The organism is Cupriavidus sp. GW822-FHT02D05 (genome assembly GCF_058802485.1).
This window is the reverse complement of sequence record NZ_JBXAOE010000047.1, coordinates 1-47,564: the sequence shown is the minus strand read 5'-3', so window position 1 is coordinate 47,564 and position 47,564 is coordinate 1. Positions and strand designations below refer to the sequence as shown.

The 47,564-nt window shown below is 64.4% G+C and carries 45 protein-coding genes, 1 tRNA gene and 1 pseudogene; 12 read left to right on the top strand and 35 right to left on the bottom strand.

Annotated elements, in window-relative coordinates; translation table 11 throughout:
• Nucleotides 1–138: 138 nt before the first annotated feature.
• The 23 genes from AC1RQK_RS37715 to AC1RQK_RS37605 all read right to left on the bottom strand — a co-directional run bounded on the left by AC1RQK_RS37715 (nt 139) and on the right by AC1RQK_RS37605 (nt 23,536).
• Nucleotides 139–762 carry an NUDIX domain-containing protein gene (locus tag AC1RQK_RS37715; RefSeq protein ID WP_492814566.1) on the bottom strand — a complete coding sequence of 208 codons (624 nt, stop codon included), beginning with the start codon at nt 760–762 and terminating at the stop codon, nt 139–141.
• A 52-nt stretch (nt 763–814) separates the two neighbouring features.
• Nucleotides 815–1,123 (bottom strand): DUF2818 family protein, encoded by a 309-nt coding sequence (locus AC1RQK_RS37710; protein ID WP_492814564.1) that lies wholly within the window; start codon nt 1,121–1,123, stop codon nt 815–817.
• A 22-nt stretch (nt 1,124–1,145) separates the two neighbouring features.
• A complete protein-coding gene (gene nuoN / locus AC1RQK_RS37705) occupies nt 1,146–2,621 on the bottom strand; it encodes an NADH-quinone oxidoreductase subunit NuoN (protein WP_492375499.1) in 1,476 nt (491 codons plus the stop codon).
• A gap of 18 nt (nt 2,622–2,639) precedes the next feature.
• Entirely contained in the window at nt 2,640–4,106 is a 1,467-nt protein-coding gene (locus AC1RQK_RS37700) for an NADH-quinone oxidoreductase subunit M (RefSeq protein WP_492375500.1), read from the bottom strand.
• A gap of 13 nt (nt 4,107–4,119) precedes the next feature.
• Nucleotides 4,120–6,219, bottom strand: coding sequence for an NADH-quinone oxidoreductase subunit L (gene nuoL, locus AC1RQK_RS37695; RefSeq protein ID WP_492814561.1), 2,100 nt, complete (start codon nt 6,217–6,219; stop codon nt 4,120–4,122).
• Between the two features lie 59 nt (nt 6,220–6,278).
• Nucleotides 6,279–6,584 carry an NADH-quinone oxidoreductase subunit NuoK gene (gene nuoK, locus AC1RQK_RS37690; protein WP_006156828.1) on the bottom strand — a complete coding sequence of 102 codons (306 nt, stop codon included), beginning with the start codon at nt 6,582–6,584 and terminating at the stop codon, nt 6,279–6,281.
• Between the two features lie 16 nt (nt 6,585–6,600).
• On the bottom strand, nt 6,601–7,251 hold the full coding sequence (locus tag AC1RQK_RS37685) for an NADH-quinone oxidoreductase subunit J (RefSeq protein WP_492375502.1): 651 nt from the start codon (nt 7,249–7,251) through the stop codon (nt 6,601–6,603).
• A gap of 143 nt (nt 7,252–7,394) precedes the next feature.
• Nucleotides 7,395–7,886, bottom strand: coding sequence for an NADH-quinone oxidoreductase subunit NuoI (gene nuoI, locus AC1RQK_RS37680; RefSeq protein ID WP_267606001.1), 492 nt, complete (start codon nt 7,884–7,886; stop codon nt 7,395–7,397).
• A gap of 65 nt (nt 7,887–7,951) precedes the next feature.
• A complete protein-coding gene (gene nuoH / locus AC1RQK_RS37675; protein ID WP_043344744.1) occupies nt 7,952–9,016 on the bottom strand; it encodes an NADH-quinone oxidoreductase subunit NuoH in 1,065 nt (354 codons plus the stop codon).
• An 18-nt stretch (nt 9,017–9,034) separates the two neighbouring features.
• Nucleotides 9,035–11,413 carry an NADH-quinone oxidoreductase subunit NuoG gene (nuoG, locus tag AC1RQK_RS37670; protein WP_492814558.1) on the bottom strand — a complete coding sequence of 793 codons (2,379 nt, stop codon included), beginning with the start codon at nt 11,411–11,413 and terminating at the stop codon, nt 9,035–9,037.
• Nucleotides 11,414–11,425: 12 nt separating this feature from the next.
• Entirely contained in the window at nt 11,426–12,721 is a 1,296-nt protein-coding gene (nuoF, locus tag AC1RQK_RS37665; protein ID WP_043344740.1) for an NADH-quinone oxidoreductase subunit NuoF, read from the bottom strand.
• 1 nt (nt 12,722) lies between these two features.
• The gene (gene nuoE, locus AC1RQK_RS37660; protein ID WP_006156834.1) at nt 12,723–13,229 is read right to left on the bottom strand and encodes an NADH-quinone oxidoreductase subunit NuoE; all 507 of its coding nucleotides are present in this window, start codon (nt 13,227–13,229) and stop codon (nt 12,723–12,725) included.
• Between the two features lie 212 nt (nt 13,230–13,441).
• Nucleotides 13,442–14,695, bottom strand: a complete 1,254-nt coding sequence (locus AC1RQK_RS37655; protein WP_006156835.1) for an NADH-quinone oxidoreductase subunit D — start codon at nt 14,693–14,695, stop codon at nt 13,442–13,444.
• Between the two features lie 9 nt (nt 14,696–14,704).
• On the bottom strand, nt 14,705–15,304 hold the full coding sequence (locus AC1RQK_RS37650; protein WP_174426495.1) for an NADH-quinone oxidoreductase subunit C: 600 nt from the start codon (nt 15,302–15,304) through the stop codon (nt 14,705–14,707).
• Between the two features lies 1 nt (nt 15,305).
• Nucleotides 15,306–15,788: a NuoB/complex I 20 kDa subunit family protein gene (locus tag AC1RQK_RS37645; RefSeq protein ID WP_006156837.1), complete on the bottom strand. Its 483-nt coding sequence runs from the start codon at nt 15,786–15,788 to the stop codon at nt 15,306–15,308.
• Between the two features lie 6 nt (nt 15,789–15,794).
• A complete protein-coding gene (locus tag AC1RQK_RS37640) occupies nt 15,795–16,154 on the bottom strand; it encodes an NADH-quinone oxidoreductase subunit A (protein ID WP_006156838.1) in 360 nt (119 codons plus the stop codon).
• A gap of 164 nt (nt 16,155–16,318) precedes the next feature.
• Nucleotides 16,319–16,403 (bottom strand) — tRNA-Leu (locus AC1RQK_RS37635).
• Between the two features lie 208 nt (nt 16,404–16,611).
• On the bottom strand, nt 16,612–16,980 hold the full coding sequence (gene secG, locus AC1RQK_RS37630) for a preprotein translocase subunit SecG (protein WP_492814555.1): 369 nt from the start codon (nt 16,978–16,980) through the stop codon (nt 16,612–16,614).
• A gap of 46 nt (nt 16,981–17,026) precedes the next feature.
• Nucleotides 17,027–17,764, bottom strand: coding sequence for a triose-phosphate isomerase (gene tpiA / locus AC1RQK_RS37625; RefSeq protein WP_492814553.1), 738 nt, complete (start codon nt 17,762–17,764; stop codon nt 17,027–17,029).
• Nucleotides 17,765–17,903: 139 nt separating this feature from the next.
• Entirely contained in the window at nt 17,904–18,908 is a 1,005-nt protein-coding gene (locus tag AC1RQK_RS37620; protein ID WP_492814551.1) for an NAD(P)H-quinone oxidoreductase, read from the bottom strand.
• 209 nt (nt 18,909–19,117) lie between these two features.
• Nucleotides 19,118–21,322 carry a polyribonucleotide nucleotidyltransferase gene (pnp, locus tag AC1RQK_RS37615; RefSeq protein ID WP_043344729.1) on the bottom strand — a complete coding sequence of 735 codons (2,205 nt, stop codon included), beginning with the start codon at nt 21,320–21,322 and terminating at the stop codon, nt 19,118–19,120.
• A 506-nt stretch (nt 21,323–21,828) separates the two neighbouring features.
• Nucleotides 21,829–22,101, bottom strand: coding sequence for a 30S ribosomal protein S15 (gene rpsO / locus AC1RQK_RS37610; protein WP_006156843.1), 273 nt, complete (start codon nt 22,099–22,101; stop codon nt 21,829–21,831).
• 190 nt (nt 22,102–22,291) lie between these two features.
• The gene (locus tag AC1RQK_RS37605) at nt 22,292–23,536 is read right to left on the bottom strand and encodes a branched-chain amino acid ABC transporter substrate-binding protein (RefSeq protein ID WP_492814548.1); all 1,245 of its coding nucleotides are present in this window, start codon (nt 23,534–23,536) and stop codon (nt 22,292–22,294) included.
• 219 nt (nt 23,537–23,755) lie between these two features.
• Here AC1RQK_RS37605 and AC1RQK_RS37600 point away from each other — a divergent pair, with 219 nt between their 5' ends.
• Nucleotides 23,756–24,286: a hypothetical protein gene (locus AC1RQK_RS37600; protein WP_492375507.1), complete on the top strand. Its 531-nt coding sequence runs from the start codon at nt 23,756–23,758 to the stop codon at nt 24,284–24,286.
• 104 nt (nt 24,287–24,390) lie between these two features.
• Here AC1RQK_RS37600 and AC1RQK_RS37595 read toward each other — a convergent pair whose 3' ends face one another.
• The 7 genes from AC1RQK_RS37595 to AC1RQK_RS37565 all read right to left on the bottom strand — a co-directional run bounded on the left by AC1RQK_RS37595 (nt 24,391) and on the right by AC1RQK_RS37565 (nt 32,071).
• Nucleotides 24,391–25,929: a 2-isopropylmalate synthase gene (locus AC1RQK_RS37595; protein ID WP_150983739.1), complete on the bottom strand. Its 1,539-nt coding sequence runs from the start codon at nt 25,927–25,929 to the stop codon at nt 24,391–24,393.
• A gap of 377 nt (nt 25,930–26,306) precedes the next feature.
• Nucleotides 26,307–26,816 (bottom strand): peptidoglycan-binding protein LysM, encoded by a 510-nt coding sequence (lysM, locus tag AC1RQK_RS37590; protein WP_492375508.1) that lies wholly within the window; start codon nt 26,814–26,816, stop codon nt 26,307–26,309.
• A 145-nt stretch (nt 26,817–26,961) separates the two neighbouring features.
• Nucleotides 26,962–27,864, bottom strand: a complete 903-nt coding sequence (gene pssA, locus AC1RQK_RS37585; RefSeq protein ID WP_492375509.1) for a CDP-diacylglycerol--serine O-phosphatidyltransferase — start codon at nt 27,862–27,864, stop codon at nt 26,962–26,964.
• Nucleotides 27,865–27,906: 42 nt separating this feature from the next.
• A complete protein-coding gene (locus AC1RQK_RS37580; protein ID WP_174426505.1) occupies nt 27,907–28,551 on the bottom strand; it encodes a phosphatidylserine decarboxylase in 645 nt (214 codons plus the stop codon).
• Between the two features lie 154 nt (nt 28,552–28,705).
• Entirely contained in the window at nt 28,706–29,722 is a 1,017-nt protein-coding gene (gene ilvC / locus AC1RQK_RS37575; RefSeq protein ID WP_043344720.1) for a ketol-acid reductoisomerase, read from the bottom strand.
• A gap of 97 nt (nt 29,723–29,819) precedes the next feature.
• Nucleotides 29,820–30,311: an acetolactate synthase small subunit gene (gene ilvN / locus AC1RQK_RS37570; protein ID WP_006156850.1), complete on the bottom strand. Its 492-nt coding sequence runs from the start codon at nt 30,309–30,311 to the stop codon at nt 29,820–29,822.
• Nucleotides 30,311–32,071, bottom strand: coding sequence for an acetolactate synthase 3 catalytic subunit (locus tag AC1RQK_RS37565; RefSeq protein ID WP_043344716.1), 1,761 nt, complete (start codon nt 32,069–32,071; stop codon nt 30,311–30,313). The genes ilvN and AC1RQK_RS37565 overlap by 1 nt, the downstream gene beginning before the upstream one ends.
• 369 nt (nt 32,072–32,440) lie before the next feature.
• Here AC1RQK_RS37565 and AC1RQK_RS37560 point away from each other — a divergent pair, with 369 nt between their 5' ends.
• The 10 genes and pseudogenes from AC1RQK_RS37560 to AC1RQK_RS37515 all read left to right on the top strand — a co-directional run bounded on the left by AC1RQK_RS37560 (nt 32,441) and on the right by AC1RQK_RS37515 (nt 40,241).
• Nucleotides 32,441–33,007 (top strand): RNA polymerase sigma factor, encoded by a 567-nt coding sequence (locus tag AC1RQK_RS37560; RefSeq protein ID WP_006156852.1) that lies wholly within the window; start codon nt 32,441–32,443, stop codon nt 33,005–33,007.
• Nucleotides 33,004–33,438, top strand: a complete 435-nt coding sequence (locus AC1RQK_RS37555) for a DUF3619 family protein (RefSeq protein WP_441640624.1) — start codon at nt 33,004–33,006, stop codon at nt 33,436–33,438. The genes AC1RQK_RS37560 and AC1RQK_RS37555 overlap by 4 nt, the downstream gene beginning before the upstream one ends.
• 2 nt (nt 33,439–33,440) lie before the next feature.
• Nucleotides 33,441–34,220: pseudogene (locus tag AC1RQK_RS37550) on the top strand (DUF3106 domain-containing protein).
• Nucleotides 34,221–34,413: 193 nt separating this feature from the next.
• Complete coding sequence (locus AC1RQK_RS37545; RefSeq protein WP_492814543.1) at nt 34,414–34,980, top strand: RDD family protein; 567 nt, start codon at nt 34,414–34,416, stop codon at nt 34,978–34,980.
• Nucleotides 34,977–35,954 carry an esterase/lipase family protein gene (locus AC1RQK_RS37540; protein ID WP_492814541.1) on the top strand — a complete coding sequence of 326 codons (978 nt, stop codon included), beginning with the start codon at nt 34,977–34,979 and terminating at the stop codon, nt 35,952–35,954. Before AC1RQK_RS37545 ends, AC1RQK_RS37540 begins: the two co-directional genes overlap by 4 nt.
• 166 nt (nt 35,955–36,120) lie before the next feature.
• Nucleotides 36,121–37,137 carry a metallophosphoesterase gene (locus AC1RQK_RS37535; RefSeq protein WP_492814539.1) on the top strand — a complete coding sequence of 339 codons (1,017 nt, stop codon included), beginning with the start codon at nt 36,121–36,123 and terminating at the stop codon, nt 37,135–37,137.
• 107 nt (nt 37,138–37,244) lie between these two features.
• Nucleotides 37,245–38,423 carry a glycosyltransferase family 4 protein gene (locus AC1RQK_RS37530; RefSeq protein ID WP_492814537.1) on the top strand — a complete coding sequence of 393 codons (1,179 nt, stop codon included), beginning with the start codon at nt 37,245–37,247 and terminating at the stop codon, nt 38,421–38,423.
• Nucleotides 38,419–38,823: a diacylglycerol kinase gene (locus tag AC1RQK_RS37525; RefSeq protein ID WP_492814570.1), complete on the top strand. Its 405-nt coding sequence runs from the start codon at nt 38,419–38,421 to the stop codon at nt 38,821–38,823. Before AC1RQK_RS37530 ends, AC1RQK_RS37525 begins: the two co-directional genes overlap by 5 nt.
• Before the next feature lie 138 nt (nt 38,824–38,961).
• Nucleotides 38,962–39,660: a TetR/AcrR family transcriptional regulator gene (locus AC1RQK_RS37520; RefSeq protein WP_492376647.1), complete on the top strand. Its 699-nt coding sequence runs from the start codon at nt 38,962–38,964 to the stop codon at nt 39,658–39,660.
• Complete coding sequence (locus tag AC1RQK_RS37515) at nt 39,657–40,241, top strand: LOG family protein (protein ID WP_150983726.1); 585 nt, start codon at nt 39,657–39,659, stop codon at nt 40,239–40,241. Before AC1RQK_RS37520 ends, AC1RQK_RS37515 begins: the two co-directional genes overlap by 4 nt.
• A 125-nt stretch (nt 40,242–40,366) precedes the next feature.
• Here AC1RQK_RS37515 and AC1RQK_RS37510 read toward each other — a convergent pair whose 3' ends face one another.
• From AC1RQK_RS37510 to AC1RQK_RS37490, 5 genes are all read right to left on the bottom strand, one after another.
• On the bottom strand, nt 40,367–40,984 hold the full coding sequence (locus AC1RQK_RS37510) for a DUF924 family protein (protein WP_492814535.1): 618 nt from the start codon (nt 40,982–40,984) through the stop codon (nt 40,367–40,369).
• A gap of 38 nt (nt 40,985–41,022) precedes the next feature.
• Nucleotides 41,023–41,460 carry a group II truncated hemoglobin gene (locus AC1RQK_RS37505; RefSeq protein ID WP_255503167.1) on the bottom strand — a complete coding sequence of 146 codons (438 nt, stop codon included), beginning with the start codon at nt 41,458–41,460 and terminating at the stop codon, nt 41,023–41,025.
• Nucleotides 41,461–41,506: 46 nt separating this feature from the next.
• The gene (locus AC1RQK_RS37500; protein ID WP_492814568.1) at nt 41,507–44,050 is read right to left on the bottom strand and encodes an ABC transporter permease; all 2,544 of its coding nucleotides are present in this window, start codon (nt 44,048–44,050) and stop codon (nt 41,507–41,509) included.
• A gap of 314 nt (nt 44,051–44,364) precedes the next feature.
• A complete protein-coding gene (locus AC1RQK_RS37495) occupies nt 44,365–44,982 on the bottom strand; it encodes a DUF4126 domain-containing protein (RefSeq protein WP_174426515.1) in 618 nt (205 codons plus the stop codon).
• Nucleotides 44,983–45,089: 107 nt separating this feature from the next.
• The gene (locus AC1RQK_RS37490; protein WP_492814532.1) at nt 45,090–46,187 is read right to left on the bottom strand and encodes a substrate-binding domain-containing protein; all 1,098 of its coding nucleotides are present in this window, start codon (nt 46,185–46,187) and stop codon (nt 45,090–45,092) included.
• Nucleotides 46,188–46,329: 142 nt separating this feature from the next.
• On the opposite strand from AC1RQK_RS37490, the gene AC1RQK_RS37485 reads away from it, so the two are divergent.
• Complete coding sequence (locus AC1RQK_RS37485; RefSeq protein ID WP_492376642.1) at nt 46,330–47,193, top strand: ABC transporter substrate-binding protein; 864 nt, start codon at nt 46,330–46,332, stop codon at nt 47,191–47,193.
• The last annotated feature ends 371 nt before the right edge of the window (nt 47,194–47,564 follow it).

Below are 47,564 nucleotides of genomic sequence, written 5' to 3'. Positions count from 1 at the left end.
TGCCGGTCAAAGAAAAGTGACCGGCAGCCCCCGCAGGGGGATGTCGTATGGCCCTTGGGTCCAAAAACCAACGCCGCACAAAGAAAACCCAACCAAGGCAACAAGCGCCAACGGTTCTGCCCTTCCCCACCCCCCCCTTTATCCCGGTAACACCTGCTCCCCCGCCCCCCAAACCCCCGACACCACCTTCTCCAGCCAAAACGCCCCAATAATCGTCTTCACATCGGTAATCCGCCCCGAGCGCACCCAATCGATCACCTGCCCCGCCGGCACGATGAACGTCTCGAGGAATTCGCCTTCATCGAGCTGCGCCGGCCCGGCGGTCAGATCCCGCGCCAGGAAGATATCGATAAACTCGGTGGAATAAGAAATGACGGGATGGATGCGCGTGAGGTAATCCCAACGCCGCGCGCTGTAGCCGGTTTCCTCCCGCAGCTCGCGCTCGCCGCAGCGCTGCGCGCCTTCCTGGGGATCCAGCTTGCCGGCAGGAAACTCCAGCATCACTTCGCCAACCGGATAGCGGTACTGCCGCTCCAGCAGCACGGTGCCATCGTCGAACAGCGGGATCATCATCACCGCGCCCGGATGCAGCACGTATTCCCGCCCGGCATGCTTGCCGTCGGGCAGCTTGACGATATCTTGCTTGAGAGTGAGGAATTTGCCTGTGTGCAGCGTGGCGGACGCCACGCACACTTCCTTCAGGCCTTGATCGCCGCCAGCGGCGATCTCGCTAGCGTCCAGCGTGTCAATATTGTCGCTCATGAAAGCTCCGGGTCCGGACGCGGCCGGCCCGGGCGCCTTCGCTACCCGGCTGTCAAGCCGCGCGATGTTTGACGAGGTACTGCCAGGTGAAGCCCGGGAAGGCGAACACCAGCATCATGCAGGCGGTAATGGCGTAGAACTGCCAGCCCTGCGGGAAGGCGTTGCCCAGCCCCGCCTCCACGGCGAAGCCCGCCAGGCCTGCCACCACATACCAGGTGATCAACTCAGCCAGCCTCATCCACAGCGGCTTCCTGGCGAAGCGCAGCGGAATCAGCGCGAACAGCCGCTGGTTGATGAACGGCAGGTTGGCACAGACCAATGCCAACAAGATGACAAACCAGCCCGCCGCAGATGAACTCATATCGCTACGCCGCCGTGGTGCATCAGGACGCCAGCGTGGCGCGGATCGCCTGGTAGCACAGGTTCATCAGCGCCGCGGGGAACAGGCCCAGGGCAATGATGACCGCGCCGTTCAGCGTCAGCATCGAACGCAGCCCGAAGCTGGATTCCAGCTTGCGCTCGTCAGCCGGCGCATCGAAGTACATCAGCTTGACGATGCGCAGGTAGTAGAACGCGCCGATCAGCGAGAACAGCACGGCCACCACGGCCAGCCAGGTCATGCCGCTCTTGACCACGGCTTCGAGCACCGCCAGCTTGGCGTAGAAGCCCATGGTCGGCGGGATGCCGGCCAGCGAGAACATCATCACCAGCATCAGCAGCGCGTACCAGGGGTTCTTGCGCGACAGGCCCTTGAGGTCGTCCAGGGTCTCGGCTTCGAAATCCTTGCCGGCGCGCAGCAGCACGATGCCGAAGGTGCCCAGCGTGGTCAGCACGTAGGTCACGGCATAGAACATCGACGAACCGTAGGCGCTGGCGGCGCCGTCGGCCTTGCCGTCGGCCACGCCGGACAGCAGGCCCAGCAGCAGGAAGCCCATGTGCGAGATGGTGGAGTAAGCCAGCATCCGCTTCAGGTTGGTCTGCACGATGGCGGTCAGATTGCCGATGGCGAGAGACGCCACGGCCAGCACCATCAGCATGACTTGCCAGTCCACCGCCAGCGGCAGCAGGCCTTCCACCAGCAGGCGCAGCGCCATGGCGAACGCAGCCAGCTTGGGCGCGCCAGCGATCAGCAGCGTCACCGCGGTCGGCGAGCCCTGGTAGATGTCCGGGATCCACATGTGGAACGGTGCGGCGCCCATCTTGAACGCAATGCCGGCCACGATGAAGACCACGCCGAAGGCCAGCATGGTGGTGTTGACGCGGCCCGATTCCACCACGCGGAACACTTCCGCGAGGTTCAGCGAGCCGGTGGCGCCGTACAGCATGGACATGCCATACAGCAGGAAGCCCGAAGCCAGTGCGCCCAGCACGAAGTACTTGATGGCGGATTCGGAGGTCACGCGGTTGTCGCGGCGCAAGGCCACCAGCGCATAGGATGCCAGCGACAGCAGTTCCAGGCCCAGGTACAGGGTCAGGAAGTTGTTGCCGGTGATCATCACGATCTGGCCGCCAAGCGTGAACAGCGCGAGCATGTAGAACTCGCCGCTGAACATGTCGCGGTCGGCCAGGTAGCTACGGGTGTAGACCAGCGTGACGAACAGCGCCGCGGAAGCGAAAGCCGACAGCAGGTTAGCCATCGGGTCCACGACCACCAGGTTGGCGAATGCGTAGTGGGTCTCGCCGGCGACGCCGTTGATGCCGAACCACACGGTCAGCACCAGCGTGGTCAGCAGCGACAGCGGATAGGCCACGCTGGTGCGGTTCTTGCCACGGGCAAGGTCGATCCAGTTGACCGCGGCGATCGCGATCGCCAGGAAAATGATTGGCGCCACAGGTGCCAATGTCGAGGACGGTTGCATGTTTGTTTCTCTCCCCGATTACAGCTTCGACTGCGCCACGTGCGACAGCAGGTTCACCACGGAAGCGTGCATCACATCGGTGAAGGGTTTCGGATACAGGCCCATATACAGGGTCATGATCGCCAGCAGGCCGAGCATCAGGAACTCGCGCTTGTTCAGGTCGACCAGCTCGGCTACGTGCTTGTGCACCACGTCGCCAAAGATCACGCGCTTGACCATCCACAGCGAATAGGCGGCGCCCAGGATCAGTGCCGTGGCTGCCAGCAGGCCGATCCAGAAGTTGAACTTGACCGCGCCCAGGATGACCATGAATTCACCGACGAAACCCGAGGTAGCCGGCAGGCCGCAGTTAGCCATGGCGAAGAACACCGACAGCGCCGCGAACTTCGGCATGGTGTTCACCACACCGCCGTAATCGGCGATCTGGCGCGAGTGCACCCGGTCATACAGCACGCCGATGCAAAGGAACATGGCGCCCGAGATAAAGCCGTGGGAGATCATCTGGATGATGCCGCCCTCGATGCCGATCTCGTTGAAGATGAAGAAGCCCAGCGTGACGAAGCCCATGTGGGCGATCGACGAGTACGCCACCAGCTTCTTCATGTCGGCCTGCACCAGCGCGACCAGGCCAATGTAGATTACCGCGATCAGCGAGATGGTGATGATGAAAGCGGCCATGCTATGGCTGGCGTCTGGCGCGATCGGCAACGAGAAACGCAGGAAACCGTAGGCGCCCAGCTTCAGCATGATGGCAGCCAGCACCACCGAGCCGCCGGTCGGCGCCTCGACGTGGGCGTCAGGCAGCCAGGTATGGACGGGCCACATCGGCACCTTGACCGCGAAGGCCAGGAAGAAGGCGACAAACAGCGCGATCTGCTCGTTCATCGACAGCTTGGCCTGGTGCCATTCGAGGATCTCGAAAGTACCGGTCTTGCTGTACAGGTACAGCAGCGCAACCAGCGTCAGCAGCGAGCCGAGCAGCGTGTACAGGAAGAACTTGAAAGCCGCGTACACACGGTTCGGGCCGCCCCAGACACCGATGATGATGTACATCGGGATCAGCGTGGCTTCGAAGAACACGTAGAACAGCATGCCGTTGAGCGCGCAAAACACGCCGACCATCAGGCCCGACAAAATCAGGAACGAGGCCATGTACTCGGCCACGCGCTCGGTGATCACTTCCCAGGCGGAGATCACCACGATCACAGTGATGAAGGCGGTCAGCACCACGAACCACATCGAGATGCCGTCGACACCCAGGTGGTAGTTGATGTTGAAGCGCTCGATCCAGTTCGACTTCTCGACGAACTGCATGGCCGCCGTGGAGCGGTCGAAGTGAAACACCAGCGGCAGCGTGACGATGAAGCTGACGATGGAGCCGAACAGCGACATCCAGCGCACGTAGCAGCGACTGCGGTCGGAACCCGAGGCTAGTATCAGCAGGCCAAAAAAGATCGGCAGCCAGATAGCGAAAGACAGAACCATTTTCTTGTTTTCCTTACTTGGTGCCCACTGTGGCGAACGAGGTGCCGAACACCGTCATCGTCAGCAGTACCAGCATGCCCAGGATCATGGCGAATGCGTAATGGTAGATATAGCCGGACTGCAGGTAGCGGCTCACCGAAGCGAACCAGCCGACCACACGCGCGGCACCGTTGACCACCAGGCCGTCGATCAGCCCCTGGTCACCGCCCTTCCACAGGCCGGTGCCAAGCAGACGGGCCCCGCGGGCAAACACGGCCTGGTTGATCGCGTCCATGTAGTACTTGTTGTCGAGCAGCGTGTACAGGCCCGAAAAACGTTGCTTGATGGCAGCCGGGATGTCCGGGCGCTTCATGTAGAAGAACCAGGACAGCACCACGCCCGAGATGGCCAGCCACAGCACCGGCGTGCTCAGCGAATGCAGGCCCATCGCCACCCAGCCGTGGAAGGCTTCGGTCAGCTCCGCCATCGCGTGGTGGTTCTCGCCTACGTAGATCACGTTCTTGAAGGCCACGCCATTCTTGAAGAAGTCGCCGAACAGCATCGGGCCGATCGCGATCGCGCCGATCACCACCGACGGGATGGCCAGCAGCACCAGCGGCAGCGTGACGACCCACGGCGACTCGTGCGGCTTCTCGCCCGGGGCCAGGCCGTGATGATGGTCGGCCGTTGCCTCCTCATCGTCATGGTTGCCCGCGTGATGCGCGTGGTGGTCTTCCTTGCCGAAACGCTCTTCGCCGTGGAACACCAGGAAGTACATGCGGAACGAGTAGAACGCCGTGACGAACACGCCGGCCAGCACCGCGAAGTAAGCGAAGCCCGAGCCCGGGATATGCGACTCGGCCACGGCCTCGATAATCGAGTCCTTGGAGTAGAAACCAGCAAAGAACGGCGTGCCGATCAGGGCCAGCGAGCCCACCAGCGAGGTGATCCACGTAATCGGCATGTACTTGCGCAGGCCGCCCATGTTGCGGATGTCCTGATCGTGGTGCATGCCGATGATGACCGAGCCCGCGGCAAGGAACAGCAGCGCCTTGAAGAATGCGTGGGTCATCAGGTGGAACACGGCCACCGAGTATGCCGAGGCGCCCAGGGCGACGGTCATGTAGCCCAGCTGCGACAGCGTGGAGTAAGCCACCACGCGCTTGATGTCATTCTGGATGATGCCCAGGAAGCCCATGAACAGCGCGGTAATGGCGCCGATCACCAGCACGAACGACAGCGCGGTGTCCGACAGCTCGAACAGCGGCGACATGCGCGCGACCATGAAGATGCCGGCCGTCACCATGGTGGCGGCGTGAATCAGCGCGGAGATCGGGGTCGGGCCTTCCATCGAGTCAGGCAGCCACACGTGCAGCGGGAACTGCGCCGACTTGCCCATGGCGCCGATGAACAGGCAGATGCAGGCGACCGTGATCATCAGCCAGTCGGTGCCCGGGAAGATCACCGTGGCGAGCTGGTCGCGCGCGGCGAAGACTTCGGTGTAGTTCATGCTGCCGCTGTAGGCCAGCAGCAGGCCGATGCCGAGGATGAAGCCGAAGTCACCCACGCGGTTGACCAGGAACGCCTTCAGGTTGGCGAAGATGGCCGTCGGGCGGGTGTACCAGAAGCCGATCAGCAGGTACGACACCAGGCCCACAGCTTCCCAGCCGAAGAACAGCTGCAGGAAGTTGTTGCTCATCACCAGCATCAGCATCGAGAAGGTGAACAGCGAGATGTAGGCGAAAAAGCGGTTGTAGCCGGGGTCTTCGCTCATGTAGCCGACGGTGTAGATGTGCACCATCAGCGAGACGAAGGTCACCACCACCATCATCATCGCGGTCAGCGAGTCGACCAGGAAGCCCACTTCCATCTTCAGGTCGCCGATCTTCATCCACTCGTACACGGTGGCATTGAAGCTCGCGCCGTTCATGACGTCCATCAGCACGATGATCGACAGCAGGCAGGAAATCGCCACACCGAGAATCGTCACGGTGTGGGCCAGCGTGCGGCCGGCGCGTGTCTCCGAGGAGAACGTGCTGAAGAACTTGGTGCCGAACAGGCCGGCGATGGCTGCACCGGCGAGCGGTGCGAGCGGAATCGCCAGTAGCAGGTTGGGGTCGAGCGTGGTTGCCATAGGACGCTTAGTGGTGTGCGGTCGGAGAACGGTCTTGATTCATAACGTAGCGGCGCGGATCAACCCTTGAGGGTGTCCATGTCGTCCACGTTGATCGTGTCCAGGTTGCGGAACAGCACGACCAGGATTGCAAGGCCGATTGCCGATTCGGCCGCAGCCACCGTGAGGATAAAGAAAACGAAAACCTGTCCTGCCAGGTCGCCCAGATAGTGCGAGAAGGCGACGAAGTTCATATTGACCGCAAGCAGCATCAACTCGATCGCCATCAGCAGCACGATCACGTTCTTGCGGTTCAGGAAAATACCAACGATGCTGATGGCGAACAGGATCGCACCGAGCACGAGGAAATGGGCGAGAGAGAGCACAGCGTTTCTCCGGGCTTTAGTTCTTGTTAGCGGCAGCCGCGGCATCCGGGCTGGCTTGGGTGCCGGCACGGGCTTCGCTGGGCATCGAGACCAGGCGCACGCGGTCCTGGCGGCGGGTACGCAACTGCTCGCCCACGTCTTGCGACTTGTTGTCCTTGCGGCGGCGCAGCGTCAGCGCGACAGCGGCGATGATCGCCACCAGCAGGATGATGCCCGCCACTTCAAAGGCGTAGATGTAGTCGGTGTAGATCAGCTTGCCGAGCGCTGCCGTGTTGGAGTAGTCCGGGCCCTGCGTCACGTTGTTCAGCGGCACCGTGGTGCCGATGAAGTTACGCACCAGCACGGTGGCCATCTCGCCGATGATCAGCGCACCGATCACCGAGGCCAGCGGCACGTAGGTCCAGAAGTCCCGTCGCAGGTGCTCGATGTCGATATCGATCATCATCACCACGAACAGGAACAGCACCATCACGGCGCCCACGTACACCAGCACCAGCAGGATGGCGAGGAATTCGGCCTTCAGCAGCATCCAGATCGCGGCTGCCGTAAAAAACGACAGCACGAGGAACAGTGCGGAGTGCACCGGGTTCTTCGCGGTGATGACTTTCAGTGCGGAGAGCACCAGCACCAGCGCAAAGACATAGAAGATGGTGGTCGTGAGTTCCATGGTCCTCGTCGAGCCTTCCGGCACAAGCCACCCCTGGTGGCCTGCCCTTGCGGCATCCTTTTCGTTAGCCCCACACGGGGCCCGATTCACAATGCATTGGCAACGCCCGCCAGGTTCGGCGGGCACGCCCTGTAATGCGCTTATCAGCGGTACTTGGCGTCCGCAGCCTTGGCCGCGGCGATCTGCGGCTCGTAGCGGTCGCCCACTGCCAGCAGCATGTCCTTGGTGAAGTACAGGTCGCCGCGCTTCTCGCCGTGGTACTCGAGGATATGCGTCTCGACGATGGCGTCGACCGGGCAGGCTTCTTCGCAGAAGCCGCAGAAAATGCACTTGGTCAGGTCGATGTCATAGCGCGTGGTGCGGCGGGTGCCGTCGGCGCGGGCATCGGACTCGATGGTGATGGCCACAGCCGGGCAAACCGCTTCGCACAGCTTGCAGGCGATGCAGCGCTCTTCCCCGTTGGGGTAGCGGCGCAGCGCGTGCAGGCCGCGAAAACGCGGCGACATCGGCGTTTTCTCTTCGGGGAACTGGACCGTGATCTTGCGGGCGAAGAGATAACGCCCGGTCAGAGCCATGCCCTTGAAGAGTTCCTTCAGGAGCAGGCTGTTGAAGAAGTCCTTGATGGCGAGCAGCATGACGATTGCTTCCTAATGATTCCGCAGGGTGCCGCCTGTTGTGGCTGCGCCCCTGCTTTGGCCGTTCAATGCCAGATATTCCAGGGCGACCGGATCCAGATCGCCACGATGACCAGCCAGCCCACCGTCAGCGGGATGAAGATCTTCCAGCCCAGGCGCATGATCTGGTCATAGCGGTAGCGCGGGAACGAAGCACGAATCCAGATAAACACCGACAGCAGCAAAAATACCTTGATCACCAGCCAGAAGAAGCCCGGGACCGCATTGGTGATGAAGCTCTCGAACGGCGGCGCCCAGCCTCCCAGGAACATCAACGCGGTCATCGTCGAGATGACGATCATGTTGATGTACTCAGCCAGGAAGAACAGCGCGAAGCCCATGCCCGAGTACTCGATCATGTGGCCGGCAACGATTTCCGACTCGCCTTCCACCACGTCGAACGGGTGGCGGTTGGTTTCGGCCACGCCGGAGATGAAGTACACGCCGAACATGGGCAGCAGCGGCAGCCAGTTCCACGACAGTACGTTGATCCCCATGTTGGCGAAATAGCCGGTGTTCTGCGAGTTGACGATGGCCGACAGGTTCAGGCTGCCAGACACCATCAGCACGGTCACCAGGGCAAAGCCCATGGCGATTTCATACGAGACCATCTGCGCCGCGGCGCGCATGGCGCCGATGAAGGCGTACTTGGAGTTGGAGGCCCAACCGGCCAGGATCACGCCGTAGACGCCAACCGAGCTGATCGCCATCACGTAGAGCAGGCCGGCGTTGACGTTGGCCATCACCACTTCGGCCTGGAACGGAATCACCGCCCAGATCGCCACGGCGGGCATCAGCACCATCAGCGGGGCAACCAGGTACATGCCCCGGCTGACCTGCGTGGGCATCATCACTTCCTTGAGCAGCAGCTTGAGCACGTCGGCGATCGGCTGCAGCAGGCCCAGCGGCCCGACCCGGTTCGGGCCGATACGCACGTGCATCCAGCCAATCAGCTTGCGCTCCCACAGGATCAGGTAGGCCACGCACAACAGCAGCGGCACCACAATGACCACGGCGCGAATCAGGATCCACAGCGGCGTCCATGCGCCGCCGAAGAGATTCTGTCCTTGCGAGGTAATCCAATCGATCATGTTTCTTTCTCGCTCTTCTTATGCCGTGGCCGCCGGCTCGGCCGCGCCCTTCGCGGTGGCGGCCAGGTCGATGGCTTTCTCTACGGTGACGGTGCCGAACGGTGCGCCTAGCGTGGTCGCGGCAACGGTGCCGGCGGACACGCGCACGGTGCCGGCAGGCAACGCGGCTTCGAGGGCGGCTGGCAGCACCACGCTGCCCTGCCCTTGCGTCACGCGCACCGGGTCGCCAGCCTGCACGCCCAGCGAGGCGAACAGGTCTGCCGACAGTCCGGCTTGCATGGCGCGGCGCGCGGCTGCGGACAGTTGCAGCGAATCGGCACGGCGCACGATCGGGTCGGCGTGGTAGATCGGCACATCGGCGATGCGTTCGATTCCACCGGCCGCCTGGGCGGTGACGCGGATGGCCGCGTCGGTGCCGTTGTTCAGTTGCGGTGCGACCGGCTTGGCCAGCACTTCGTCGCGCACGCTTTCGGCGGTCTCGAAGTCGAAGCCAGGCACGTCCAGCAGGTTGCCCAGCACGCGCAGCACCTTCCAGCCCGGACGCGAATCGCCCAGCGCGCGGACGACGCCGTTGAAGCTTTGCGGCAGGCCTTCGCAGTTCACGAACGTGCCCGCGGTTTCGGTGAACGGCGTCACCGGCAGGATCACGTCAGCATATTGCAGCGCGGCGTCCGAGCGGAACGCGGACAGCACCACCACGGTGCCGGCCTGGGCCAGCGCAGCCAGCGCCTGGGTCGGGTTGGCGGCATCGAACTCGGGTTCCGTGTTCAACAGCACGTAAGCACGGCGCGGCGTGTCAAACATGGCCTGCGCATTGGCGCCGCCATTTTGCGGCAGCGCGCCGGCGATATGGCCACCGACGGTGTTCGCGGCTTCGGTCAGGAAGCCCAGCGTGGCGCCGGTTTCCATGGCGATCCACTGTGCCAGCGCATGCAGCGCGGCGAATTGCGGATGACGCACGGCCTCGTTGCCGAGGAACACGGCGCGGCGCTCGCCCGACAGCAGCGCATCGGCCACCAGCTTGGCCTTGTCGTCGCCATCGAAGCCATCGGTGCCCGCCGGAGCGGCCACGCCCTTGGCGGCGGCAACGGCACGGGCCACGCCGGCCAGGGCTGCGGTCCAGCCGGATGGCGCCACGTCAATGCGTGCGGCCAGCGGCATCAGCAGGTCCTCGGCGCTGGCGCCGAGGACGGCCACGCGGGCTCCCTTCTTGCCAGCCTGGCGCAGACGCGCGGCCAGCAGCGGATGATCCTTGCGCAGGGCGGAACCGATCACCAGCACGCGTTGCAGCGTGGAGACGTCGGCGATCGGCAGGCCGAGCCACGGCGCGCCCTTGATGGCGGCCGAGAAATCGGTCTGGCGCTGGCGGAAGTCGACGTTGTCGCTGCCCAGGCCACGCACCAGCTTGCCCAGCAGGTGGAGTTCTTCCAGCGTGCTGTGCGGGCTGGCCAGCGCGGCGATCTGGTCTGCGCCATGGTCACGCTTGATGCTCGCGAGGCCATTGGCCACGTATTCCAGCGCGGTCTGCCAGTCGGTTTCCATCCACTCGCCGCCCTGCTTGACGAGCGGCTTGGTGAGACGGTCGGGGCTGTTGAGGCCTTCGTACGAGAAGCGGTCCTTGTCGGACAGCCAGCATTCGTTGACGGCTTCGTTGTCCAGCGGCAGCACGCGCATGACGCGCTGGTTCTTGGTCTGCACCACCAGGTTCGCGCCCAGGCCATCATGCGGCGACACCGATTTGCGGCGTGCCAGTTCCCAGGTACGTGCCGAGTAGCGGAACGGCTTGCTGGTCAGCGCGCCGACCGGGCAGAGGTCGATCATGTTGCCGGACAGTTCCGAATCCACGGTCTGGCCAACGAAGGTCGTGATCTCGGAGTGCTCGCCACGGCCCAGCATGCCCAGCTCCATCACGCCGGCCACTTCCTGGCCAAAGCGCACGCAGCGGGTGCAGTGGATGCAGCGGCTCATCTCTTCCATGGAGATCAGCGGGCCCACGTTCTTGTGGAATACGACGCGCTTTTCTTCCTTATAGCGCGACTCCGATGCGCCGTAGCCCACGGCCAGATCCTGCAACTGGCACTCGCCGCCCTGATCGCAGATCGGGCAATCCAGCGGGTGGTTGATCAGCAGGAATTCCATCACCGACTTCTGGGCCTTGACTGCCTTCTCCGAATTGGTGAAGACCTTCATGCCAGGGGTGACCGGCGTGGCGCAGGCGGGCAGCGCCTTGGGCGCTTTCTCAACCTCAACCAGGCACATGCGGCAGTTCGCCGCGATGGACAATTTACGGTGGTAGCAGAAGTGCGGGATGTAGGTGCCCAGCTGGCGGGCGGCTTCCATCACCAGGCTGCCTTCAGCAACCTCAACCTTCTTGCCGTCGATCTCGAGTTCAACCATGTTCTGCCACGCTTAAGAGTAGGCCGGAACCATGCACTGCTTGTGTTCGACGTGATATTCGAACTCTTTCCAGTAGTGCTTGAGCATGCCGCGGACCGGCATCGCTGCCGCATCACCAAGCGCGCAGATAGTGCGGCCCATGATGTTTTCAGCGACGTTATTGAGCAGGTCCAGATCTTCCTGGCGCCCTTCTCCGTGTTCGATACGATTCACCATGCGATAGAGCCAGCCGGTGCCTTCGCGGCACGGCGTGCACTGGCCGCACGATTCTTCAAAGTAGAAATACGACAGACGCAGCAGCGAGCGAACCATGCAGCGCGTCTCGTCCATCACGATCACCGCGCCCGAGCCCAGCATCGAGCCGGCCTTGGCGATCGAGTCATAGTCCATGTCGGACGCCATCATCATGTCGCCCGGCACCACCGGGGCGGACGAGCCGCCCGGGATCACTGCCTTGATCCGCTTGCCGCCGCGCATGCCGCCGGCGAGTTCCAGCAGGGTCGCGAACGGCGTGCCCAGCGGGATCTCGTAGTTGCCGGGGCGCTCGACGTCGCCGGAGATCGAGAAGATCTTGGAGCCGCCGTTGTTCGGCTTGCCCATCTTCAGGTAGTTTTCCGGCCCGATCGACAACAGGAACGGCACCGCGGCAAACGTTTCCGTGTTGTTGATGGTGGTCGGCTTGCCGTACAGGCCGAAGCTGGCCGGGAACGGCGGCTTGAAGCGCGGCTGGCCTTTCTTGCCTTCCAGCGATTCGAGCAGCGCGGTTTCCTCGCCACAGATGTAAGCGCCGTAGCCGTGGTGGGCGTGCAGCTGGAAGTCGAAGCCCGAGCCCAGGATGTTGTCACCCAGGAAACCGGCGGCACGTGCCTCTTCGAGGGCTTGCTCGAAAATCTTGTACTCGTTCCAGATCTCGCCGTGGATGTAGTTGTAGCCCACGGTGATGCCCATCGCGTACGCACCGATGGCCATGCCTTCGATCAGCGCATGCGGGTTGTAGCGGATGATGTCGCGGTCCTTGAAGGTACCGGGCTCGCCCTCGTCGGTGTTGCAGACCAGGTATTTCTGGCCGGGGAACTGACGCGGCATGAAGCTCCACTTCAGGCCGGTGGGAAAGCCCGCGCCGCCACGGCCGCGCAGGCCGGAGGCCTTGACGTCCGCGATCACCTGCTCGGGCGTGATCTTCTCGGTCAGGATGCGCTTGAGCTGCTGGTAGCCACCGCGCTTGACGTAGTCGTCGAGGTGCCAGTTGCTGCCATCGAGGCCAGCCAGGATCAGCGGCTTGATATGGCGGTCGTGCAGAGAGGTCATGTTACTTATCTCCCTTGGCTGCAGTGCTGCCGGCGGCCTTGAGCTCGTCGACGAGCGCGTCCAGCTTGGCGTCGCTCATATGGCTGCACATGCGGGTATTGTTGACGATCATCACCGGTGCGTCGCCGCAGGCACCCATGCACTCGCCTTCCTTGAGGGTGAAGGTGCCGCACGGGGTGGTTTCGTTGTAGCCGATCCCCAGCTTTTGCTTGAGGTAGTCGCCGGCACGTTCGCCGCCGGAGAGTGCGCACGGCAGGTTGGTGCAGACGGTCAGCTTGTACTTGCCGACCGGCTTGGTGTCGTACATGTTGTAGAAGGTTGCAACTTCCTCGACCCATACCGGCGGCATGTCGAGGTAGCTGGCAACAAACTGCATGACTTCCGGGGAGACCCAGCCCACTTCGCCCTGCGCCACGGCCAACGCCGCCATCACGGCCGACTGCTTCTGGTCAGCCGGATACTTGGCGATCGCGCGATCGATTTCCTTGAGAGCTTCTGCTGATAGCATGGTCGTTGCTGTAATACGCCGTGTCATTTGCGGATCTGCGCCGCCACATGGCGCGCATCCCGCAGGTTTGCAGCCGTCGCTGCCGTTGCAGCCCGCATGTCAAAGGCATGCCGGGCTCACCGCGGGTTTCCCGTGACCGGACACGATCTTCTGTGGGTCCGTGCCAGGGGCGCCCGGATCGTCGTCCGGGGCCGGCGGCTCTTGTTAGCTCGTCAACGGTCGATTTCGCCGAAGACGATGTCTTGCGTACCGATGATCGTTACCGCATCCGCAATCATGTGGCCCTTGGCCATTTCATCCAGTGCGGCCAGATGGGCAAAGCCCGGGGCACGGATCTTCAGGCGATACGGCTTGTTCGCACCGTCGGAGATGGCATAGATGCCGAACTCGCCCTTCGGGTGCTCCACTGCCGCATAAGTCTCGCCTTCGGGCACGTGAATGCCTTCGGTGAAGAGCTTGAAGTGGTGGATCAGCTCTTCCATGTTCGACTTCATGTCCACGCGCGACGGCGGCGCAACCTTATGGTTGTCGCTCATCACCGGGCCCGGATTGCGGCGCAACCAGTCGATGCACTGCTTGATGATGTTGTTGGACTGGCGCATTTCTTCCACGCGCACCAGGTAGCGGGAGTAGCAATCGCCGCCCACGCCCACCGGCACCTGGAAGTCCATGCGGTCATACACTTCGTAGGGCTGCTTCTTGCGCAGGTCCCACTCGATGCCGGAGCCGCGCAGCATCGGGCCGGTAAAGCCCATCTGCAGTGCACGTTCGGGGCTCACCACGCCGATGCCGACCAGGCGTTGCTTCCAGATCCGGTTGTCCGTCAGCAGCGTTTCGTATTCGTCGACGTACTTCGGGAAGCGGTTGGTGAAGTCCTCGATGAAGTCCAGCAACGAGCCCGAACGCGCTTCGTTCATGGCCTTGATGGCGCGCTCGTTGTGGATCTTCGACGCCTTGTATTGCGGCATCGTGTCCGGCAGGTCGCGGTACACGCCGCCCGGACGGTAGTAGGCCGCGTGCATGCGCGCGCCCGACACCGCCTCGTACATGTCGAACATGTCTTCGCGTTCGCGGAAGGCGTACAGGAACACCGCCATCGCGCCCACGTCGAGCGCGTGCGAGCCGATCCACATCAGGTGGTTCAGCAAGCGCGTGATTTCGTCGAACATCACGCGGATGTACTGCGCGCGGATTGGCACCTCGAGACCCAGCATCTTCTCGATGGCCATCACGTAGGCATGCTCGTTGACCATCATCGACACGTAGTCGAGGCGGTCCATGTACGGCACGCTCTGGATCCAGGTCTTCTGCTCGGCCAGCTTTTCGGTGGCACGGTGCAGCAGGCCGATATGGGGGTCGGCGCGCTGGATGACTTCGCCGTCCAGCTCCAGCACAAGGCGCAGCACGCCGTGTGCCGCAGGGTGCTGCGGGCCGAAGTTAAGGGTGTAATTCTTGATGTCTGCCATTGCGCGTTCTCAGTGCTGCAAGCCGCCGTAATTCTCTTCGCGGATCACGCGGGGCGTGACCTCGCGCGGCTCGATCGTGACGGGCTGATAGATCACCCGCTTTTGCTCGGGGTCGTAGCGCATCTCGACATAGCCCGAGACCGGGAAATCCTTGCGGAACGGGTGGCCGACGAAACCGTAGTCGGTCAGCAGGCGGCGCAGGTCGTTGTGGCCTTCGAACACGATGCCGTAGAAGTCGAACGCTTCGCGCTCGAACCAGTTCGCCGAGTTCCAGACGTCGGTCAGCGAGGGCACCACGGGCACGTCGTCGTCCGGCGCGAACACGCGTACGCGCAGGCGCCAGTTATGCTTGATCGAGATCAGGTGCGTCACGGCCGCGAAACGGGGACCGTCCCAGGCGCCGTCGCCATAGGTGGAATAGTCGACGCCGCACACATCGAGCAGCTGCTCAAAATGCAGTGAGGGATCGTCGCGCAGCATCAGCGCGCTTTCCAGGTAGTCATCGGCCTTGACGATAAGGGTAATCTCGCCTAGCGCCTCCACCAGTTTCTGGATACGCTTGCCCAGTACCTTTTCGAGCGCGGCCTTCAGAGTATCGAGGTTCGACATGTCAGCCCTTGCGCGCGATGGTGTTGGTGCGACGGATCTTGTTCTGCAGCTGGATGATGCCGTAGATCAGCGCTTCCGCCGTCGGGGGGCAGCCAGGCACATAGATATCCACCGGCACGATCCGATCGCAACCACGCACCACTGAATACGAGTAGTGATAGTAGCCACCGCCATTCGCGCAGGAACCCATCGAGATCACCCAACGCGGCTCTGCCATCTGGTCATAGACCTTGCGCAGCGCGGGGGCCATCTTGTTGCACAGCGTGCCGGCCACGATCATCACGTCCGACTGGCGCGGCGACGGGCGGAAAATCACGCCGAAGCGGTCCATGTCGTAGCGCGCGGCGCCAGCATGCATCATTTCCACAGCGCAGCACGCCAGGCCAAAGGTCATCGGCCAGAGCGACCCGGTGCGGGTCCAGTTGATCAGCTTGTCAGCGGTAGTCGTGACGAAGCCTTCATTGAGAACGCCTTCGATTGCCATATCACATCACTCCCAATCGAGCGCGCCCTTTTTCCAGATGTAGACGAAGCCCACGATGAATTCCAGCAGAAACACGCCCATGGCGAAGAAACCCGGCCAGCCGATATCCCGCAGGGCTACACCCCAGGGAAACAGGAAGGCGGTCTCGAGATCGAACAGGATAAAAAGAATAGCGATGAGGTAGTAGCGCACGTCGAACTTCATGCGCGCGTCCTCGAACGCTTCGAAGCCGCACTCGTACGGAGAGAGCTTCGCGGGATCAGGTTTGTTTGGACCGAGAATTCGGCCAATCGACATCAGTGCAATGCCGAGCACGACACCGAAGATGATGAAGATGAGGACGGGGAAGTAGGCTTCGAGATTCAAGGTACGGCCAGCCTTATCTGGAATGTTGTCAACAGCACCAGCGGTAAGCGGCGTCCTGTTGCCCACCCCAAGCGCCATTCCGTAGAAATTACGACGCCGCCTTGCGGACTGGCCGGGGCATACATCCGGGATGGTCTCCGGATGTATGCCCCGATCAAGTTGTTTGGTGCCGACGGCGAGACTCGAACTCGCACAGCTTTCGCCACTACCCCCTCAAGATAGCGTGTCTACCAATTTCACCACGTCGGCTGGGGGAGAAACAATATTGCCTCGCGCCGGGCTTTTCAGGGCCCTGGGTTTTTACACCCTTCGGAACTCTGGCTGGGATACTACTTTATCCTGGCTGGAGCCCCGTCGCTGGGGGATCGTTTCAAGCCTTGTATTCTAACCTAGGATTCTTGTTTTGTTCAATGCACAACAGCAAAAATCTTCAAGAATAAGTCACAAGGCTCGTTGATTATTTCGGTACAGCAGGCGCAGAAGGATTCGAGGCCGCGGCAGCCGATGCAGCAACAGGCGCCGAAGCCCCCGCCACCGCCGGTGCCACCGCGGGCGCGGAACCCATCACGCCCAGCGAAGCTGCCGGCCGGTAGTTGCCCATCAGCGTCAGGCTCAGCGTGCAGATGAAGAACAGCGTCGCCAGCACGGCGGTGGTACGCGACAGGAAGTTGGCCGAGCCAGTGGCGCCGAACAGGCTGCCCGAGGCCCCCGAGCCGAACGCCGCACCGACATCGGCGCCCTTGCCGTGCTGCAGCAGCACCAGGCCAATCACGCCAAGCGCGGACAGTACCTGCGCCACTACCAACAAAGTTTTGAAAATTGCCATTTGGTTCGATTCGCTTGCCTGATCAGACCCTATGAGCGGCCGGCATTCAGGCGTTGCCGATCGCGAGGAAATCGTCCGACTTCAGCGAGGCGCCTCCGATAAGGCCCCCGTCGATGTCGGGCATGGAAAATAGTTCTGCCGCATTGTCCGGCTTCACGCTGCCGCCGTACAACATGGCCATGCGAGCGGCCACGCCTGCGTCGCGCGCCGCCACCTGGGCGCGCAGGAAAGCGTGCACGGCCTGAGCCTGCTCGCTGCTTGCGGTCTTGCCCGTGCCGATCGCCCACACCGGCTCATAGGCCAGCACGATGCGGCCGAGCTGCTCAAGCGACAGGGTCTCGAGCACGGCGCCGAGCTGACGGCCTACCACGGCCTCGGTCTCGCCTGCCTCGCGCTGCGCCAGACTCTCGCCCACACACACCACTGGCACAATGCCGAACTCCAGCGCGCGCACCGCCTTGGCCGCTACCGTGGCATCCGTCTCGCCATGGTAGCTGCGCCGCTCCGAATGCCCCACCAGGGCATACGAAACACCGAACTCAGCCAGCATGGAGGCCGCGACTTCGCCCGTGAAGGCACCGCGCGCCTCGGCGGACACGTCCTGCGCGCCCCAGGCCACCGCGGACCCGGCCAGCAACGCCTGGCACTGCACAAGATACGGGAACGGCGCGCATACTGCCAGGCGCGCGCTTGCGGGCGCTGCCTTGATCGCTTCCAGCAAGGTCACATTGGCAGCCAGGCTGCCGTGCATCTTCCAGTTGCCGATAACGAGCTTTTGTCTCACAGGGCGCCCCTCTCAATCAAACCGGCTATTGTAGCGCGGGCCAGGGCCCTACGCCACAGAAGGGCCCCGAAATCGGCCTGGGGCGCGAGGCGCCGGCCGCACCCGGCCGCATTCGGCCATCAGCCCGCTACCAGCAGCATTACCAGGTCAGGACGATCTTGCCGATGTGCTCGCTGGACTCCATCAGCCGATGCGCATCGGCGGCCTGGGCGGCCGGGAAGGTCTGGTGGATCACCGGCTTGATCTTGCCCGTGGCCAGCAGCGGCCACACGTGCTGGTGCAACGCCTGCGCGATCTCGCCCTTGAACGCCACCGGGCGGGGACGCAGCGTGGAGCCCGTCACGGTGATACGGCGGCGCAGGATATCGCCCAGCGGGATCTCGGCCTTGGCGCCGCCCAGCAGCGCGATGATCACAATGCGGCCATCGTCCGCGACGCAGGACAGCTCGCGCGCCAGATACGGGCCGGCCACCATGTCGAGGATGACATCTGCGCCACGGCCACCGGTCAGGGCCTTAACTTCGGCGACAAAGTCCTCGGTCTTGTAGTTGATGGCACGGTCGGCGCCCAGCTCCTCGCAGGCACGGCACTTGTCGGCGCTGCCGGCGGTGACGAAGACTTTGTGGCCCAGGGCCTTGGCGATCTGGATGGCGGTCGTGCCGATGCCGCTCGAGCCGCCCTGGATCAGCAGGGTCTCGTCCTTGCCCAGCGGGCCGCGGCCCAGGTAGCCGCGATCGAATACGTTGCTCCACACGGTGAAGAACGTCTCCGGCAATGCGGCCGCCTCGACATCCGACAGGCCCGCCGGCACCGGCAGGCATTGCGCCGCGGGGGCCACGCACAACTCGGCGTAACCGCCGCCCTGCACCAGCGCGCACACGCGATCGCCCAGCTTCAGGCCGAAGCGGTTGTCGGAGTGCGCCAGGTCACCGCCGGCCACCACGCCGGCCACTTCCAGCCCCGGCAGGTCGGACGCGCCGGGTGGCACCGGGTAGTTGCCGGTACGCTGGAATACGTCGGGACGGTTGACGCCGGCCGCGGCCACGCGGATCAGGATCTCGCCGGCCTTGGGCACCGGGTCTGGGCGTTGCGCCAGTTGCAGGACTTCGGGGGCGCCGTACTCGCGGATTTCGATGGCTTGCATTGCTGCTCCTTGCGGTTAGGGACCTCGCGCATGCGGCGGGCTCGCGCACGCAGGGCGGGGGAATCAATCTGGGCACCCGCCATGCAGCGGGCCGAACAGCCGGGCCGCATGGGGTGGGACTGGCGGGAGTGTAAACAAAAAAGCGGCTGGACATCGCCAGCCGCTTTTTCTGCTACGGGTACCGTCGTTCTACCGGCACCGTAAAACGCTTACTGCTGCTGCTGATCAGCCGAAGGCGTCGTCGGCGCTGCCGGGGCAGCCGGAGCAGCCGGAGCAGCCGGTGCCTCGCTGGTGTTGGCGATCGGGCTGATGCTGCCGCCCTCTTCGGCCAGCGCGGCCTTCAGGGACAGGCGCAGGCGGCCCTTCTCGTCAGCCTGGATCAGCTTGACGCGCACGTGTTGGCCTTCCTTGAGCCAGTCCTTGATGTCCTTGACGCGTTCGTTGACGATCTCGGAGATATGCAGCAGGCCATCCTTGCCCGGCAGGATGTTGACGATGGCGCCAAAGTCCAACAGCTTGAGCACGGTGCCGGCGTAGATCTTGCCTACTTCGGCTTCCGCGGTGATGCCTTCGATGCGGCGCTTGGCTTCGGCCATGCCTTCGGTCGAGGTCGAGGCGATGGTGATGGTGCCGTCTTCCTGGATGTCGATGGTGGTGCCGGTTTCCTTCGTCAGGGCCTGGATGGTCGAGCCGCCCTTGCCGATCACTTCGCGGATCTTGTCCGGATGAATCTTCATGGTGATCATGCGCGGTGCGTGCTCCGACAGCTCGGTGCGCGCATGGCCCATCGCGTCCTGCATCTTGCCCAGGATATGCAGGCGGCCTTCCTTGGCTTGCGCCAGCGCGACCTGCATGATTTCCTTGGTGATGCCCTGGACCTTGATGTCCATCTGCAGCGCGGTGATGCCGGTGTCGGTACCCGCGACCTTGAAGTCCATGTCGCCGAGGTGGTCCTCGTCGCCCAGGATGTCGGTCAGCACGGCGAACTTGTTGCCTTCCAGGATCAGGCCCATGGCCACGCCGGCCACGTGCGCCTTGATCGGAACGCCTGCGTCCATCAGTGCCAGGCAGCCACCGCACACCGATGCCATCGACGACGAGCCGTTGGATTCGGTGATTTCGGACACCAGGCGGATGGTGTAGGCGAATTCGTCATCCTTCGGCAGGACCGGGATCAGCGCGCGCTTGGCCAGGCGGCCGTGACCGATTTCGCGGCGCTTGGGGCTGCCCACGCGGCCGGTTTCGCCGGTGGCGAACGGAGGCATGTTGTAGTGGAGCATGAAGCGGTCGCGGTATTCGCCGGCGAGCGCGTCGATGATCTGCTCATCGCCCTTGGTGCCCAGCGTGGCAACCACCAGCGCCTGGGTTTCGCCACGGGTGAAGATGGCCGAGCCGTGAGCGCGCGGCAGCACCGACGAGCGGATCTCGATCGGGCGCACGGTGCGGGTGTCGCGGCCATCGATGCGCGGCTCGCCCGACAGCACCTGGCTGCGCACGATCTTGGCTTCGATGTCGAACAGCACGTTGCCCACTTCGACCTTGTCGGCTTCCACGCCGGCTTCGGCCAGCTTGGCCGCAACAGTGGCGTAGACTTCCTTGAGCTTTTGGCTGCGAGCCGACTTCTGGCGCAGCTGGTAGACGTCCTGCAGCAGCGGCAGGGCGATCTCGCCGACCTTGGCGATCAGCGCTTCGTTCTTCGGTGCCGCGGTCCAGTCCCACTCCGGCTTGCCGCCGTCGCGCACCAGGTCATGGATGGCATTGATGGCCGTCTGCATCTGCTCGTGGCCGTAGACCACGGCGCCCAGCATCACCTCTTCCGACAGTTGGCGGGCTTCCGATTCCACCATCAGTACGGCGCGCTCGGTACCGGCAACCACCAGGTCCAGTTCCGAAGCGGCGATCTGCGAACGGGTCGGGTTCAGCAGGTACTGGCCGTCCTTGTAGCCAACGCGCGCTGCGCCGACCGGGCCGCTGAACGGAATGCCCGACACTGCCAGGGCAGCCGAGGCGCCGATCAGGGCGGGGATGTCAGCCGGGACTTCCGGATTCAGCGACAGCACGTGGATGACCACTTGCACTTCGTTGTAGAAGCCTTCCGGGAACAGCGGGCGCAGCGGGCGGTCGATCAGGCGCGAGGTCAGCGTCTCGTTTTCCGACGGACGGCCTTCACGCTTGAAGAAGCCACCGGGGATCTTGCCGGCAGCGTAGGTCTTCTCGATGTAGTCGACGGTCAGCGGGAAGAAATCCTGGCCGGCCTTGGGCGACTTGGCAGCGACAACGGTGGCGAGCACCACGGTGTCCTCAATGTCGACGATCACGGCACCGCCAGCCTGGCGGGCAACCTCGCCGGTTTCCAGGCGCACCTTGTGCTGGCCCCACTGGAATTCCTTGACGATCTTGTTGAACATGGTCATGAGCGTTCCTTTTGTTCGTGCTTGCACGCTTGTGCAACGCCCGCGTTAGCAGCCGCGGGCGAACTGCCGGATCAGCGTCGGCCTCAGTCACAGGGAAGTGCTATGCCATTCCAGCGCGATACCTGATAGCTGGTAGCTGGTACGTGGCATCTGCCTGGGCAGATACCGCGCTGGAATGACACAAAGCCCCGCTTCCTTGCCCGACTCCGGTATGGATTAACAGTAAAAAAGCTAAAAAAAGCTAAAGAACACAGTAACTTACTCCGTTGCACGTCTTGGCGCAACGTGTGCCAGCCCCCGGGGCCATGGCACCATCAAGTAGAGCAAAAATCACTTGCAGCAATGCTGGACATCGACAGGACAGCGACCGAACAAGGGCCGGACCTGCGGCATTTCATCCGCAAAAACAAAATGCCTGCATCAGCGAGGCTGACGCAGGCATTAGTGGCTCACGCGAAGGCGTGCAGTGCATCCATTCGTGCTGCCATCCGGACGATCCTGGCTGCTTACTTACGCAGGCCGAGCTTCTCGATCAGCGAACGATAACGGTCGGCATCGTTGGCCTTGAGGTAGTCCAGCAGGCGACGACGACGGCTCACCATGCGCAGCAGACCGCGGCGGCTGTGGTGATCCTTCATGTTGGCCTTGAAGTGGGGGGTCAGTTCGTTGATGCGGGTGGTCAGCAAAGCGACCTGGACTTCGGGGCTACCCGTGTCGTTGGCGGCACGTGCGAACTGCTTGATGACTTCGGTTTTGCTGCTGATTTGGGCTTCTGCCATGGTGATTTCCTTTTCACTTGCGAACGCTACAGCACGAAATGTGCCGCATGCGTCGTGCCTTGTGCGTGTCCTACATACAGGCAACTGTCTCGCCGGACCGGTTTTTGACAACCGGCTGGCTATGACAGCGGGCGATTATAACGGAAAACGGGCTAGCGATGGCGTTTGCGGCAACGCAGGCCTGGAACCGCTAGAACCGTTCCATCTTGCAGGTCGTGGGCAACATGGTCTGCGCCGACTTTAGCTTCCTCACCGTGCGAAAGCCATATCCCGACCCCTCATTGTCAAAGCGCACATCGCCACCCTGCTTCTCCATCACCGACACGTAGAGCGGCTGCAGCACCTGGTGGTCGTCGGCGCGGATCGTCGCATCATGGAAGTTGTTGACGTAGCGCATGCCCTCCAGCGCACGCGCCACCTTGACGGCGTCGGTCGAACCCGCCTGCTCGATGGCCCGGGCGAGCATCTCCACCATCATCTGCATGCGCAGGTGAACGTAGTCGTCCTTGGGCTCAGGGTAACGGGCACGGAACGCCTGGTAGAACGCGTCGGAAGCCGCGCCGCCCACGTTGGGGTGCCACTCCGCCACCGCAAGCACGCGCCCTACCCCGGCGTCTCCCATGGCCGCCGGCGCGCCCAGCCCGTTGCCGTAGAAGGTGTAGAACTTGGCATTCAGCCCGCCCTCGCGCGCGGCCTTGATCATCAGGGTAAGGTCGTTGCCCCAGTTGCCCGTGATCACCGCATCCGCGCCGCTGGCCTTGATCTTGGCGATATACGGGGCGAAGTCCTTGATCTTGCCGATCGGGTGGAACTCATCGCCCACGATGCGCAGCTCGGGCCGTTTGGCCGCCAGCATCTCCCGTGCCGAACGCGACACCTGATGCCCGAAACTGTAGTCCTGGTCGATCAGGTAGACGCGCCGCACGCCGGCATCGGCACGGATGACTTCGGTCAGGGCCTGCATGCGCATGTCGGCGCTGGCATCGAAGCGGAAGTGCCAGAAGCTGCACCCCTCATTAGTCAGTGTGGGATCGACCGCCGAGTAATTCAGGAAGAGCACGCGGGCATCGGGCTGCCGGCTGTTATGGCGGTTGATCGCGCTGACCAGCGCGCCAGCCACCGCTGAGCTGTTGCCTTGCAGGACAAAGGGAATCCGCTTGTCCACCAGCCCGCGCAACTGGATCAGGCTCTCGTCGACATTGCCCTTGCTATCGAAGGTAACCAGCTCGAGGGGCCGCGCGCCTTCCGCGGTCTTGACGCCACCGCGCGCATTGACGCGGTCGATGGCGATCCGCAGGTTGCGCACCACCGCGTCGCCCGCGTTGGCAAAGGGGCCGGACAACCCTTCGATCATGCCGAGACGGATCGGCTCCTGCGCGCCGGCGCTCGCCGCCACCGCCAGCAAACAGCCCGCCAGCCATCGTTTAGCCCACATCGAGTGATCTCCCGCCAAAGCGCTGCATGGTAAGCCAGTGGCCCAGCCTAGGCAAATCGGATCGCATTCGCGGCAAAACGGGAATTTGGGCGAGGATGGCGGCGCCATGGCGGCGCTTACCCTCAAAAAGCCGGCACGTGCCACATGAGGCGCACACAACTTTTGCGCGCCGCTACACTCTTAGTCCATATCATCACGAATTTTAATAAGAGGACTGCCATGAACGCCTCATCGTCGCGCCGTGCCGCCCAGTGGCTCGTGCTAGCAGCAGCGGCAGCCGTCCTGCCGGCCTGCTCGGTGCTGCAACCGGTCAAAGCCGGCCAGGACATGGTGGGCGCGCCAGAAGCCGCCGTACAAGCCCAGTTCGGCATGCCAACCGATACCTACCAGCTAGCCGACGGCACACAGCGCTGGATCTACTCCAAGCAACCCTTCGGGCAACAATCCTACGCAGCAGACTTCGACAGCAGCGGCCATCTGACCATGTTCCGGCAGATGTTGCAGACCAACGAACTCTACAAGGCGAAAGTCGATGTGTGGACCAAGCTGGACGTGGAGCAACACTTTGGCAAGCCGCGCGAGCCCAGGCAGTATTACCCGCTGATGAAGCGCGAAGTGTGGTCCTACCGCTTCAAGCATGAGGACAACTGGCCGTCGATGTTCAATTTCTATTTCGACGACGGCGGCGTGCTGCGCCAGACCCAGATCACGCCAGACCCGCTCGCGGATGGGCCCGGCCGACGCCGCTGAGAGCGGGAAAATGCAAAAAGCCCGCCATCATCCTCATGGGAATGCGGCGGGCCGATTCAAGCCCCGCGGCCGGGTAGGCCGCGGGCTTACCGGTCAGATCGGGATCAGATCTGCGGGTTGATCTTCTGCACGGCCTTGTCGTGCAGTTTATTCAGCGCGGCCAGGTAGGCCTTGGCCGAGGCGGCCACGATATCGGGATCGGTGCCCACGCCGTTGACGATGCGCCCGCCCTTGGACAACCGCACCGTGACTTCGCCCTGTGCCTGCGTGCCGGCAGTGATGGCATTGACCGAATACAGCACCAGCTCGGCGCCGCTGGCGACCTTGCCTTCGATGGCGTGGAGCGTGGCATCGACCGGGCCATTGCCCTCGCCTTCGCCCGTCACCTCATTGCCGTCCATATTGAACACCACGCGCGCATGCGGGCGCTCGCCGGTCTCGGAGTGCTGCGACAGCGAGATAAAGCGGAAGTGCTCGTTGACGTCGTGCGCCTCGTCGGAAACGATGGCCATGATGTCTTCGTCGAAGATCTCGGACTTCTGGTCGGCCAGTTCCTTGAAGCGGGTGAACGCGGCATTGACCTCACCCTCGCTCTCCAGCTCGATGCCGAGTTCCTGCAGGCGTTGCTTGAAGGCGTTGCGGCCCGAGAGCTTGCCCAGCACGATCTTGTTGGCGGTCCAGCCCACGTCTTCCGCGCGCATGATCTCGTAGGTATCGCGCGCCTTCAGCACGCCATCCTGGTGGATGCCCGAAGCATGTGCGAAGGCGTTGGCACCCACCACGGCCTTGTTGGGCTGCACCACGAAGCCGGTGATCTGCGACACCAGCTTGGAAGCCGGCACGATCTGCGTGGTATCCACGCCGACGTCCATGTCGAAGTAGTCGCGGCGCGTCTTGACCGCCATCACGACTTCTTCCAGGCTGGTATTGCCGGCACGCTCACCGAGGCCGTTGATGGTGCACTCGACCTGGCGCGCACCGCCGAGCTTGACCGCCGCCAGCGAATTGGCCACGGCCATGCCGAGGTCGTTGTGGCAGTGCACGGACCAGATGGCCTTGTCGGAATTGGGGATGCGTTCGCGCACCGAGCGAATCAGGCCCGCGTAGCCTTCCGGCACGGCATAGCCCACCGTGTCCGGCAGGTTGATGGTGGTAGCGCCTTCCTTGATCACGCCTTCCAGCACGCGGCACAGGAAATCCATGTCCGAGCGGCTGCCATCTTCGGGCGAGAATTCGATATCGTCGGTGAACTGGCGCGCAAAGCGCACCGCCTGGATGGCTTGCTCGAAAACCTGGTCCGGCGTCATGCGCAGCTTCTTTTCCATATGCAGCGCCGAGGTGGCGATGAAGGTATGGATGCGGAAGGAGTTGGCCGGCTTGAGCGCCTCCGCGGCGCGGGCGATATCGCGATCGTTGGCGCGGGCCAGCGAGCAGATGGTCGAATCCTTGACGACCTGGGCGATGGAGCGGATCGCTTCGAAGTCGCCGTTGGAGCTGGCGGCAAAGCCCGCTTCGATCACGTCGACCTTCAGGCGCTCCAGCTGGCGCGCGATGCGGATCTTTTCCTCGCGGGTCATGGAGGCGCCGGGCGACTGTTCGCCGTCGCGCAAGGTGGTGTCGAAAATAATGAGTTTGTCGGACATGGTTGGGGCTCCTGGGCTGACTTTTGTATTCGGCGAATCGGGTGGATGCCTCGGCATTCGCCGTTCGTTTTGCTGTACTGCTGTGTTCGTGCTGAATGCAAAACGCCCCGGCGTGCAGTGATGCAGGCCGGGGCGTTTATAAATCCTGTGTGACTTTACGCGAGGGGCTTGGCTTCCCTCAGCGCGAACGCGTCCCGACCTGACGGCCTAGTAGGCCACCTAGAATGGTGCGGGCGAGTAGGGCTTGGCGCGAAATCATGTGAGCGACTATAGCCGAGAAGCCGGGTGTGTGCAATATGGATGCCTCAATCAGGCCAGCATCAGGCCGATAGCCGAAAAACGGGCCAGGGGGCGCCATGCCCCCTGGACGACGGGCGTCAGGCCTTGGGCGGGATGCGCAGCTTCTGGCCGGGGTAGATCTTGTCCGGATTCGTCAACATCGGCTCGTTGGCCTCGAAAATCGCGGTGTACAGCGCGCCGTTGCCGTAGGCCGCCTGGGAGATCGCCCACAGGGTGTCGCCCTTGACCACGGTGTGCCAGGTCGATTCGGTGGAGTCGACATTGACCGACATCTTGTCGTCGACCTTGTCCACACCTTGCACATTGCCGCAGCACAGGATGATCTTCTCGCGGGTGGCCTGGTCCGGCGCCACGCCGAACACCGTCACCAGCCCCTGCGAGCCGTCCACCTGCACCATCAGCCCGGTGGCGTCGAGGTTCATCTGCTTGATGTAGCCTTCGATGGCATCGCCGGCGGCGCGGTTGGCCGCATCGGCATCGGCATCCGCCGCCGGCGCATCGGCCGGAGCCGCCGCGGGCGCGGCTTGCGCTGCGCTGCCGCCAAACAGTTTCTCTCCTGCTTCCTTGATGAAGTCGAGCATGCCCATGAGAACCTCCAGTGATAAGTGGACAACAAGGGGGACTACAGTACAACCGAGGCTACAGTGAACCACGGCAAACGCCGCGGCAATGCGACAGCCTGGAAAACAAATGTAAAAAAAGGCGCCGTAGCGCCTTTTTACCAACCTGCGATCAGGAACGATCGTTCCCGCCGTCCCGCACCTTGCGGATTTCGGCCGGCTTGCCGTGCAGCGCATGCCAGCCCCACAGCAGGTAGCCGGAGATGGCGTAGGCCACGAACAGGCCGAACAACGCCACCGGCGGATCCGTCGAGACCACCACGAACAAGACCAGCACCAGCACCATCATGCCGAAGGGCACGCGATAGCGCACGTCGAGCGCCTTGCCGCTATAGAACGGCGCATTGGAGACCATCGACAGCCCGGCGTACAGCGTGATGCCGAACGCCACCCACGGCATCCACAGGTCCTTGACCGGCAGCTTGTTGTCGATCACCAGCCAGACAAAGCCTGCCACCAGCGCCGCCGCCGCCGGGCTGGGCAACCCCTGGAAGAAGCGCTTGTCGACCACGCCGATGTTGGCATTGAAGCGCGCCAGGCGCAGCGCGGCACAGGTGCAATAGACAAAGGCGGCAATCCAGCCCCACTTGCCCAGGTCGTGCAGGATCCACTCATACATCACCAGCGCCGGCGCCACACCGAACGAGGTCATGTCCGACAACGAATCGTATTGCTCGCCAAACGCGCTCTGCGTATTGGTGATGCGTGCGACGCGCCCATCCATGCCGTCCAGCACCATCGCGGCGAAGATGGCGATGGCCGCGCTGTCAAAGCGCATGTTCATGGCCTGCACGATGGCAAAGAAGCCGGCGAACAGCGCCGCGGTGGTGAACGCGTTGGGCAGCAGGTAAATGCCGCGACGGCGCGGGCGCACGTACTCGATGTCGTGATCGTCCCCGGCCTCGTCGTCGAAATTGTCGGACTCGTTGCCACGCAGCTGGTTGTGGCGGAAAGGACGCAAGTTGGTCACGTTGCTATTGGTAACGCGCTTATTGCGTCGGTTGAAAGCACCCATGCCTGTTCTCCAGTGGGTCTGATCTGTTCCGGCGTCGCCGGATTAATCCAGCTCAGCCAGGATGGTCGACGAGGCCGACACCTTCTCGCCGATGGTCACGCGCGGGCGCGCATCCACCGGCAGGTAGACGTCGACGCGCGAGCCAAAGCGGATGAAGCCATAGCGCTGGCCGCGCGACAGCGTCTCGCCGACGCGGGTATAGCAGAGGATGCGGCGGGCCACCAGGCCGGCCACCTGTACCAAGGTCACCACCTTGCCGTCTGCGGCACGGCGGATGACCACGGCGTTGCGTTCGTTCTCGAGCGAAGCCTTGTCGAGGTCGGCGTTGACGAACTTGCCGGGGAAATACTCGACCTTCTCGACCTTGCCGTCCACGGACACCCGGTTGGAGTGTACGTTGAACACGTTCATGAAGACGCTGATCTTCAGCGCCTCGCGGCCCGCGTACGGGTCCATGGTCTTCTCGACCACCACGATGCGGCCATCGGCGGGCGCCAGGACGGCGTTCGGCTGGGTGGGAATGGACCGCGGCGGATCACGGAAAAACTGCAGCACGAACAGTGTAATGATCCACAGCGGCAAGGCCCACCAGAAGCCGGCGCTGACCTGCACCAGCAGCGAGATGACAAAGGCGCCAGCCAGGAACGGCCAGCCTTCACGGGCAATCAGCGGATGAGGATAGTTCATGCAATGCTTACTTGGTGGATAAAGTCTGACAAGGATAACAAAAAGCCGTTCAGTCCCCGCCTGAATAACCCCTCGAGAGGGGGAAATGTGCGGATGACTGAACGGCTGCGGCCCGCGCCGTCAGTAGCGGCGGGCCGTCGGGCTGTAGTACAGCTTAGTTCTTCGACTGGTCGACCAGCTTGTTCTTTGCGATCCAGGGCATCATCGCGCGCAGCTTGGCACCCACTTCTTCGATCTGGTGCTCAGCGGTCAGGCGGCGGCGCGAGATCAGGGTCGGGGCGCCGGCCTTGTTCTCGAGCAAGAAGCTCTTGGCGTACTCGCCGGTCTGGATGTCGGTCAGGCATTGCTTCATGGCCTTCTTGGTCTCCTCGGTCACGACGCGCGGGCCGGTGACGTATTCGCCGTATTCGGCGTTGTTGGAGATCGAGTAGTTCATGTTGGCGATGCCGCCTTCATAGATCAGGTCGACGATCAGCTTGAGTTCGTGCAGGCATTCGAAGTAAGCCATTTCCGGCGCGTAGCCAGCTTCCACCAGCGTTTCGAAGCCAGCCTTGATCAGCTCGACGGTACCGCCGCACAGCACGGCTTGCTCGCCGAACAGGTCGGTTTCGGTTTCTTCGCGGAAGTTGGTTTCGATGATGCCGGCGCGGCCGCCGCCGTTGGCGGTAGCGTACGACAGGGCGATGTCACGGGCGGCGCCGGACTTGTCCTGGTGCACGGCGATCAGGTGGGGCACGCCGCCGCCTTGGGCGTAGGTCGAGCGCACGGTGTGGCCCGGCGCCTTCGGGGCGATCATGATGACGTCGAGGTCGGCGCGCGGGATCACGGCACCGTAGTGCACGTTGAAGCCGTGGGCGAAGGCCAGTGCGGCGCCTTGCTTGATGTTGTCGTGCACTTCGTTCTTGTACACGTCGGCGATCTGCTCGTCCGGCAGCAGGATCATGACCACGTCGGCGTCCTTGACGGCGTCAGCCACTTCCTTGACCTGCAGGCCGGCATTGACTGCCTTGTTCCACGATGCGCCGCTCTTGCGCAGGCCAACGGTGACCTTGACGCCGGAGTCGTTCAGGTTTTGCGCGTGGGCGTGGCCTTGCGAGCCGTAGCCGATGATGGTGACGTTCTTGCCCTTGATCAGGGAGAGGTCGGCGTCCTTGTCGTAAAACACTTTCATGATGGTTCCTTCAGTCTTTCGTTTTCGTGTGTCGGGTTGGCGGCCACCGCCCGGCTAATGCCGGCACCGGCGCCGCCCTTGGATACTGCAATCAGGCTCAGACCTTCAGGATGCGCTCGCCGCGGCCAATGCCCGAGCCGCCGGTACGGACGGTCTCGAGGATGGCGGCGCGGTCGATGGCGTCCAGGAAGGCATCCAGCTTGCCGCCGTTGCCGGTCAGCTCGATGGTGTAGGTCTTCTCGGTGACGTCGATGATGCGGCCGCGGAAGATGTCGGCGGTGCGCTTCATTTCCTCGCGCTCCTTGCCGACCGCGCGCACCTTGACCAGCATCAGCTCGCGCTCGATGTGCGCGCCCTCGGTCAGGTCCACCACCTTGACCACTTCCACCAGGCGGTTCAGGTGCTTGGTGATCTGCTCGATGATGTCGTCCGAACCGCTGGTGACGATCGTCATGCGCGACAGCGAGGCGTCTTCGGTGGGGGCCACCGTCAGCGTCTCGATGTTGTAGCCGCGCGCCGAGAACAGGCCCACCACGCGCGACAGCGCGCCCGGTTCATTTTCCAGCAGGACCGAAATGATATGTCGCATTACAGGTCCTCCGCGCCGAGCAGCATCTCGGAGATGCCCTTGCCGGCCTGAACCATCGGCCACACGTTTTCAGTCGGGTCGGTCTGGAAATCGAGGAACACGGTACGGTCTTTCAGGCGGAAGGCTTCGCGCAGGGCGGGCTCGACGTCAGCCGTCTTTTCGATGCGCATGCCGATATGGCCATAGGCCTCGGCCAGCTTGACGAAGTCGGGCAGCGCGTCCATGTAGGAATGCGAGTAGCGGTTGTCGTACTCGATTTCCTGCCACTGGCGCACCATGCCGAGGTAGCGGTTGTTGAGCGCACAGATCTTCACCGGGGTGTCGTACTGCAGGCAGGTCGACAGTTCCTGGATGTTCATCTGGATCGAGCCTTCGCCGGTGATGGTCACCACTTCCTTCTCGGGGAAGGCTTTCTTGATGCCCATCGCGTACGGCAGGCCCACGCCCATCGTGCCCAGGCCACCAGAATTGATCCAGCGGCGCGGTTCGTTGAACTTGTAGAACTGCGCGGCCCACATCTGGTGCTGGCCCACGTCCGAGCAGACGAAGGCATCGCCGTGCGTCAGTTCCCAGATCTTTTCCACCACGTACTGCGGCTTGATGATCTCGGAGTTGCGGTCGTACTTGAGGCAGTCCACCGAACGCCATTGCTCGATCTGTTCCCACCACTTGGCCAGGGCCTCGCGCTTGGGCTTGACGTCGCTGGCCTGCAGCTGGGAGATCAGCTCCTGCAGCACATCCTTGACGTGGCCCACGATGGGAATGTCGACCTTGACCCGCTTCGAGATGGAAGACGGATCGATGTCGATATGGATGATCTTGCGCGGCTGCGAGGTGAAGTGCGCCGGATTGCCGATCACGCGATCGTCGAAACGCGCCCCGATGGCGATCAGCACGTCGCAGTTCTGCATGGCCATGTTGGCTTCATACGTGCCGTGCATGCCGAGCATGCCGACGAACTGCTTGCTGGTGCCGGGGAACGAGCCGAGGCCCATCAGCGTGTTGGTGACCGGATGGCCGGTCAGCGCGGCAAGCTGGCGCAGCTCTTCGCTGGCATTGGCCAGCACCACACCGCCACCTGCATAGATGAACGGCCGTTCGGCGCCCTGCAACAGCGCGAGCGCCTTGCGGATCTGACCCGAATGGCCCTTGTTCACCGGGTTGTACGAGCGCATGTCGATCGACTTGGGATACTCGTACTTGCAGGAATTGCGCGAGACGTCCTTGGGAATATCGACGACAACGGGGCCGGGACGGCCGGTTGCGGCAATATAGAACGCCTTCTTGATGGTCGCGGCGAGATCGCGGACGTCCTTGACCAGGAAGTTGTGCTTGACGATGGGGCGGGTGATGCCGACCGTGTCGCATTCCTGGAAAGCGTCCTGGCCGATAGCGTGCGTCGGCACGTTACCGGTGATGATCACCATCGGGATCGAGTCCAGGTAGGCCGTGGCAATGCCCGTCACCGCATTGGTGACGCCGGGACCAGAGGTCACCAGGGCGCAGCCCACCTTGCCGGTCGCACGCGCATAGCCGTCTGCGGCATGAACCGCGGCCTGCTCGTGGCGCACCAGGATGTGCTCGATCTTCTTTTGCTTGTAGAACTCGTCGTAGATATACAGCACTGCGCCGCCGGGGTAGCCCCAGACGTACTCGACGCCTTCTTCGGCAAGTGCGTGAACGAGAATCTCCGCCCCGATCATTTCGGGTGCGGCGGATGAATTGCTGTCTGCGTGGAATTCCGCGCTGGGCATGTTCATTTTAGTCCTTTGCAATTTTCGGCAAAAAATTGTTCGGATGCTCTCTGCCGGGCTTGTGGCACGGGTTCAAGCGGTGCGCGTCTGCATGATAGACCGCCTCATAAGCGGCCGAATGAGACAACCACTGATGTCGTGTGAACCCGCGACGATACTGGATTGATTCGGGCTTGTCTACGGGCTTTTTTACGCGAGGGGGCATCCCGCCATCCTTCAGACTCCCCCGCCACACGCTGAGCCTGAATGACCACAAAAGAGAACAAGGATGGTCACCGGGGGGGTTATTTGCTAGCATCCCACCATTTTGGACGTGCAAGAAGCCCTACCCTGCACTTCCACCGGCCAAGGCCCCACCGTCTGTACCCCGCCTGCATGGCAACCGATCAGGAACTATCCGACTTTCTCGCCAGCGTCGAGCGGCGCGCCTTCAAACAGGCCGTGTTTGCGGTGCGCGACGACGAAGCCGCCCTGGACATCGTCCAGGACGCGATGATCAAGCTCGCCGAAAAATACGGCGACAAGAGCGCCGCAGAGCTCGCACCGCTGTTCCAGCGCATACTGCAGAACACAATTCACGACTGGTTCCGCCGCCAGAAAGTACGCAATACCTGGGTCACCCTGTTTTCCAACCTGCGCGACGATCGCGAAGGCGAGGATAATGACCTGCTCGACACTTTCGAGGCCGAAATCGGCTCCGAATCTGCGGAAAGCAGCGCCGACAAGGTGGAACGCGCCCAGACCATGCACATCATCGAACAGGAGATCCAGCGCCTGCCGACACGTCAACGCGAAGCCTTCCTGATGCGTTACTGGGAGGATATGGACGTCGCGGAAACGGCTGCCGTCATGGGATGCTCCGAAGGCAGCGTCAAGACGCACTGTTCCCGTGCCACGCACACACTGGCGCAGGCATTGCGAGCGCGGGGGGTCCGACTATGAGCACCAGAAACGAAAAAGAAATCAACGAACGCCGCCTGGCACACGATATCCGCACGGCACTCGATGCCTCTGCGAATGCGTTGCCGGACAATGTGACCGATCGGCTTGCCGCCGCGCGGCGGATTGCGCTGTCTCGCAAGAAAGCGCATGCCGCCGTCGCCGTGCCGCAGCTGGCCTCGGCTGGGATGCCCACGCTCTCTTTCGACGAGGACGACTCGGCACTCCACCGCGCAGGTTCCTGGCTGCGCCGCCTTGGGCTGGTATGGACGCTGGTGGCGCTGGCCGCCGGGCTGGCGGGCATCTACCACTGGCAGCAGCAAAAGCGCGTCGATGAGCTGGCGGATGTGGACGCAGCGATGCTGCTCGACGACCTCCCACCGACGGCATACGCGGATCAGGGCTTCCACGTGTTCCTCAAGCGCGGTCAGTAGGCATGGCCGGCGCTGACATCATCCCCGACGCACCGCGCCGGCGGCTGGCGGCCTTGCTGCTGGCCGGCCTGGCCGCCGCCGTCACGATCTGGTCCCTGGTTCCGGCCACTTGCCAGGCTCAGGGCGGCCACCCCGGTGGTGCACCCGCGGCCAGCATCGCCAATGCGCACCCGAACTGGAACGAGCTCAATGCCGTCCAGCAGCGCGTGCTCGCGCCGCTGGCAGGCGAGTAGAACAATTTCCCCGAGCTCAACCGGCGCAAATGGCTGCAGATCGCGGAACGATACGAGAAATTCTCGCCCGCGGAACAGGCGCGGCTTCAGACCCGCATGACCGAATGGGTCAAGATGACGCCTCAGCAGCGTCGCCTGGCGCGCGAAAACTACCAGATCACGCGTTCGCTGCCCGCCCAGAAGAAGGCCGAGGCCTGGAACAAGTACCAGCAACTGCCGGAAGAGCAAAAAAAGAACCTGGCGGCTGCCGAGAAAGTGCCGCGCCGCCCCGGCGCGGTCAGCGCCCTGCCCTCCGGCAAGCGCCTGCCAGCCGAGACCACGCGGCAGCTGCACCTGGAAAAGAAGGCACCCGCCGGCGCCACATCGGCCGCCGCGCGCGCCCGCCCGCCCGCTGCCGGCACGCCGGCGGCGGAGTCCCAAGCTGCCCTGCCAGGCACCGCTGCCGGCGCACCGGTGCCGACCGTGGACACGCCGCGCGAAGCGGCCACCGAGGCCACGGCCAGCAGCACCAGCGCTACCGCCACGCCCGACGAGCCGGTGCGCCGCTGAACCGCTACGCGGTTGTGCGGCCGGCTTGCACCCGCGCCCTCCCACGCAAGCTACCCGCCCCACCCGCGCTTTGGCATAATGCCGCTTGCGCCGGCCCGGCCGTGCTCGCTTGCAGCCTCGCTGCCCGGCCCTCGCTGCCCGGCCTTGCCCTCCTCCGGCCTGACGGCCCTACCGCCCTATCGCCATACCCGCCATGCCCGCCGTGACCACGCCCAAACCCAACGCCAAGCCGGCCGCATCGGGCGCGCCGGCCAGTCCCTCGCGCCCGGCCGATGCACCGACGATCCGCCGCCGCATCGCCTGCATGCTGTACGAAGGCGTATTGCTGTTCGGCGTGCTAAGCGCCTCGACGGGGGTCTATCTGCTGGCGCGCCCGGCGTTGCAACAGCATGGGCTGGACGGCCCGTTCACGATGCAGTGCTGGAGCTTTCTGGTGCTGGGCTGCTACTTCGTCTGGTTCTGGCAGCGCAACGGACAGACGCTCGCCATGCAGACCTGGCGCATGCGGGTTGAGACGGCCGCGGGCGTGCCCCCGCGCTGGCCGCAGGCCGCGCTGCGCTACCTGCTGGCATGGCTCTGGCTGCCGCCTTCAGCGGCGCTCGGGCACGTGCTCGGCCTGGTCAAGGGCCCGTTCGTCGGCGTGCTGTGCGCTGGCCTGCTGGCTTGGGTCATGCTGGCCCTGCTCGACCCCAGGCGGCAGTTCCTGCATGACCGCCTGGCCCGCACCCGCCTGGCCGACCTGCGCCCGCCCAAGCCATGAACCTGTCGGCTGCCGCCTTGCGCCGCATCGCGGTGGCATTGCAGGCCGCCGTGGCACTAGGCTGCGCTGCCGAACTCAACGCCCTGCATGAGTGGCCCCTCGCCATTGGCCTGCTAGCCGGCATTGGCGTGGTGCTGGCGATCTTGGGGCTGTCTGTTGCCAGCGCCTTTGTCTTTACCCTGTTCGGCCTGGGCGAGCCCGAGGCGACGCGCCCCCCCATCCCACCCGCCCTGCAGGCCTTGCGGCCAGCCCGGTTGACGCCATGGCAGGCGCTGGGCTGCTACCTGCGCGAATACGCCGCCGTGTTCCGGATGTTCAACTGGCTGCAGCCCTTCTGCTCGCACCGCCGCTTGCGCCCGGCCAAAGCCCCGGGCTCGTGCCCGCCGCTGCTGCTGGTGCACGGCTATGGCTGCAACCACGCCGTCTGGCTCGACATGCAGCCCGCCCTGGCGGCGGCCGGCTACCACTGCGAGGCGATCGATCTGGACCCGGTGTTTGGCGACATCGACCAATACGCCCTCGAAGTCCGTGCCGCCATCGCGCGCATCGCCGCCACCACCGGCCAGCCGCCGCTGCTGCTCTGCCATAGCATGGGCGGCCTGGCCGCGCGCGCCGCGCTGGCGGGCCGCGGCAAGCCGCCTCCCTGCCGCGGCATCGTCACGCTGGGCACCCCGCATCACGGCTGCGTGCTGGCCCGCTACGGCAGGGGCTTCAATTCCCGCCAGATGCGCTGCGCCAGCGCCTGGCTGCGCGCGCTGGCAGCGCGCGAAACGTCGCGCCAGCGCGCTGCCCTGGTGTCGATCTTCAGTTGGCATGATTCGATTGCCGGGCCGCTGGGGACCTCCTGGATGGAGGGCGCGCATCATGTGGCGCTCAGCGGCGTCGGGCATGTCAGCCTGCTGCGGCATCCGGTGGCCACGCAGGCTGTATTGCGGGCGCTGGCGCAGTTGTCAGCGGTGGCGCCAGCGGCCTGATGAGACGACGGCGGCAGCAACTGGAAGCCCCCGCCAGCCGCGCAAGCCACGCAATAGCCACGCAATAACCACCTCCCCCACAACAGTCATATGACGTTCATGTTTCCTTAACAGCTTCGTCACGCGCCACTGGCCCAATGCAGCCATCGTCGCTACCGAGGCCGCCATGGTTCAAGCTCTTCGTTCTGCCCGCGGACATCTGGCCAAGGCCACGCAACTGCTGCGCAGCCGCACCGCCGAGTCGCAATCCCTGCCGCGGCCCATGTCATTGCCTGCCGCGCTGGCCGCCTTCATGCCACCGGCCAGCGACTTGCAGCAACGGCCTCCCGGGCGTTGCGCCACCTCTCCGGCCAGCGTCCCGCCCCCTGAAGCCACCACCCAGCCCCCGCATCCGTCCCATCCCACCCGCCACTACCGCGCCATCTGGCTGTCCGACATCCACCTCGGCACGGCCGGCTGCCAGGCCGACTACCTGCTCGACTTCCTCAAGCACAATGAATCGGACCAGCTCTACCTGGTTGGCGACATCATCGATGGCTGGCAGTTGCGCCGCGGCTGGTACTGGCCGCAGAGCCACAACGATGTGGTGCAGAAGCTGCTGCGCAAGGCGCGCAAGGGTACCGAGGTGATCTACGTGCCGGGCAACCACGATGAGGTGGCGCGCCAGTTCGACGGCCTGGCCTTCGGCGATATCACGGTGCGCGAAGATGCCGTCCACGTCACCGCCGCGGGCAAGCGCCTGTGGGTGGTGCACGGCGACCTGTTCGACGGCGTGGTGCAGCACGCGCGCTGGCTGGCTTACCTGGGCGACTCGCTCTACACCTTGATCCTGGCCGTCAACCGGCACTTCAACCGCATCCGCGCGCGCCTGGGCTTTCCCTACTGGTCGCTGTCGCAATACCTGAAGCACCAGGTCAAGAACGCGGTCAACTACATCAATTCGTTCGAGCAGGCGATGGTGGATGAGGCGCGCCGGCGCGGCTGCGATGGCGTGATCTGCGGCCATATCCACAAGGCCGAGATCCGCGAGGTCGACGGCCAGCTCTACTGCAACGACGGCGACTGGGTGGAGAGCCTCTCCGCCTTGGTGGAGACGCAGGACGGCGAATTGCAGATCGTCTACTGGACCACCCTGCTCGATGCGCCGGCCACGGCCGGGCGCCGCGCCGTCGCCACAGCCTGACGAGACTTGAGCGCGGCACCCGCCCCACACGCCGCCATCCGTACAACGGTATGGCCGTGGCCTCGCCGAGGCCGGCCACCCACGCGGCCTGGCCGCAAGGAGCAGCTATGAAGATCCTGATCGTCACCGATGCCTGGGAGCCGCAGGTCAACGGCGTGGTGCGCACGCTCAAGTCCACCCGCCGCGAGCTGATCGCAATGGGGCACACGGTGGAGCTGATCACGCCGCAGGAATTCACCACCATTCCCTGCCCGACCTATCCGGAGATCGCGCTGTCCCTGTTCGCCGGCGCCAAGGTCCGCGAGCGCATCCGCGCCTTTGCGCCGGACGCGCTGCATATCGCCACGGAAGGCCCGCTCGGGCTAGCCGCGCGCCGCTATGCGATCCGCGAGCAGTTGCCGTTTACCACCGCCTACCACACGCGCTTTCCGGAGTACGTGCAGGCGCGCTTCGGCATTCCGCTTGCCTGGACCTACCGCTTCCTGCGCTGGTTCCACGGCCCGGCGCGCGCCGTGATGGCGCCGACACCGGTGGTGCTGCAAGACCTGCATCAGTTTGGCATCACCCACGGCGTGCTGTGGACCCGCGGCGTCGACCTCGATGTCTTCACCACCCAGCAGGCTAACGTGCTCAACACAGCGCACCCGATCTTTCTCTACGTAGGGCGTGTCGCCGTGGAAAAAAACGTGGAGGCCTTCCTCGCGCTGGACCTGCCCGGCTCCAAGTGGGTGGTGGGCGACGGCCCGGCGCTGGCGTCGCTGCGCGCGCGCTATCCGGCGGCCAACTACCTGGGCGTACTGACCCAGCCGGAGCTGGCCAAGGTGTATGCTTCGGCCGACGTCTTCGTATTCCCCAGCCGCACCGATACGTTCGGGCTGGTGCTGCTCGAAGCCCTGGCCAGCGGGCTGCCGGTGGCGGCCTATCCGGTAACCGGGCCAATCGATGTGCTCGGCCACAGCGACGCCGGGGTGATGCACGAAGATTTGCGTGAAGCTTGCCTGGAAGCGCTGCGCATTGACCGCGCCACCGCTCGCGCCCATGCCGAACGGTTCTCGTGGCGCGCCGCCTCCGAGCAGTTCCTGACTCACCTGCAGCCGCTGCCGGCCGTACGCGCGACCCCCAACGGCACGAACGGCACCACTGCCCGCCCCTCCTCCGAACATGCCGACTCCACATCGCCCACCGTCTCGCCCACCGTCCGAACCGCACCGCCCGCCGGCGCCACAGACCGTCACGTCAGCCCCGGCACCGCCCCCGGACTCGCCGAACAGCGACTACACGATTGAGCAAAACCCCCACAAGGGCAACCGCGGCCTGGCGCGGGCCTGGCATGCCGGCATCAACTCGGTGTCCGGCCTGCGCTACGCGGTGCTGGAAGAAAGCGCGTTTCGCCAGGAGCTGACACTGGTGGTGATCCTCACGCCCTGCGCGTTGCTGCTGCCGGTCGGCATTGTCGAGCGCATCCTGCTGCTGGGCACCCTGCTGCTGGTGCTGATCGTGGAATTGCTCAACTCCAGCGTGGAAGCCGCGGTCGACCGGATCTCGCTGGAGCGGCACAGCCTGTCCAAGCGCGCCAAGGACTTCGGCAGCGCAGCGGTCATGCTGGCGCTGGTGCTATGCGGCGGCACCTGGCTGGCCATTGCCGGGCCGATCGTGATGGACTGGCTGCGCGCGCTGGCGGCCTGACAGGCTAGCGGCGCAAGCACGGCGCAGGCCCGGCACGGCGGCGCGCGGACGGGGCCAAAGGCGCTTGCGGCATTGCGGCAAACGGCGATTGCTTATAATCGCCTTCAACTTACCGAATTGCCGCTCGCCCGGTCGCCTATGGAACCCAAACAGCAAGCCGGTCCCCGCCGCACCCGGGACCGCATCCTGGACGTCTCGCTCCGCCTGTTCAACGAGGTGGGCGAGCCCAACGTCACCACCACCACCATTGCGGAGGCCATGGAGATCAGCCCCGGCAATCTCTACTATCATTTCCGCAACAAGGACGACATCATCAGCTCCATCTTCGTGCTGTTCGAGCAGGAGATGGAGCGCCGCTTGAAGTTGCCCGACGATCACAAGGCCACGCTGGACGAAAGCTGGGGCTACCTGCAGTACATGGCGGAGTTCCTGTGGAACTACCGCTTCCTGTACCGCGACATCAACGACCTGCTGGCGCGCAACCGCATGCTTGAGACCAATTTCAAGCGCATCGTCGAGCAGAAGAAGCGCTTTGCGATGGAGATCTGCCGGCAGTTCCAGGAAGACGGCGAGATGGAGGCCACGCCCGAGCAGGTCGAGGCCATCTGCACCAATATCGTGGTGATCGCCACCTACTGGCTGTCGTTCCAGTTCGTGCAGCATCCGCGCCAGTACAACGACCCCGAGCTGATCCGCGGCTACCTGCACGGCGCCAGCTACCATATCTTCTCGATCCTGGCCCCTTACCTGCGCGGCAAGGCCCGCCAGGCGTTCGACAAGCAAGCCCAGGAATACGCCGCCGCCAAGGCGGCGCAAACAGAAAAGGAAAAAAAGTGAAGTCCGTTTGCATCTATTGCGGCTCCAGCCCCGGCAATCGCCCCGAGTACGCCGCCGCGGCGCGTGCCATGGGCAAGACCCTGGCCGAGCGCGGCCTTGCGCTGGTGTACGGCGGGGGCAAGGTCGGGCTGATGGGCACCGTGGCCGACGCCGTGCTGGCCAACGGCGGCACCGCCATCGGCATCATTCCCGATGCGCTGATGCAAAAGGAAGTCGGCCATCGCGGCCTGACCGAGCTGCACGTGGTGCGCAACATGCACGAGCGCAAGCAGATGATGGCCGATCGCGCCGATGCATTCATCGCCATGCCGGGCGGCGTCGGCACCTTCGAGGAACTGTTCGAGACCTTCACCTGGCTGCAGCTGGGCTATCACGCCAAGCCGGTGGGACTGCTCAATGTGGAAGGCTTCTACGACAGCATGCTGGGCTTCATGCAGCACGCCGTGGACGAAGGCTTCCTGAAGCAGGTCCACAACGACCTGCTGCATGTGGCGCCTACGCCCGAAGGCATCCTCGACAAGCTCGCCAACGCGCCGCGTTTGCTGGTGGACAAGTGGCAGGAGAAGCGCGAGCAGACCTGATGGTGCTCCACGCGCCCCGAGGCCCGAGGCCCGGATGCCGAGGGCCAGCCACATCGGCTTGCGCCCCAGCCCCGCCACCACACCGCCACCACCCCGCGATAGCGGCTGCGCTACGCGGGGCCCGCTCAGAACGACGAGCCGGGTTCCCGCAGGAAGGCGCTCTCCTGCACCGTATCCCTGCGCCCCAGCATGGCGTTGCGATGCGGGAAGCGCCCGAAACGCTCGATCACCGCGCGGTGCTTGAGCGCCCAGTCCACCACGTCCACCTTGCCCTGGCTTTGGTCGCGCAGCGCCGTCATCAACTGCACGGCCGTGTCCTGGTCGGCAAGCGCTTCGGAATGCTCGAACGGCATGTAGCAGAACATGCGGTGGAATGCCGTGGGCAGCAGACGATCAGAGCCGCTCGCCACCATCTGCCGGGCTGTTGCCAGCGCCTGCGCATCGGAGGCGAAGCTGCGCGGGTCGTCGCGAAAGACGTTGCGCGGCACCTGGTCGAGCAGCACGATGCGTGCGCAAGCGGATTCGGGGCTTTGCGCCCAGCCCGCATTCGCGCCCGCGTGCGTGGCTTCCCACAGTGGCAGGAAGGCAGCATGGACCGTGGCGTCGAAGTCAGCGGACTTGGTGAACCATACCGAGCGTGTTGTGTTCCATGCCGGCGAGCCAGGCGCGCCGAACCAGAAATCGAGCACGCGCCGGGCGTCGGCAGGCAGGTCCGTGGCGGGGTTGGGATGCGTGTCAGCCATGGTGTCGGGATCCGTGGCAGGTCGGGTGGCCTTGGCCATCAACGCGGCACATTGCGCATCCAGTCGGCGGTGCCGAAAAAGGCCTGCATCAGGCGCAGCTGCAGGTCTTCGGGCAGGCCGACGTCCTGCATGGCCAGCGCCATGCAGCGCATCCACTGGTCGCGCTCGCTGGTGCCGATCTCGAACGGCATGTGGCGCGCGCGCAGGCGCGGGTGGCCAAAGCGCTCGATGAAGTGGTTGGGGCCGCCCAGCCAGCCGCACAGGAACCAGAACAGCTTGTCGCGCGAGCCGTCGAGCGAGGCGGGATGCAGCGCGCGCAGCCCCTTGAACTCGTCCTCCAGATCCATCAGGTCGTAAAAACGGTCGACCAGTTCGCGCACGCGCGCCTCGCCGCCGATCAGCTCATAGGCGGTGACTTCGGGGGCGGCATCGGATGCCGTGGATGCCGCATTTTCAGGCTTGGAATCGGTACTCATAAACACTCAGGGATGGTTCGGGCTTCAGTGGTTCAGGCTTCAGGTATCACGCATCACGCAGCGTAGCCAGCGCTGGCTGCCGCAGCACCTCGCGCAAACCCAGCCAGCCGCCCGCGAAAGCGCACAGCATGCCAGAAAGCACACCGGCCGGCACGATCCAGCCATTGAAGCGGTAGGGGAAATCGAACACGAACTGAGACAAGCCCCAGCCCACCGCGATCGCGCCCAGGCTGGCCAGCAGGCCCGCCAGCCCGCCCACCACCAGGAATTCCGCGTACTGGGTCTGCCGCACCAGCGCGGCGGATGCGCCCAGCGCCTTGAGCAGCCCGGCATCGCGCTTGCGCTCGTCGCGCGCGCCGGACAGCGCCGCATAGAGCACGGTGACGCCGGCTGCGAGCGTGAACACGAACAGGAACTCGACGGCGGCGATGACCTGGTCGAGCACGTCCTGGATCTGGCGCAGGATCATGTCGGTGTTGACCACCGTGATGTTCGGGAAGGCCGCCACCATGCGGTTGCCCAGCGCGGCTTGCGCGGGCGGCAGGTGGAAGGCGGTGATATAGGTCTGTGGCAAGCCTTGCATGGCAGAGGGCGGCAGGATGACGAAGAAATTGACCCGCATCGAGCCCCAGTCCAGCTTGCGCAGCGAGGTGACCGGCGCCTCCACCGACTGCCCCGCCACATCGAAGCGCAAGGTGTCCCCGAGCCGGATCCCCAGCGTCTTGGCGATGCCCTCCTCCACCGAGGCCCCGGCCCCGCCCTTCCCGGCGCCCAACCAGTTGCCCGCCACCACGCGGTTGCCGGCCGGCAGCGCGTCGGTATAGGACAGGTTGAACTCGCGCTCGACCAGGTTGCGGGCGCGGCCATCGGCAAAGCGCTCGGCGCGTACCTGCTGGCCGGCGATATGCGTCAGGCGGCCGCGCACCATCGGGTACAGCAGGTCGGCGATGCCGGCGTGCTGCAGCATGCCGGTCAGCGGCGCGCGCTGGTCCGGCTGGATATTGATGACGAAGCGGTTGGGCGCGTCCGCCGGCGTGGCGTTGCGCCAGGAGGCGATCAGGTCGTTGCGGGTCATGCCGAGCAGCAGCAGCGCCATCAGGCCCACCGCCAGCGCCACCGTCTGCAGCACCGTCACGCCGCGGCGGCGCTCCAGCACCGCCAGCGCAAAGCGCCAGCCCACGCTGCCGCGCGCCAGGCGCCGGCCGCGCATCAGCCGCGACAGCAGGCTCAGCAGGCTCAGGGCCAGCAGCGCGAACACGACGCCGGCGGCGACAAAGCCGCCCGCGGTGGTCAGCCCCAGCTTGAGATCACGCGCGGCCACCAGCAGCAGCGCCACGAAGGCGCCCAGGCCGAGCCCGTAGGCGATCCAGGTCGAGACCGGCGGCGCGCCGACGTCACGCCGCAGCACGCGCAGCGGCGGCACCTGGGTCAGCGCCAGCAGCGGCGGCAAGGCAAAGCCCGCCAGCAGGACGACACCCGCCAGCACACCAACCACGGCCGGCAGGACGGAAGGCTGCGGCAGCGTCACAGTCAGCAGGTTACCCAGCGAGAGCAGCAGGCCGTAGTGCGCCAGGTAGCCGAGCGCCACGCCGGCCACCGCGCCGCCCACGCCCAGCAGCAGGAACTCCAGCCCGAAAGCCAGCAGGATCTCGCGGCGCGACAGGCCCATGCATTTGTAGACCGCGCAGGCATCGGTGTGGCGCTGCATATAGCGGCGCGCCGACATGGCGATGGCCACCGCGGCAATCATCGACGACAGCACCGCCACCAGCGACAGGAAACGCTCGGCGCGGTCCAGCGTGGCGCGCATCTGCGGCTGGCCGGATTCCAGCGACTCGACCCGGGTGTTGCGCAGCGCGCGCTTGCCGATCTCGGCCTCAGCCCACTTCTGGTAGGCCTGTGCGGCGGCATCGGGGCCGGCCACCAGCAGGCGGTAGGAGACCCGGCTGCCCCAGCCCACCAGCCCCGTGGCGGCCAGGTCAGACAGCGGCAACATCACGCGCGGCGCGAAATTCATGAAACCAGCGCCGCGATCCAGTTCCTGCGTGAGGATGCGGTCGATGCGAAAGCCGCGGCTGCCCAGCTGGATGGTGTCGCCCATGGCAACGCCGAGCGAGTCCAGCAAGGCCTCGTCCACCCAGACGGTGCCCTCGGCGGGAATGCCGGTGGCGGCGGCTTCCGGCGCCCCGGGCCCGGCCGCCACCTTGAGCTGCCCGCGCAGCGGATAGCCGGGCGCGACCGCCTTGAGCGCAGCCAGTTGCGAAGGGGCATCGGCCTGAGCCCCGCTAGCCGCCCCTTGCCCTTGCGTCGTGGCGGCCTTGCCAGGCACGCGCGCGCTCGCCATGCTCGGGAAGGTGACGGTCTGCGTGGTGGCCAGGCCCGCTTGCGCGGCATGGCTGGCGAAGACGGCATCGAACGGCTGGTCGGACACGATCAGCACATCGGAGGCGATCATCTGGCGCGCGTCGCGCTCCAGCCCCAGGCGCATGCGGTCGGCCAGAAAGCCCACGCTGCTGAGCGCCGCCACGGCCAGCACCAGCGCGAACAGCAACAGGCTCAGCTCGCCGGCGCGCCAATCGCGCCGCGCCATGCGCAACGCCTGGCGCCAGGGCGAGAAGCGCGTCGGGCGGGCGCCGGACGATGCCGCGGCGGCGGCGGTGGTGGTGGCTGCGGCTGCGGTGGCTGCGGCTGCGGTGGGAACATGCTGGGAGGCGGGTTCTGAAGACATTGATCTCTTATCTCTAATCTCTTGTCCGTGCACATGCATGGTGGCTGCCAGCCGGACCAGCCGCAGGCCAGGATTGGCGCGACGGCAGGACACCAGCGGGAGGATCCCGGCGCGCATCCGCCGGATCAGGGCCAGATTATGGCCGGATTGGGCAAAACGAGGGTCGACCCCCCCACTCAGCGCCGGGGCTGACGCCCCGCCGGCGAGGCCGCCGGAGCACGCTTGGCCAACGCGTCGCGCAAATGGCGCAAGCCGCGCCACAGCTTGGGCAGCAGCCACGCCGCCACCAGCAGCAGCACGGCCAGCACCACCAGGAACACCACGGGCAGGAAAAAAGCCAGCAGCAGCCCGCTGCTGGCGGCAACGTCCTCGCTCAGTGAGGCAGCCCAATTCGAAAACGGTTCCGGCGAGACGTTGATCAGGGCGCGGGTGCCGGCCTTGGCGGCATGGGCGGTGCCGGCCAGCGTGCCCCCGACCAGCCCGGCGGCGACCATCCATTGCGGATCGAGCTGCCCGAAGGCGGCGGCGGCCAGGATCGCCCCGGCGGGAATGCGGATAAAGGTCTGGATGCTGTCCCAGAAGGAATCGAAGCCCGGCACCTTGTCGGCCACGAACTCGGCCAGGGCCAGCACCGCGGCCAGCGCGATCACCCACCACGATTCCAGCGCCTGCAGGCCGGGCGGCAGGTGCAGCCAGCCCAGGCGGCCCAGTGCGCCAGCCGTGAACACGGCGAGGTAAAGGCGGAATCCGCTGGTCCAGGACAAGCCCGCGGCCAACGCGGCCGTTTCTAGCATGGCGCTCCTTGCTGGGTCTGTCTGGCGGGCATGCAGCCCCGCCTATGCAACCAGTGTAATACGCGCGCGCTCAAACAGCCGGGTTCCCCCCTCCCCGGTGGACGGCGTCAGCCGCCTTCCTTGCCGTCGGGGCCGTACCAGGGAAGTGCCTCCTGCGGCGTCAGGATGCCATCAGGCTCGGCCATGGCGTAGCCGGGAAGCGCCTCGATGCGGCGCCGGAAGGCCGGGTCGGCCAAATGCGAAAGCAAGCCATGCGCCCAGGGCGTGATCTGGTCGTTCTTGCGCAGCGCCAGGTAGTAGGCCTCGCGGGTCAGCGGTACAAAGGCCAGCCCATGGGCCTCGGCATTCATGCGCAGGCCGAACCCCACCTCGGCATGGCCGTCATGCACCGCTTGCGCCACCTTCTCGTTGCTGAACTCGGGGGTTTCGTAGCCAACGATCTGGTCCGGGAAGAGCCCCTCGGTGGCCAGCAACTGGTCGAACAGCATGCGCGTGCCAGAACTGCGCTGGCGGTTGACGAAGCGGGCGCGGGTACGGGCCAGGTCGCGCAGGTCGTGGATCTCGCCCGCGAGCTCGCGCGCGACGATCAGGCCCTGCTCGCGCCAGGCCAGCCGGATCAAGCGCACGGAGGCCGGACGCAGCCATTTGCGCAGCGTCACGTGGGCCACGGAGCCAGCCTTCTGGATCGGCGAGACGTAGAAGCCAGCCAGCTCGGACTGCCGCTCCTGCAGGCAGATCAGGCCCTCCACGCTGCCGCAGAACACGGTATCGAGCTGCAGGCCGCCCGGCGCGTCGTGCAACGCCCCCGCCAGGACCTCCATGGCCGGATCATGGCTGCCGGAGAAGCGGATGCGGGTCTGCGGCTGCGCCGCGTCGTCCAGGTCCGCCAGGAAATCGACCATGGCCTTCTGCACGACCGGGTCGATCGAATCGCGCAAGCGCCCCTCCGCACGCAGCAAGCGCTCACCGAACAGCGTCAGTGACGCCCCCCGGCCGCGCTCCATGTCGAGCATGCTGCGCCCAAGCATCTCCTCCCAAGACCGCATCACGCCCCAGGCGTGCCGGTACGACAACCCGATCTCGCGCGCCGCGCGATGCAGGGAGCCCGTCTCGCGCACGGCCTTGAGCAGCTGGAACACCTTGCCGTTGGAGCGAGGATTGTCGTCCGCGGCGACAACCGGGAACAGGTCAAAGCGAAATGTCATATGAAACGCTTTTCATATTTACTTTAGAGATGTGGTTCACCGAGAATGCAAGACGCTGATTTCCACGTATTTTTCTGCATTCTCACCGATCTCATGAGTTTGTGGCAATTGTGTTTCTGAAAACATAAAACAAGGAGAATCCATGCGAGCGGTCAGCAAGCAAGGCCTTTTACGCCATATTTCGAACCGCGCCGCGTGCGCTATCGGACTGGTTTGCCTGGTTGGCGTGGCCGGCGCCACCACCGCCACCAGCGCCATCGCCGGCGAACTCAAGCTGGCCACGACCACCAGCACGGAGAACTCCGGCCTGCTGAAATTCCTGCTGCCCAGGTTCGAGCAAAAAAGCGGCGTCACCGTCAAAGTGATCGCCGTAGGCTCGGGCAAGGCGATGAAGATGGGCGAGATGGGCGACGTCGATGTGCTGCTGGTGCACGCCCGCAAGATGGAAGACGAATTCATGGCGGCGGGCTACGGCGTCAACCGCCGGGACGTCATGTACAACGACTTCATCGTGGTTGGCCCGGTCAGCGACCCGGCCAGGCTGAAAGGTGGCAAGGACGTGCTGGCCGGCTTCAGGAAAATCGCCGCCGGCGGCACCAAGTTCATCTCGCGCGGGGACAACTCCGGGACCGACGTGATGGAGAAGGACTACTGGAAGCAGGCGGGGATCGAGCCCAAGGGGCAGCCGTGGTATGTGAATGCCGGGCTAGGGATGGGCGAGGTGCTGACCATGGCCGCGCAGATGCCGGGCTATACGTTGTCTGATCGGGCCACTTATGGCGCGTATCGCGCCAAGACCGGATTGGCGATCCTGCTGGAGGGCGATCCCAGGATGTTCAATCCGTATGGCGTGATGGCGGTGAATCCGGCCAAGCATCCTGGTACCAATTACGTGGATGCGATGAAGTTGGTGGAGTGGATGACTTCTAAGGATGGGCAGGACACCATTGCTGCTTACAAGGTGGAGGGGGAGCAGTTGTTTTTTCCTAGTTATAGGGGGAAGTGAAAGGGGGGTGCGCAAGGGCAGGCAGAACCGATGGCTCTTGCTGCCTTGGCTGGGTTTTCTTTGAGCGGCGTTGGTTTTTGGACCCAAGAGCCATACGACATCCCCCTGCGGGGGCTGCCGGTCACTCTTCTTTGCGTCACCTATGTCCCCGGTCTATACACGTCGGCAAAGAAGACTAACGAGAAGAAAGCCGACCCTGCCGGGGGCAGAGCAATAAGGCTGTTCGGCCCCGGTGGTTGCGTCGTACGGCCCGGAGTGTTGGCTAGCGGATCCTACCGGCTCGAAGGTCATCAAACTTGCATGACCCATGGGTTACGTCGTGCAGCCCCTGACCTCGTGTGCGGTGCCCGTTCCCACATCTGCCGTTCGCG

Bases quoted from the DNA above. Each gene is read 5' to 3' on its own strand.
- AC1RQK_RS37715 (WP_492814566.1), bottom strand. From the start codon at position 762: ATGAGCGACAATATTGACACGCTGGACGCTAGCGAGATCGCCGCTGGC.
- AC1RQK_RS37710 (WP_492814564.1), bottom strand. From the start codon at position 1,123: ATGAGTTCATCTGCGGCGGGCTGGTTTGTCATCTTGTTGGCATTGGTC.
- nuoN (WP_492375499.1), bottom strand. From the start codon at position 2,621: ATGCAACCGTCCTCGACATTGGCACCTGTGGCGCCAATCATTTTCCTG.
- AC1RQK_RS37700 (WP_492375500.1), bottom strand. From the start codon at position 4,106: ATGGTTCTGTCTTTCGCTATCTGGCTGCCGATCTTTTTTGGCCTGCTG.
- nuoL (WP_492814561.1), bottom strand. From the start codon at position 6,219: ATGGCAACCACGCTCGACCCCAACCTGCTACTGGCGATTCCGCTCGCA.
- AC1RQK_RS37685 (WP_492375502.1), bottom strand. From the start codon at position 7,251: ATGGAACTCACGACCACCATCTTCTATGTCTTTGCGCTGGTGCTGGTG.
- nuoI (WP_267606001.1), bottom strand. From the start codon at position 7,886: ATGCTGCTCGCCATCAAGGACTTCTTCAACAGCCTGCTCCTGAAGGAA.
- nuoH (WP_043344744.1), bottom strand. From the start codon at position 9,016: ATGATCGATTGGATTACCTCGCAAGGACAGAATCTCTTCGGCGGCGCA.
- nuoG (WP_492814558.1), bottom strand. From the start codon at position 11,413: ATGGTTGAACTCGAGATCGACGGCAAGAAGGTTGAGGTTGCTGAAGGC.
- nuoF (WP_043344740.1), bottom strand. From the start codon at position 12,721: ATGACCTCTCTGCACGACCGCCATATCAAGCCGCTGATCCTGGCTGGC.
- nuoE (WP_006156834.1), bottom strand. From the start codon at position 13,229: ATGCTATCAGCAGAAGCTCTCAAGGAAATCGATCGCGCGATCGCCAAG.
- AC1RQK_RS37655 (WP_006156835.1), bottom strand. From the start codon at position 14,695: ATGGCAGACATCAAGAATTACACCCTTAACTTCGGCCCGCAGCACCCT.
- AC1RQK_RS37650 (WP_174426495.1), bottom strand. From the start codon at position 15,304: ATGTCGAACCTCGATACTCTGAAGGCCGCGCTCGAAAAGGTACTGGGC.
- AC1RQK_RS37645 (WP_006156837.1), bottom strand. From the start codon at position 15,788: ATGGCAATCGAAGGCGTTCTCAATGAAGGCTTCGTCACGACTACCGCT.
- secG (WP_492814555.1), bottom strand. From the start codon at position 16,980: ATGGCAATTTTCAAAACTTTGTTGGTAGTGGCGCAGGTACTGTCCGCG.
- AC1RQK_RS37620 (WP_492814551.1), bottom strand. From the start codon at position 18,908: ATGCAAGCCATCGAAATCCGCGAGTACGGCGCCCCCGAAGTCCTGCAA.
- pnp (WP_043344729.1), bottom strand. From the start codon at position 21,322: ATGACCATGTTCAACAAGATCGTCAAGGAATTCCAGTGGGGCCAGCAC.
- rpsO (WP_006156843.1), bottom strand. From the start codon at position 22,101: ATGGCAGAAGCCCAAATCAGCAGCAAAACCGAAGTCATCAAGCAGTTC.
- AC1RQK_RS37605 (WP_492814548.1), bottom strand. From the start codon at position 23,536: ATGTGGGCTAAACGATGGCTGGCGGGCTGTTTGCTGGCGGTGGCGGCG.
- AC1RQK_RS37600 (WP_492375507.1), top strand. From the start codon at position 23,756: ATGAACGCCTCATCGTCGCGCCGTGCCGCCCAGTGGCTCGTGCTAGCA.
- AC1RQK_RS37595 (WP_150983739.1), bottom strand. From the start codon at position 25,929: ATGTCCGACAAACTCATTATTTTCGACACCACCTTGCGCGACGGCGAA.
- lysM (WP_492375508.1), bottom strand. From the start codon at position 26,816: ATGGGCATGCTCGACTTCATCAAGGAAGCAGGAGAGAAACTGTTTGGC.
- pssA (WP_492375509.1), bottom strand. From the start codon at position 27,864: ATGGGTGCTTTCAACCGACGCAATAAGCGCGTTACCAATAGCAACGTG.
- AC1RQK_RS37580 (WP_174426505.1), bottom strand. From the start codon at position 28,551: ATGAACTATCCTCATCCGCTGATTGCCCGTGAAGGCTGGCCGTTCCTG.
- ilvC (WP_043344720.1), bottom strand. From the start codon at position 29,722: ATGAAAGTGTTTTACGACAAGGACGCCGACCTCTCCCTGATCAAGGGC.
- ilvN (WP_006156850.1), bottom strand. From the start codon at position 30,311: ATGCGACATATCATTTCGGTCCTGCTGGAAAATGAACCGGGCGCGCTG.
- AC1RQK_RS37565 (WP_043344716.1), bottom strand. From the start codon at position 32,071: ATGAACATGCCCAGCGCGGAATTCCACGCAGACAGCAATTCATCCGCC.
- AC1RQK_RS37560 (WP_006156852.1), top strand. From the start codon at position 32,441: ATGGCAACCGATCAGGAACTATCCGACTTTCTCGCCAGCGTCGAGCGG.
- AC1RQK_RS37555 (WP_441640624.1), top strand. From the start codon at position 33,004: ATGAGCACCAGAAACGAAAAAGAAATCAACGAACGCCGCCTGGCACAC.
- AC1RQK_RS37545 (WP_492814543.1), top strand. From the start codon at position 34,414: ATGCCCGCCGTGACCACGCCCAAACCCAACGCCAAGCCGGCCGCATCG.
- AC1RQK_RS37540 (WP_492814541.1), top strand. From the start codon at position 34,977: ATGAACCTGTCGGCTGCCGCCTTGCGCCGCATCGCGGTGGCATTGCAG.
- AC1RQK_RS37535 (WP_492814539.1), top strand. From the start codon at position 36,121: ATGGTTCAAGCTCTTCGTTCTGCCCGCGGACATCTGGCCAAGGCCACG.
- AC1RQK_RS37530 (WP_492814537.1), top strand. From the start codon at position 37,245: ATGAAGATCCTGATCGTCACCGATGCCTGGGAGCCGCAGGTCAACGGC.
- AC1RQK_RS37520 (WP_492376647.1), top strand. From the start codon at position 38,962: ATGGAACCCAAACAGCAAGCCGGTCCCCGCCGCACCCGGGACCGCATC.
- AC1RQK_RS37510 (WP_492814535.1), bottom strand. From the start codon at position 40,984: ATGGCTGACACGCATCCCAACCCCGCCACGGACCTGCCTGCCGACGCC.
- AC1RQK_RS37505 (WP_255503167.1), bottom strand. From the start codon at position 41,460: ATGAGTACCGATTCCAAGCCTGAAAATGCGGCATCCACGGCATCCGAT.
- AC1RQK_RS37500 (WP_492814568.1), bottom strand. From the start codon at position 44,050: ATGGCGCGGCGCGATTGGCGCGCCGGCGAGCTGAGCCTGTTGCTGTTC.
- AC1RQK_RS37495 (WP_174426515.1), bottom strand. From the start codon at position 44,982: ATGCTAGAAACGGCCGCGTTGGCCGCGGGCTTGTCCTGGACCAGCGGA.
- AC1RQK_RS37490 (WP_492814532.1), bottom strand. From the start codon at position 46,187: ATGACATTTCGCTTTGACCTGTTCCCGGTTGTCGCCGCGGACGACAAT.
- AC1RQK_RS37485 (WP_492376642.1), top strand. From the start codon at position 46,330: ATGCGAGCGGTCAGCAAGCAAGGCCTTTTACGCCATATTTCGAACCGC.